General features: G+C 62.5%; 54 protein-coding genes, 1 tRNA gene and 1 pseudogene (1 of these 56 cut by a window edge). 25 read left to right on the top strand and 31 right to left on the bottom strand.

Annotated elements, in window-relative coordinates; translation table 11 throughout:
- Positions 1-97: 97 nt before the first annotated feature.
- The 4 genes from lhpI to sppA all read right to left on the bottom strand — a co-directional run bounded on the left by lhpI (position 98) and on the right by sppA (position 2821).
- On the bottom strand, positions 98-1066 hold the full coding sequence (gene lhpI / locus NKJ40_RS10115; RefSeq protein WP_352465950.1) for a bifunctional Delta(1)-pyrroline-2-carboxylate/Delta(1)-piperideine-2-carboxylate reductase: 969 nt from the start codon (positions 1064-1066) through the stop codon (positions 98-100).
- 52 nt (positions 1067-1118) lie between these two features.
- On the bottom strand, positions 1119-1451 hold the full coding sequence (locus NKJ40_RS10110; RefSeq protein WP_292664966.1) for a DUF1049 domain-containing protein: 333 nt from the start codon (positions 1449-1451) through the stop codon (positions 1119-1121).
- A gap of 47 nt (positions 1452-1498) precedes the next feature.
- Entirely contained in the window at positions 1499-1783 is a 285-nt protein-coding gene (locus tag NKJ40_RS10105; RefSeq protein ID WP_023675261.1) for an integration host factor subunit beta, read from the bottom strand.
- A gap of 81 nt (positions 1784-1864) precedes the next feature.
- Complete coding sequence (gene sppA / locus NKJ40_RS10100; protein WP_292664965.1) at positions 1865-2821, bottom strand: signal peptide peptidase SppA; 957 nt, start codon at positions 2819-2821, stop codon at positions 1865-1867.
- A 307-nt stretch (positions 2822-3128) separates the two neighbouring features.
- Between sppA and lptC the strand changes: the two genes are divergently transcribed.
- The 6 genes from lptC (at position 3129) to ptsN (ending at position 8379) form a co-directional block, all read left to right on the top strand.
- Positions 3129-3842 carry an LPS export ABC transporter periplasmic protein LptC gene (gene lptC, locus NKJ40_RS10095; RefSeq protein WP_352465949.1) on the top strand — a complete coding sequence of 238 codons (714 nt, stop codon included), beginning with the start codon at positions 3129-3131 and terminating at the stop codon, positions 3840-3842.
- Complete coding sequence (locus tag NKJ40_RS10090; RefSeq protein ID WP_292664963.1) at positions 3829-4437, top strand: LptA/OstA family protein; 609 nt, start codon at positions 3829-3831, stop codon at positions 4435-4437. Before lptC ends, NKJ40_RS10090 begins: the two co-directional genes overlap by 14 nt.
- Positions 4437-5255 (top strand): LPS export ABC transporter ATP-binding protein, encoded by an 819-nt coding sequence (gene lptB / locus NKJ40_RS10085; RefSeq protein WP_352465948.1) that lies wholly within the window; start codon positions 4437-4439, stop codon positions 5253-5255. Before NKJ40_RS10090 ends, lptB begins: the two co-directional genes overlap by 1 nt.
- A 197-nt stretch (positions 5256-5452) precedes the next feature.
- Complete coding sequence (gene rpoN, locus NKJ40_RS10080) at positions 5453-6979, top strand: RNA polymerase factor sigma-54 (RefSeq protein WP_352465947.1); 1527 nt, start codon at positions 5453-5455, stop codon at positions 6977-6979.
- 291 nt (positions 6980-7270) lie between these two features.
- Positions 7271-7855 (top strand): ribosome hibernation-promoting factor, HPF/YfiA family, encoded by a 585-nt coding sequence (hpf, locus tag NKJ40_RS10075; protein WP_023675267.1) that lies wholly within the window; start codon positions 7271-7273, stop codon positions 7853-7855.
- 59 nt (positions 7856-7914) lie between these two features.
- Entirely contained in the window at positions 7915-8379 is a 465-nt protein-coding gene (gene ptsN, locus NKJ40_RS10070; RefSeq protein WP_292663270.1) for a PTS IIA-like nitrogen regulatory protein PtsN, read from the top strand.
- Positions 8380-8470: 91 nt separating this feature from the next.
- Here the strand turns inward: ptsN and NKJ40_RS10065 are convergent, their stop codons facing one another.
- Together NKJ40_RS10065 and NKJ40_RS10060 are read right to left on the bottom strand one after the other, a co-directional pair.
- On the bottom strand, positions 8471-8728 hold the full coding sequence (locus tag NKJ40_RS10065) for a BQ00720 family protein (protein WP_023675269.1): 258 nt from the start codon (positions 8726-8728) through the stop codon (positions 8471-8473).
- A 63-nt stretch (positions 8729-8791) separates the two neighbouring features.
- Positions 8792-9217, bottom strand: coding sequence for an Hsp20 family protein (locus tag NKJ40_RS10060; protein ID WP_352465946.1), 426 nt, complete (start codon positions 9215-9217; stop codon positions 8792-8794).
- 144 nt (positions 9218-9361) lie between these two features.
- Here NKJ40_RS10060 and NKJ40_RS10055 point away from each other — a divergent pair, with 144 nt between their 5' ends.
- On the top strand, positions 9362-10303 hold the full coding sequence (locus NKJ40_RS10055; RefSeq protein ID WP_352465945.1) for a nucleoside hydrolase: 942 nt from the start codon (positions 9362-9364) through the stop codon (positions 10301-10303).
- Positions 10304-10309: 6 nt separating this feature from the next.
- On the opposite strand, the gene NKJ40_RS10050 is transcribed toward NKJ40_RS10055, so the two are convergent.
- The 5 genes from NKJ40_RS10050 to NKJ40_RS10030 all read right to left on the bottom strand — a co-directional run bounded on the left by NKJ40_RS10050 (position 10310) and on the right by NKJ40_RS10030 (position 14774).
- Positions 10310-10591: a hypothetical protein gene (locus tag NKJ40_RS10050; protein ID WP_352465944.1), complete on the bottom strand. Its 282-nt coding sequence runs from the start codon at positions 10589-10591 to the stop codon at positions 10310-10312.
- A 78-nt stretch (positions 10592-10669) separates the two neighbouring features.
- Positions 10670-11284, bottom strand: a complete 615-nt coding sequence (locus NKJ40_RS10045; protein WP_352465943.1) for a LysE family translocator — start codon at positions 11282-11284, stop codon at positions 10670-10672.
- A 104-nt stretch (positions 11285-11388) separates the two neighbouring features.
- Positions 11389-12849: an amidase gene (locus tag NKJ40_RS10040; protein WP_352465942.1), complete on the bottom strand. Its 1461-nt coding sequence runs from the start codon at positions 12847-12849 to the stop codon at positions 11389-11391.
- Positions 12850-12855: 6 nt separating this feature from the next.
- The gene (locus NKJ40_RS10035; RefSeq protein ID WP_352465941.1) at positions 12856-13764 is read right to left on the bottom strand and encodes a ribokinase; all 909 of its coding nucleotides are present in this window, start codon (positions 13762-13764) and stop codon (positions 12856-12858) included.
- A gap of 116 nt (positions 13765-13880) precedes the next feature.
- Positions 13881-14774: a methylated-DNA--[protein]-cysteine S-methyltransferase gene (locus tag NKJ40_RS10030; protein ID WP_352465940.1), complete on the bottom strand. Its 894-nt coding sequence runs from the start codon at positions 14772-14774 to the stop codon at positions 13881-13883.
- Positions 14775-14888: 114 nt separating this feature from the next.
- On the opposite strand from NKJ40_RS10030, the gene NKJ40_RS10025 reads away from it, so the two are divergent.
- Entirely contained in the window at positions 14889-15704 is an 816-nt protein-coding gene (locus NKJ40_RS10025; RefSeq protein ID WP_352465939.1) for a class I SAM-dependent methyltransferase, read from the top strand.
- Positions 15705-15707: 3 nt separating this feature from the next.
- Here the strand turns inward: NKJ40_RS10025 and NKJ40_RS10020 are convergent, their stop codons facing one another.
- Complete coding sequence (locus tag NKJ40_RS10020; protein WP_352465938.1) at positions 15708-16202, bottom strand: DUF2244 domain-containing protein; 495 nt, start codon at positions 16200-16202, stop codon at positions 15708-15710.
- 22 nt (positions 16203-16224) lie between these two features.
- Between NKJ40_RS10020 and nth the strand changes: the two genes are divergently transcribed.
- The gene (gene nth / locus NKJ40_RS10015; RefSeq protein WP_352465937.1) at positions 16225-17046 is read left to right on the top strand and encodes an endonuclease III; all 822 of its coding nucleotides are present in this window, start codon (positions 16225-16227) and stop codon (positions 17044-17046) included.
- A 34-nt stretch (positions 17047-17080) separates the two neighbouring features.
- On the opposite strand, the gene NKJ40_RS10010 is transcribed toward nth, so the two are convergent.
- From NKJ40_RS10010 to NKJ40_RS09995, 4 genes are all read right to left on the bottom strand, one after another.
- Positions 17081-18592 carry a tripartite tricarboxylate transporter permease gene (locus tag NKJ40_RS10010; protein ID WP_352465936.1) on the bottom strand — a complete coding sequence of 504 codons (1512 nt, stop codon included), beginning with the start codon at positions 18590-18592 and terminating at the stop codon, positions 17081-17083.
- A 9-nt stretch (positions 18593-18601) separates the two neighbouring features.
- Positions 18602-19069, bottom strand: coding sequence for a tripartite tricarboxylate transporter TctB family protein (locus tag NKJ40_RS10005; protein WP_292663247.1), 468 nt, complete (start codon positions 19067-19069; stop codon positions 18602-18604).
- 77 nt (positions 19070-19146) lie between these two features.
- Positions 19147-20124, bottom strand: a complete 978-nt coding sequence (locus NKJ40_RS10000) for a tripartite tricarboxylate transporter substrate-binding protein (RefSeq protein ID WP_352465935.1) — start codon at positions 20122-20124, stop codon at positions 19147-19149.
- A 182-nt stretch (positions 20125-20306) separates the two neighbouring features.
- Positions 20307-20762, bottom strand: a complete 456-nt coding sequence (locus tag NKJ40_RS09995; RefSeq protein ID WP_352465934.1) for a DUF2214 family protein — start codon at positions 20760-20762, stop codon at positions 20307-20309.
- On the opposite strand from NKJ40_RS09995, the gene NKJ40_RS09990 reads away from it, so the two are divergent.
- The 7 genes from NKJ40_RS09990 (at position 20761) to NKJ40_RS09960 (ending at position 26974) form a co-directional block, all read left to right on the top strand.
- The gene (locus NKJ40_RS09990; protein ID WP_352465933.1) at positions 20761-20982 is read left to right on the top strand and encodes a hypothetical protein; all 222 of its coding nucleotides are present in this window, start codon (positions 20761-20763) and stop codon (positions 20980-20982) included. The genes NKJ40_RS09995 and NKJ40_RS09990 overlap by 2 nt on opposite strands.
- 2 nt (positions 20983-20984) lie before the next feature.
- On the top strand, positions 20985-21524 hold the full coding sequence (locus NKJ40_RS09985) for a GNAT family N-acetyltransferase (RefSeq protein ID WP_352465959.1): 540 nt from the start codon (positions 20985-20987) through the stop codon (positions 21522-21524).
- A 207-nt stretch (positions 21525-21731) separates the two neighbouring features.
- Positions 21732-22709 (top strand): Bug family tripartite tricarboxylate transporter substrate binding protein, encoded by a 978-nt coding sequence (locus tag NKJ40_RS09980; RefSeq protein WP_352465932.1) that lies wholly within the window; start codon positions 21732-21734, stop codon positions 22707-22709.
- Between the two features lie 155 nt (positions 22710-22864).
- Positions 22865-23398 carry a tripartite tricarboxylate transporter TctB family protein gene (locus tag NKJ40_RS09975; RefSeq protein ID WP_352465931.1) on the top strand — a complete coding sequence of 178 codons (534 nt, stop codon included), beginning with the start codon at positions 22865-22867 and terminating at the stop codon, positions 23396-23398.
- Between the two features lie 4 nt (positions 23399-23402).
- Positions 23403-24926: a tripartite tricarboxylate transporter permease gene (locus NKJ40_RS09970; RefSeq protein ID WP_352465930.1), complete on the top strand. Its 1524-nt coding sequence runs from the start codon at positions 23403-23405 to the stop codon at positions 24924-24926.
- 15 nt (positions 24927-24941) lie between these two features.
- Positions 24942-26126, top strand: coding sequence for a CaiB/BaiF CoA transferase family protein (locus tag NKJ40_RS09965; RefSeq protein WP_352465929.1), 1185 nt, complete (start codon positions 24942-24944; stop codon positions 26124-26126).
- Positions 26123-26974, top strand: a complete 852-nt coding sequence (locus NKJ40_RS09960) for a citryl-CoA lyase (RefSeq protein WP_352465928.1) — start codon at positions 26123-26125, stop codon at positions 26972-26974. Before NKJ40_RS09965 ends, NKJ40_RS09960 begins: the two co-directional genes overlap by 4 nt.
- Positions 26975-27052: 78 nt before the next feature.
- On the opposite strand, the gene NKJ40_RS09955 is transcribed toward NKJ40_RS09960, so the two are convergent.
- From NKJ40_RS09955 to NKJ40_RS09895, 13 genes are all read right to left on the bottom strand, one after another.
- Entirely contained in the window at positions 27053-27562 is a 510-nt protein-coding gene (locus NKJ40_RS09955) for an NUDIX hydrolase (protein ID WP_352465927.1), read from the bottom strand.
- 130 nt (positions 27563-27692) lie between these two features.
- Complete coding sequence (locus NKJ40_RS09950) at positions 27693-27998, bottom strand: hypothetical protein (RefSeq protein WP_023675294.1); 306 nt, start codon at positions 27996-27998, stop codon at positions 27693-27695.
- 121 nt (positions 27999-28119) lie between these two features.
- Positions 28120-28812 (bottom strand): response regulator transcription factor, encoded by a 693-nt coding sequence (locus tag NKJ40_RS09945; protein WP_023675295.1) that lies wholly within the window; start codon positions 28810-28812, stop codon positions 28120-28122.
- Complete coding sequence (locus tag NKJ40_RS09940; protein ID WP_352465926.1) at positions 28809-31550, bottom strand: DUF4118 domain-containing protein; 2742 nt, start codon at positions 31548-31550, stop codon at positions 28809-28811. Before NKJ40_RS09940 ends, NKJ40_RS09945 begins: the two co-directional genes overlap by 4 nt.
- A 53-nt stretch (positions 31551-31603) precedes the next feature.
- Entirely contained in the window at positions 31604-32173 is a 570-nt protein-coding gene (gene kdpC, locus NKJ40_RS09935) for a potassium-transporting ATPase subunit KdpC (RefSeq protein ID WP_023675296.1), read from the bottom strand.
- 12 nt (positions 32174-32185) lie between these two features.
- A complete protein-coding gene (gene kdpB / locus NKJ40_RS09930) occupies positions 32186-34279 on the bottom strand; it encodes a potassium-transporting ATPase subunit KdpB (protein WP_352465925.1) in 2094 nt (697 codons plus the stop codon).
- A gap of 213 nt (positions 34280-34492) precedes the next feature.
- On the bottom strand, positions 34493-36196 hold the full coding sequence (gene kdpA / locus NKJ40_RS09925; protein WP_023675299.1) for a potassium-transporting ATPase subunit KdpA: 1704 nt from the start codon (positions 36194-36196) through the stop codon (positions 34493-34495).
- Positions 36197-36221: 25 nt separating this feature from the next.
- On the bottom strand, positions 36222-36311 hold the full coding sequence (locus tag NKJ40_RS09920) for a K(+)-transporting ATPase subunit F (protein WP_023675300.1): 90 nt from the start codon (positions 36309-36311) through the stop codon (positions 36222-36224).
- A 332-nt stretch (positions 36312-36643) separates the two neighbouring features.
- Positions 36644-38125, bottom strand: coding sequence for a hypothetical protein (locus tag NKJ40_RS09915; RefSeq protein WP_352465924.1), 1482 nt, complete (start codon positions 38123-38125; stop codon positions 36644-36646).
- A gap of 113 nt (positions 38126-38238) precedes the next feature.
- Positions 38239-38421 carry a hypothetical protein gene (locus tag NKJ40_RS09910; protein ID WP_254816845.1) on the bottom strand — a complete coding sequence of 61 codons (183 nt, stop codon included), beginning with the start codon at positions 38419-38421 and terminating at the stop codon, positions 38239-38241.
- Positions 38421-38609, bottom strand: a complete 189-nt coding sequence (locus tag NKJ40_RS09905) for a DUF3606 domain-containing protein (RefSeq protein WP_023675302.1) — start codon at positions 38607-38609, stop codon at positions 38421-38423. Before NKJ40_RS09905 ends, NKJ40_RS09910 begins: the two co-directional genes overlap by 1 nt.
- A gap of 232 nt (positions 38610-38841) precedes the next feature.
- A complete protein-coding gene (locus tag NKJ40_RS09900) occupies positions 38842-39072 on the bottom strand; it encodes a hypothetical protein (protein ID WP_023675303.1) in 231 nt (76 codons plus the stop codon).
- 407 nt (positions 39073-39479) lie between these two features.
- On the bottom strand, positions 39480-39914 hold the full coding sequence (locus NKJ40_RS09895) for a DUF3597 domain-containing protein (protein WP_023675304.1): 435 nt from the start codon (positions 39912-39914) through the stop codon (positions 39480-39482).
- Positions 39915-40235: 321 nt separating this feature from the next.
- Between NKJ40_RS09895 and NKJ40_RS09890 the strand changes: the two genes are divergently transcribed.
- The 4 genes from NKJ40_RS09890 (at position 40236) to NKJ40_RS09875 (ending at position 42796) form a co-directional block, all read left to right on the top strand.
- The gene (locus NKJ40_RS09890) at positions 40236-40661 is read left to right on the top strand and encodes a cupin domain-containing protein (RefSeq protein WP_352465923.1); all 426 of its coding nucleotides are present in this window, start codon (positions 40236-40238) and stop codon (positions 40659-40661) included.
- 120 nt (positions 40662-40781) lie between these two features.
- On the top strand, positions 40782-41381 hold the full coding sequence (locus tag NKJ40_RS09885; protein WP_352465922.1) for a YdeI/OmpD-associated family protein: 600 nt from the start codon (positions 40782-40784) through the stop codon (positions 41379-41381).
- A 462-nt stretch (positions 41382-41843) separates the two neighbouring features.
- Entirely contained in the window at positions 41844-42116 is a 273-nt protein-coding gene (locus NKJ40_RS09880) for a hypothetical protein (RefSeq protein ID WP_352465921.1), read from the top strand.
- A gap of 272 nt (positions 42117-42388) precedes the next feature.
- Positions 42389-42796 carry a hypothetical protein gene (locus NKJ40_RS09875; RefSeq protein ID WP_352465920.1) on the top strand — a complete coding sequence of 136 codons (408 nt, stop codon included), beginning with the start codon at positions 42389-42391 and terminating at the stop codon, positions 42794-42796.
- A gap of 109 nt (positions 42797-42905) precedes the next feature.
- Here NKJ40_RS09875 and NKJ40_RS09870 read toward each other — a convergent pair whose 3' ends face one another.
- Positions 42906-43727, bottom strand: a complete 822-nt coding sequence (locus NKJ40_RS09870) for a hypothetical protein (RefSeq protein ID WP_352465919.1) — start codon at positions 43725-43727, stop codon at positions 42906-42908.
- 263 nt (positions 43728-43990) lie between these two features.
- Here NKJ40_RS09870 and NKJ40_RS09865 point away from each other — a divergent pair, with 263 nt between their 5' ends.
- Together NKJ40_RS09865 and NKJ40_RS09860 are read left to right on the top strand one after the other, a co-directional pair.
- Positions 43991-44275 (top strand): hypothetical protein, encoded by a 285-nt coding sequence (locus NKJ40_RS09865; protein WP_352465918.1) that lies wholly within the window; start codon positions 43991-43993, stop codon positions 44273-44275.
- Positions 44276-44346: 71 nt separating this feature from the next.
- A pseudogene (locus tag NKJ40_RS09860) lies at positions 44347-44658 on the top strand (SOS response-associated peptidase family protein); the annotation flags it as partial.
- A gap of 84 nt (positions 44659-44742) precedes the next feature.
- On the opposite strand, the gene NKJ40_RS09855 reads toward NKJ40_RS09860, so the two are convergent.
- Positions 44743-44832, bottom strand: a tRNA-Ser gene (locus NKJ40_RS09855).
- A gap of 430 nt (positions 44833-45262) precedes the next feature.
- Here NKJ40_RS09855 and NKJ40_RS09850 point away from each other — a divergent pair.
- From NKJ40_RS09850 to NKJ40_RS09840, 3 genes are all read left to right on the top strand, one after another.
- A complete protein-coding gene (locus tag NKJ40_RS09850) occupies positions 45263-45586 on the top strand; it encodes a hypothetical protein (protein ID WP_352465917.1) in 324 nt (107 codons plus the stop codon).
- Between the two features lie 68 nt (positions 45587-45654).
- Positions 45655-46317, top strand: coding sequence for a peptide-methionine (S)-S-oxide reductase MsrA (gene msrA, locus NKJ40_RS09845; protein WP_352465916.1), 663 nt, complete (start codon positions 45655-45657; stop codon positions 46315-46317).
- Positions 46318-46532: 215 nt separating this feature from the next.
- On the top strand, positions 46533-46677 hold the 5' portion of the coding sequence (locus NKJ40_RS09840; protein ID WP_292657345.1) for a BMP family lipoprotein. It continues 845 nt past the right edge of the window; 145 of the gene's 990 nt are visible here — the first part of the coding sequence; it begins with the start codon at positions 46533-46535; its stop codon lies off the right edge, out of view.

The raw sequence follows: 46677 nt of genomic DNA, 5'->3' as shown, positions 1-46677 counted from the left end.
CCCCGACGCAGCCTCATCGAGTCCGCTCGCCGCCTTGCACGACGCATTCCTTACCCCCGGCCTCCCTGCTCCCCTACTCCCCGAGCACCCTACTCCCCTACTCCCCTACGCTTGCCCGATACACGGCAATGCCGGCGGCGAGGTCCTCGAGGGCCGCGCCGACCGACTTGAACAGCGTGATCTCGTCGTCGCTCTGCCGGCCTTCTTTCTGGCCGCGCGTGAGTTCATAAAGGTCGGCGACGATGGCTTCCGGCTTCAACACGCCGGATGCCAGCGGCTGGACGATATCACCTGCTTCCTTGGTGGCGCCGGCGCGGGTGTCGACATAGACGCCGGCGCGTGCAATCGCGTCGTCGTCGCTTTCGCGCATCGCCGGCGTGAAGCCGCCGACCAGATCGACATGGGTTCCGGGCTTCAAGAGTGCGCCCTTGATCAGTGGCGTGGTGGTGATGGTCGCCGACGATACGATGTCGGCCTGGCCGAGTTCGGCGTCGAGATCGCCTGCTGCTTCGGCAGCAAAACCCTCGGCACGCAATTTTGCCGCGACCTTTTCGGCATTGGCCGGCGTGCGGTTCCAGATGCGAATGTTCTTGATTGGCCGCACCGCCGAATGCGCCTTTGCAAGGAATGGCGACAGCGCGCCGGCGCCCACTACCAGCAGTCGCGATGCGTCCTCGCGGGCGAGATAGGAGGCGGCCAGCGCCGAGGCACAGGCCGTGCGCCACTGTGTCAGCCTCTGGCCATCGATCAAGGCCTGCGGCTCGCCGGTGGCGCCGTCGAGCAAGAGGTAAAGCCCCATCACCGCGGGCTTGCCGACGGCATTGTTGTCGGGCGACACGGTGACGATCTTGACGCCGATATGGCCGTCGGCCGAGGTGCCGGCTGCGTTGAAGTCGGTCCAGGCCGGCATCAAAAGCAGCGTCGAGGCGGCGCCATCGGGCCGCTCGACCGTGTGATGGTGCCTGACCGGCTGCACGGCGCCGTCGCGAAAAGCGGCGCGCAACGTCTCGACCAGCCCGGAAAAGGTCAGCGCGCGGTCGACCTCGGCGGCGGAAATGGTCAGCATGAAAGGCTCCGTGGAGAAATAGGCCAGCTGCGCTTCAGGCCCGAGCCGTGGCTCAGTTCGTCGGCTTCGGCAAGGCCTGGCCCTGCGACGCAGTGGGCGCGCGGCTGACCGCCTGGCGCAGGTTCTCGGCCTCGGCGCCGCGCTGGCGCGCCAGCTTGCGGTAGCGGCCCTGCTTGATCCAGGTCGCCAGGCTGCCGACGATCATGCCGATGGCCAGCGCCAGGAACAGGAAAATGAAGAGCGGCACGGTCAGTGTCAGCGCCGGATTGCCGGGATTGAACGGATCGAGCGTGAAGGCGACCGGTTCGCGGTTGGCGACGGCCAACGCAATCAGGATGACGGCCAGCGGCACGAAAACCACGATGAGGAGAAAGCGATTGAACATGTTTTTCCGTTCGGAAGAAAAGGTAGGAGCGGTGGCGGGTGCCGCGCCTATTTGCCTCCGTTCAGCCTTTCACGCAATTCCTTGCCGGTCTTGAAGAACGGTACCCATTTCTCCTCGACCTCTACGGATTCGCCGGTGCGCGGGTTGCGGCCGGTGCGGGCAGGGCGGTTTTTCACCGAAAACGCGCCGAAGCCGCGCAACTCGACCCGGTTGCCCTCGGCAAGCGCGTCGGTGATTTCATCGAAGATGGCGCTGACAATGTTTTCGACGTCGCGCAGGAAAAGATGCGGATTGCGCGTGGCGATGATCTGCACAAGTTCGGATTTGATCATGAAAAGGCTCCCCGTGAAAGCAGTGCCGCCGAAATTATCAGAATGATTTTATTTGCTTTTTCACTCGTCCCAAGCGGTTTCTCAAGGGTGCCAGACGGAAACGAGACCGTCAAGAAACAAGCGGTCCACTCCAATTTCGTGAAGGACGTCGCCGCCATGGCCGGGCAGGCCAAGCGCAGCGCCGACGGTCTGCGCCATCGCCTTGGAGAACAGAAAACCACCACGTTTTTCGGTGTCCTTCCATTCCACCACCTTGAGCTTGGCATCGACACCCTTGCCTGCAAGCCAGTCGATCGCTTCGGCCTCGCCGCCGACCGCGTCGATCAATTTGTTGGTGACCGCCTGCCGGCCGGTGAAGATCGACCCGTCTGCGAGCGCCAGCGCCTCCGGCTTGGTCATGTTGCGGCGCTCGGCGACGATGCCGACGAACCAGTCGTAGCTGTCGAGGATGAGTTTGCGGACCATGGCGCGCTCATCGTCATTGGTCGGCTTGAAGGGAGAAGGCGAGGCCTTCAAGGGCGAGGATTTCACCTCCTCCAGCTTGACGCCGAGCTTGTCCATGAGGCCGCTGACGTCCGGGTACTGGATCAGCACGCCGATCGACCCGACGATCGAGGATTTGCGTGCGACAATATGGTCGGCCGCAGTGGCGATCATGTAGCCCGCCGAAGCCGCGAGCGTGCCGACCTCGGCCACCACCGGCTTGTCGGCGGCGAGCTTGCGCACTGCCTCGTAGATCGACTCGCCACCGACGGTGGTGCCCCCGGGTGAATCGATCGACAGGATCACAGCCTTGACGCGCGGTGACTGACGGATGGCCTCCAGCCGCTTGATCAGTTCTTCGTCTTCGGTGATGGTACCTTCGATCTTGACCTTGGCGATGTGGTCGACAGCCGCGCCGGTGAAGTCGTCACCATAGATCCACGCCGAAAAGGCGATCAGCCCGGCTGCGGCGACAATAATCGCCGCAACACGCCAGAATGTCAGCTTGCGGCGCAAGCGGCGGCGGTCGATCAGGTCGTCGGCTCTCAATGCCATGGTCAGCCTCGTAGTCGGTGGGAGCAGATGCTTTTAAAGCAACCATTGGCGCCCGGCTACCGTTTCCTGACGGCCTCGCGCCAAAGGCCGTCTTGGGCATTCGCGGCAAGCCTCAACCTGTCACGTTCCACAGGCTCTAACACTGTGCGCCCATATCTGGTATGAGGTACAGGCTGCGCTGGGCCATTTTCGTTGTACAGGGGCGGCTGTCACATTTTTGCGGTTTTCCTCGGCTTGTGCTTGCTTGAGGGCGCCGGCACCCCACCTATAGGGCGGCCTGGCGGGCAGGGGTTTAGAAGAAGCAGTCATGTTAGCGGGACCAATCGAACCGACCAACACCGAGACGGAGTTGGCTCCCAAGGCCGCAGGCCGGGCGCGGGTCGACGCGTTTGACATTGCGCAGCGTCATTCGCGCCGGGTCCGGATCCTCAAGCTGGCCGTGCCGCTGGTCGCTGCCGTGATCGCGGTCGCGTTTCCGGTCTATTCCTATCTCATGGCTCCCGCTGCAATCGAGGTGCAGGCCGACGGCGGCGCCTTTGCCGATGGCAAGCTGGTGATGGCCAACCCCAAGCTCAACGGCTTCACCAAACAGAACCTGCCCTATTCGATGACAGCCCTGCGCGCCATACAGGATGTCAGCAAACAGGGCATCATCGATCTGGACGGCATCAAGGCCAAGCTGCCGATTGCGGCCGACAACACGGCCGCCATCGATGCCACGCACGGCACCTACGATCGCGACGGCAACACGCTCAGCCTGACCAGCGACGTGACCGTGTCGACCACGGATGGTGTGGTGGCAAAATTCAAATCAGTCTATCTCGACATGGGCGAAGGCACTATGAAGACAAGCGAACCCGTCGATGTCAGCCGCGGCGGGTCGCGGATCAGGGCGGATTCGATGTCGGTCCAGGACAATGGCAAGGTCCTGGTTTTCGAGAACAAGGTGCGCGTCGACATCGATCCCGCCAGTTTGAAGGCGGCAGAGGCAAAGAGCGGAGAGACCAATGCGGTTCAGTAGTTCGGCACGGCGCCTCGCCGCTATTTCGGCGTTGACGCTTGGGTTGCCCTTGGGGCTGACCTTCGGGACGGCGCCGTCGCTGGCGCAATCCAGTGCCACCAGCCAAATGTCCGGCCTCAGGCTGTCGGGCGACAAGCCGATCCAGATCGAAAGCGACAAGCTCGAGGTGCGCCAGGCGGAAAGCGTCGCCGTCTTCACCGGCAACGTCAACGTCGTCCAGGGTCCAACCGTGCTCAAGGCCGGCAAAATGACGGTCTATTACGTCAGGGATGCAGGCGCCGCCAAAGGCGCCCAGCCCGCGGGTGCCGCGGCAATGACCGGATCCGCCAACATCGACCATCTCGAGGTCGACGATAAGGTCTACATCAAATCGGATAATCAGGTTGCCACCGGCGACCGCGGCACCTTCGACATGAAGACCGAAGTGCTGGTGCTTTCGGGCAGCAAGGTCGTGCTCTCGCAAGGCGACAACGTGCTTGTCGGCTGCAAGCTTACCGTGCAGATGAAGAGCGGCCTTGCCCAGGTCGACGCTTGCGGCGGCCGCGTCATGATGTCGATCACGCCGCCGGCGAAGTCTGGAGCAGCGAAACCCTGATGACCGGCATATCGTCGCTGCTGGCGCGTCTTCCAGGGCGCGCCGCCAGCAAACTTGCGGCACCGGCCAGGGTCACCGTCGAAGCGGCAAAGTTCAAGGGAACCTTGATCGCCAAAGGGCTGACCAAAAGCTACAAGGGCCGCAAAGTCGTCAGCGGCGTGACGCTGGGCGTGCGCGCCGGCGAGGCGGTTGGGCTGCTCGGCCCCAACGGCGCCGGCAAGACGACCTGTTTCTACATGGTGACCGGCCTGGTGCCGGTCGATCAAGGCACGATCGAAATTGACGGATTCGACGTCACGTCGATGCCGATGTATCGCCGCGCTCGTCTCGGCATCGGCTATCTGCCGCAGGAAGCGTCGATTTTTCGCGGCCTGAATGTCGAGCAAAACATCCGGGCCGTGCTCGAAGTGGTCGAAAAGAGCCGCAAGGAGCGTGAGCGCCTGCTCGACGAATTGCTCGAGGAATTCCACATCAGCCATCTGCGCAAGGCTCCGTCGCTGTCGCTCTCTGGCGGTGAGCGGCGACGCCTCGAAATTGCCCGTGCGTTGGCAACCCGCCCTGCCTACATGCTGCTCGACGAACCTTTCGCCGGCATCGATCCGATCGCCGTCGCCGACATCCAGCAGCTCGTGCGCCACTTGACGGCACGTGGAATCGGCGTGCTGATCACCGACCATAATGTGCGCGAGACGCTTGGCCTGATCGACCGCGCCTACATCATCCATGCCGGCCAGGTGCTGACCCATGGGCGTGCCGACGAAGTGGTGGCAAATGCCGATGTGCGGCGGCTTTATCTCGGCGAGGGATTTACGCTCTAAGTGCGAAATTCCGGTTCGAGCGGGATTTCCGGCGTAGTCCAGCAGGTTTTTCTTCAATTTTCTGCCTGAAAACGCGCCGGCAGGCGAGTTTTACCGCTCCTCGCCTTGACAAGCAAAAGCCGGGCCAGTTTGTATGCTGGCCTGGAAAATTCCTTCCAGCAGTGCGGGTGCGTAGACGGGGCGTTTGAAACCGAACCATGGCGTTGGCGGCAAAACTACAGCTACGACAGTCGCAGTCGCTGGTGATGACGCCGCAGCTGATGCAGTCGATCCGCCTGCTGCAGTTCACCCACCTCGAGCTGGAACGCTTCATCGACGACGAGATCGAACGCAATCCCCTGCTGGAACGCGCCGAACCGCAGGAGGACGCCGCCAGCGACCAGGCGCAGAAGGGCGACGCTGCACCGGAACCGGCTGCCGACGGCGACTGGTTCGAAGCGGAGACGGCGTGGAGCGCCGAGGCGATCTCGGAAAAGCTCGATACGTCGCTGGAAAACCTGTTTCCCGACGATCCTGGTACGAGCGAGCGGCTCGGGCCCGACCTGACGGCGCAATGGAAATCGGCGTCCGGCAATGGTTCCACCTCTTCCTCCGACGGCTTCGACGTCGCGGATATGGCGGCGGCTGCCATCACGCTGCGCGACCATGTCGGCGAGCAGGTGGCGCTCGCCTTTGCCGATCCGGCGGCGCGCCTGATCGCTAGCGAGCTTGCCGACGGCCTCGACGAGGCCGGCTACATGCGTGCCGACATGGCCGAGATCGCGGCCCGCCTCGGCGCGGACGCCACGGCGGTGGCCAGGGTCCTGGCGGTCTGCCAGACATTCGAGCCCGCCGGCATCTTCGCCCGCGACCTCGCCGAATGCCTGTTGCTGCAGCTTGCCGTGCGCGACCGGCTCGATCCGGCGATGAAGGCGCTGATCGACAATCTCGAACTCTTGGCACGGCGCGATTTCCAGACGCTGAAGCGGATTTGCGGCGTCGACGAGGAGGATCTGCTCGACATGCTGGCCGAGATCCGGGCGCTCGACCCGCGGCCGGGAATGGCGTTTTCGCGCGGTGCCAGCGATGCGATCGTGGCCGACGTCGAGGTTCGCGCAGCCAATGACGGCAGCTGGACGGTCGAACTCAATGCCGAGACGCTGCCGCGTGTACTGGTCGATCACATCTATTTCGCCCAGGTCACGCCGCATGCGAAAAACCAGGCCGAAAAGGATTTCCTCGCCGAATGCCTGCAGAACGCCAACTGGCTCACGCGCAGCCTCGACCAGCGGGCGAAGACCATTCTCAAGGTGGCCTCTGAGATCGTGCGCCAGCAGGACGCCTTTCTCGTCCACGGCGTGCGGCACCTGAAGCCGCTCAACCTGCGCACGGTGGCGGACGCCATCGGCATGCACGAATCAACGGTCAGCCGGGTCACGGCAAACAAATACATGCTGACGCCGCGCGGTGTGTTCGAGCTGCGCTATTTCTTCACCGCCTCGATCGCTTCGTCGGGCGGCGGCGATGCGCATTCGTCGGAAGCGGTGCGCGACCGCATAAAGCAGCTGATCGACGAGGAGAAAGCCGTCGATGTGCTTTCCGACGATGCCATCGTGGACATGCTGCGGGAAAGCGGCGTCGACATCGCCAGGCGCACGGTGGCCAAATACCGGGAAGGCATGAACATACCCTCTTCGGTGCAGCGGCGGCGCGAAAAACGCGCTTTGGCCAGCGCCGGCCGTTGAGCTCCGGCGGAATTTCCACAGCTTTCGCTGTTCATTGACAAGCGGCGACGAAGTGGCTAGAAGCCCGCCCGCATGAGACGGGCTGGCGACTGGATTTGAGTTCGCCGATGCCCGCACGAGAGATGGTCCGTCACGACGTAGGCCACGGGACGGCCAAGAAGGCGGCTTGTGATCAACCGGAAAGTTCGGATTTAAAATCGGCGCAAGTGACGCCGCAAAAGCTTGTGCGCGCGGACCACGAGTATAAACTCGGGACAGTTTGAAGCCTGAGCAAGGAAGGTCAGTTTTCAGATGACACTGCGCATATCGGGAAAACACATGGATATCGGCGATGCGTTCCGTACGCGCATCAACGACCGTGTCGGGGAAGTGATCGGGAAATATTTCGATCGGGGCTTTTCAGGGCAAATCGTAGTCGTCAAATCGGGGTCGCGCTACACGGCCGATTGCATGATCCGGCTGGATTCCGGTGCTTCGCTGCAGGCGACCGGCGATGCCCAGGATCCAACGCTTGCCTTCGATACCGCGGCAGACCGTCTGGAAACACGCCTCAGGCGCTACAAGCGCCGGCTGAAGTCGCACAATTCAGGCAACAGCAACGGCGAGCTCACCGACGTCGCCTATACGGTGATGGCGCCGCTTGCCGACGACGAGGAGGACATACCGGAGAATTTCGCGCCGGCCATCGTCGCCGAATCGACCATGACGCTGCGGACCATGTCGGTGGCGTCAGCAGTGATCGAACTCGACACCAAGGACAGCCCGGTCCTGGTCTTCCGCAATGCCGGAAACGACCATCTCAACATCGTCTATCGCCGGCCGGACGGGAATATTGGCTGGATCGACCCGTCCACGGCCAAGGTCGCGCAGGGGTAAAAACCAGCCGCACGCGAGCGTGGGGACTGGCGACGGCAGGCGAACAAGGGATTTCAAGCATGGATCTGAGCGATCTCGTCAGCGTTCCGGCAATCATGCCGACGTTGAAGGCGAACTCCAAAAAGCAGCTGCTGCAACTGCTGTCCGAAAGGGCGGCGGCGATTTCCGGCATTCCGGAGCGAGAGGTGTTCGACACCATCCTGCAACGTGAGCGCCTCGGCTCGACCGGCGTCGGCAACGGCATCGCCATTCCGCATGGCAAGCTGGCCGGGGTGAAGCGGATCGCCGGCGTTTTTGCTCGGCTGGAGACACCGGTGGACTTCGAGGCCCTCGATGATCAGCCGGTCGACCTGGTGTTTCTGCTTTTGGCTCCCGAAGGTGCCGGCGCCGACCACCTCAAGGCGCTGTCGCGCATCGCGCGGGTGCTGCGCGATGCCGACACGGTTGCCAAGATCAGGGGCACGCGCGACGCCGTGGCCATCCATGCGCTGCTGTCGGACACGCAGGCCTCGCACGCCGCCTGAGGTTTTGATTAAATCCGTTGAAGGGCCGCCGTGAGCGGCCCTGTCCGTTCCAACCAGATCGCTGCGCCGTATTTGTCAGTGGATAGCGACGTTAGTGGATAGCGACCGGGGTCAGATCGTTTTCCAGCGCGCCAGCCAGTGCCCGGTCGCGAGCGTCCGAAAGCAGGATCGGCTGGCCATTGGCGGCAAACAGGGCCCACAGTTCCAGCCCGGGGGCGATTTCGCCGAGACCCGGGAAACGGCCGCGCAGATCGTCGCTCGACACTTTCCTGAGATAGGCGACCGAACCTTCGCCGAGATGGGCGAATTCGCCGCTGGTCATGATGATATTTTCGTTAGTTCTGGTCATTTCAAGCCTCCTTGCCGCGAGACGCCGCTCAAGGCCATCCCGCTTGAGAGCTATCGGCAAAAATCAGTCTTTCACCGATATGTTTATTTTTCGTACCAGCCGTTCGGATTCCGGCCGATCGAGATCGATCGACAGAAGGCCGTTCTTCAATTCCGCCGCAATCACCCGCATGCCGTCGGCCAGCACGAAGCAGCGCTGGAACTGGCGCGCGGCGATGCCGCGGTGCAGGAATTCGCGCTCGGTATCGTCGTTCTGACGGCCGCGCACGACCAACTGGTTCTCCTCCGTTGTGACATCGAGATCGCTTTCCGCGAAACCGGCGACGGCGAGCGTGATACGCAGGCTTTCGGTTTTGCCGTCGGCACCGCTGAGGCGCTCGATGTTGTAGGGAGGATAGCTGTCACCGGACTTTGCCAACCGCTCCAGCGTCTTTTCCATGGAATCGAAACCGAGGAGAAGCGGGCTGGAAAAAGGCGTCATTCGGCTCATGTTACAGTGTCCTCTCAAGAGCGACATAAAGTGGAAAAACCCGGATGGCATTTTTCCCGATGGTCTTGATATGGTCCGCCGCCCGGCAGACTTCAAGCCGTCACATGTCCCGCCCAAAAAGACTTGCCAAAACAAGGAATTGAAATGCCCCAATCCCGCAGGATCATCATCGACACTGACCCCGGACAGGACGATGCCGTCGCCATATTGCTGGCGCTCGGCAGCGCCGAGCTGGAGATCGTCGGCATCACCGCGGTGGCCGGCAACGTGCCGCTGAAACTTACCGAAAAAAACGCCCGCAAGATCTGCGAGCTGGCCGGCCGGCCGGACGTCAAGGTCTATGCAGGCGCCATCCGGCCGCTGGCGCGCGAACTCGTCACCGCCGAGGAAGTGCATGGCAAGACCGGCCTCAACGGACCGCAACTGCCCGAACCAAAGATGAAGCTGCAGGACGAGTATGCGGTCGATTTCATCGTCGAGACGCTGATGAACGAGGAGAGCGGCACAATCACGCTTTGCGCGCTCGGGCCGCTCACCAATGTTGCGCTGGCGCTGATCCGCGAGCCGAAAATCGCGCCGCGCATCAAGGAGATCGTGCTGATGGGCGGCGGCTTCTTCGAGGGCGGCAATGTCACGCCGACCGCCGAATTCAACATCTATGTGGACCCGCATGCTGCCGATGTCGTGTTCAAATCGGGCATTCCGATCGTGATGATGCCGCTCGACGTCACCCACAAGGCGCTGACCACCGCCAAGCGCACGAAGGCCTTCCGCAAGCTCGGCACCAGGGTCGGCACGGCCACCGCGGACATGCTGGAATTCTTCGAACGTTTCGACGAGGAAAAATACGGCACCGATGGCGGCCCGCTGCACGATCCTTGCGTCATCGCCTACCTATTGAAGCCGAAGCTCTTCAAGGGTCGCAACTGCAATGTCAGCGTGGAAACCGCCTCGGAGCTCACCATGGGCATGACGGTGATCGACTGGTGGGGGGTGACCAAGCGGCCGAAGAACGCCATGGTGATGCGTGACATCGACCATGATGCGTTTTTCGAGCTGTTGCTGGAAAGGCTGCGGCGGCTTTAGGGCCGCTCAGTCGTTGAGTAGGCGGTAGGTGGTGGTGCCGTCCTGGCGTTGCTGTTCTTCGACCGAGACTTCCGATCCGATCATGTGGGGTGTTTCCACCTCACCATCGACGATCGTCGCATCGACCGGGTCGACCGACCGGATCGGACTTGCGTCATTCGCCCATTTGTTCAGAGCCGACGGAACCATCGCCGCGAACAAAGCGATGAACAGGATCACGCCAAACGCGTTCCTTTTCAAATCCGCATAAGTCCACGGCATAGACATGAATCCCCACTGTTGATTCATGTGGTGGCCTGAAGGCCGACTTTCAATCGGCCTTCCTATTCCAGGATGTTGCTGTTGGCGTCGCCGGACTCGCGGCCGTTACTTCGCCTTGGAAAACGCCAGCCACAGGCCGCCGCCGACCAGGAAGCTGCCGCTGATTCGGGACAGCAGCTTGACGCGGCCGGCCGACAGCAGGCGTCCGGCGCGGCCGGCGGCCAGCGCGTAGGTCGAATCCGAGACGGCGGCGAAGATCATGGCGGTGAGACCCATGACGCCGATCTGTAATGCGTAATTGCCTTCGGGGGCGATGAACTGCGGAAAGAAGGCGCCGAAGAACACCAGCGTCTTCGGATTGCTGATCGCCACCAGCAGCCCCTGCAAAAAGAAGCCGCCGCGCGGTCTTTTTGCCGATCCGTCGGCGTTCAGCTTACCTTTCGAGCGAAACATCTGCACGCCCATCCAGATCAGGTAGGCGGCGCCAATCAGCCGGACCCATTCGAACCAGTGGCCCATGCCGGCGATAAGCGATGTCAGCCCGATGCCGACGATGGCGATCATGATGGCCAGTCCGGCCTGGGTGCCGGCGACATTGGCGAGGCCGGCGCGCGAGCCGTGGCGGATGCTGTTGGCAATGATCAGCGTCACCGTCGGCCCCGGCACCAGGATGATGACGATGCAGGCGACGACATAGGTGGCGTAGAGTTCCAGCGACATTTTTTCCCTCCGCAGAATGCCGCTCGTGCGGCGCGCTGTCGCGATCAATGCATGGCGATGAGTTGCGTGCAAGTCGGCGAGGCGCCGACAATACGGAGCTGATGTCAGCAGGCGCCGGCCTGCCACGGCAGCGTTGCCTCATAGGCGGCAGCCGCCCTCAGCACGGAGAGGTCACCGCGCGGCCGCCCGATCAATTGCATGCCCATTGGCCTGCCCCTAGCGTCGAAGCCCGCCGGTACGTTGACCGCCGGGCAGCCGCCCAGCGTGGCGAGCGCTGAGACCTGCATCCAGCGATGATAGCTGTCCATGGCACGCCCGGCCACTTCCCTTGGCCAGTGGGTGACGACATCGAAGGGAAAGACCTGGGCGGCTGGCAGCGCAATCAGTTCGAAACGCTCGAAGAGCGATAGCAGCATTCGATGCCAGGACGAGCGCCTCACCGTTGCGGCATGGATCTGCGGCGCGGTGAGGCGCAGCGCATGTTCCACCTCCCACACGGCCTCCGGCTTCAGCAGACTGCGTTTCGAGGGATCGTCGTAATGCGCCTTGAGCGCACAACCGCTGCTCGCCTGCCGAAGCGTTACAAAGGCCTGCCACAGCGCTTCGAAGTCGAATTCCGGCATCAGCGGCTCGGCCTCGAAGGATACATCCGCGAACCGGCCGAGTGCTGCCTCGCAAAGCTGTAGAACGCCTGCTTCAACCGGCAGATGGCCGCCGAGATCGCCGAGCCAGGCGATGCGCCCGCCGGCCGCCGGTGCTTCCAGCCCTTCGAGAAACGAGCCTGGCTTATCATGCGACAGCGGCGCGCGAGGATGATAGCCGGCCTGCACGTCGAGCAGCAACGCCATGTCGCGCACGTTACGCCCCATCGGCCCTTCGACGCCCATCTGCGCATGAAACACATCAAGGTCAGGGCCGGCCGGTACCAATCCCTGCGACGGGCGGAAGCCGTAGACATTGTTGTAGGCAGCGGGATTGCGCAGCGAGCCGCCAAAATCGCTGCCATCGGCAACGGGAACCATGTCGAGCGCCAGCGCGACGGCCGCGCCGCCGCTCGAGCCGCCGGCGGTCAGCGCCGGGTCGAACGCATTGAGCGTCTGTCCGAACACGGTGTTGTAGGTGTTGGAGCCAAGCCCGAATTCGGGAACGTTGGTCTTGCCGATGATGATGGCGCCGGCTTTGCGGACGCGCTCGACGAAGAAGTCGTCTTCCTCAGGCACGAAATCGGAGAAGATCGGCGAGCCGAAGGTGGTTCTCAGGCCTTTTGTCAGCGCAAGATCCTTGATCGCGATCGGCAGGCCGAACAGCGATCCGGTATCTCCTCCTCGCGCCAGATGGGCGTCAGCGCTGTCGGCCTCGCGCAGGATGTCGGCATGCTCACGCAATGAAACGATAGCATTGACCAGCGGGTTCACCGCCTCGATCCTGTCGAGGAATGCCGCGATCACTTCGCGCACCGAAAGCTGCCGGCGCCTGATCTTCTCGGCAAGCTCCACCGCAGACAGGCGGCAGATGTCGCCGGCGGGCGGCACCGCATGCTTCGTGGTCGGGCGCATGGCTCTCATCCCGCTTTAGCCTGCAGATTTCTGCAGGGCAGCATCGACGTCCCTGGCCAGCGGGATGGCCGGCTGTGCACCGGCTTTCAGGCAGGCCAGCGAACCGGCTGCGGCAGCGCGGGCAAGCGCCTGGTCGAGCGGCAGGCCGGCTGCCAGCCCGGCTGCAAAATAGCCGCAGAACGTGTCGCCGGCGCCGACCGTGTCGAGCGGGGTGATCTTCAGCGCCGGAACCATCAGGAGATCGTCGGGCGTTGCCACCAGAACGCCGTCCGGGCCAAGCGTGACGACGATGGTGCGGCCGGTTCTCGCGGCATAGTCGCGCATCCGTGCCGGGCGGTCGCGGCCATTCAACGACAGCGCCTCGCCATAGAGGTCGAACTCGGTTTCGTTGGCGACGAGATAGTCGGCCTTGCCGAGGAAACCGGCCGCGTCACCATGGAAAGGTGCGGTGTTGAGCACTGTGATCGCGCCGGCCGTCCTTGCCGCGTCGAGTGCTGCCTCGACGGTCTGCAGCGGGATCTCCAGTTGCAGCAGCACGACGTCGCCGTTTTTCAGGAAAGCCTTGGAAAGGTCACCCGGCACGACCGAATCATTGGCGCCCGGCACAACGGCGATCACGTTCTCGCCGTCGGCGCCGACCATGATCAGCGCAGTACCGGTCGAGGCAAAGGTCTCGCCGACGCCGGACAGGTCGATCTTGCCGTCGCGCAGCAGCGCCAGACCGTCGTTGGCGAAGCTGTCCTTGCCGACTGCGCCGACCATGCGCACCTTGGCGCCGGCGCGGGCGGCGGCCAGCGCCTGGTTGGCGCCTTTGCCGCCGGGGGCAGTGGCGAAACCGGAGCCGCGCACAGTCTCGCCGGGACCGGGCAAGCGGTCGACACTGGCGATGAGGTCGAGATTGATGGAGCCGATGACGACGATCAAGAAGTGCCTCCCGCTAGCGCATATCACTCTAATTGCGCGGGAAGCTACTCCGTAAGATCGCTGCTTGTCACCCTAGCGGTCCTTGCATCGCTCCTGTCGTTCCATTCGTTGGCTATTCAAGAAGAGACCTGTCCCGCCTCCCAGCCGAGGATGGCGCGTTTGCGCGTCAGGCCCCAATGGTAGCCGGTGAGCGCGCCGGACTTGCCGAGAGCCCGGTGGCACGGCACGACGAAGGACATCGGATTGGCACCGACCGCGGCACCGACAGCCCGGCTGGCGCTCGGTGCGCCGATGCGCGCGGCGATCGAGGAATAGGTGCAGGCCTGGCCCATCGGAATACGCAGCAACGCCTCCCAGACACGGACCTGGAAGTCTGTGCCGATCATGACAACGCGCAGCGGCTGGTCGGCGCGCCACAGCGTCGGATCGAAGATGCGCGCGGCATAGGGCGCCGTTGCAGCCATGTCCTCGACATAGGTAGCGTTCGGCCAGCGGCTGGACATGTCGGCAAAGGCCGCACGCTCGCCGCCGGGGTCGTTGAAGGCGAGGCCGGCGAGGCCGCGGTCCGTCACCATGATCAGCGCGATGCCGAAAGGTGAGATATGATAGCCGTAGCGGATGGTGAGCCCGGCGCCGCGGGTCTTGTAGTCGCCCGGCGACATCGCTTCGTGAGTGACGAACAGATCGTGCAGCCGGCCTGGGCCGGACATGCCGAGTTCGAACGAAGTTTCCAGCAGCGGCATGCCGGAATCCAGCAGTTTGCGCGCATGATCGAGGGTGACGGCCTGCAGAAAAGCTTTGGGCGACAGGCCGGCCCAGCGGGTGAACAGCTTCTGCAGCCCGGTCGGCGTCTCGCCGACCTCCTCGGCCAGCACTTCCAACGAAGGCTGGTCGCGATAGTCGAGGCTGATCTTTTCGATGGCACGACGGACGATTTCGTAGTCGCCGCCTTCAGGCGTGATGTCTTTCTGAAGGATTGCTGTCGTTTTGAGAGGCATTTGGGCGTTCATGGCAGTATCTCCTTGAGTGCGAATATCGTCTTTCGCGGCGCCGATCACCACCCGAAACTTGCTTTCCCGCGGCGTGTACCCAGATAGAGCTGGCTTTGAATGGGGAGGACAATCATGGCCGGCGAGAAGGTGCATCTGACCAAGGAAAAAGAAACGCTGCTGATCACCGTCTACGGCAAGGCGCTGGAAAGCCGGCTTCCCAACTCGCTGCTGAAAGACCGTTTCGCGGACGAGGCGGTTCGCCGCATCGACTACGACTTCTCGCGGCTCAAGGTCGACAACAATCTCGGCGTCGGTCTGGCGATCCGGGCCAAGACGCTGGACGACTGGGTTTCGGCTTTTCTGGCGAACAACCCGAACGCCATTGTCCTGCATCTCGGCTGCGGGCTGGACACGCGAATATTCCGCATCGATCCGCCGCCCGGCGTGGACTGGTTCGACGTCGACTATGCCGAAGTCATCGAGCTCAGGCGCAAGCTCTATCCGATGCGCGAGCATTATCACCTGATCGGATCATCCGTCACCGAGCCTGGCTGGCTGGACGAAGTGCCCGGCGATCGCCCGGCGATGGTCGTGGCGGAGGGCCTGACACCCTACCTTGCCGCTGACGAGGGCCCAAGGCTGGTTTCGCGGCTTGTGTCGCATCTGGCCAGCGGCGAACTTGTCTGCGATGCCTACAGCGACATGGGTCTAAAGCTCGTGCGCCTCAACCCGTCGTTCCGCGCCACTGGAGCCGAACTCCACTGGGCGATCAACGATCCGCGCGACTTGGAACGGTCAGTGCCCGGCCTGCGGTTGGTCGAGGAAACCATGGCTTACAAACCCGAACATGCCGCCCGTGTGAGCTGGTTCGCCGGACTGGTCTTTCGCCTCTGGAGCCACATTCCGGCTCTTCGGAGGGTCGGCAGGCTATTGAGATTTCGGTTCTGATCGTCAGCGCGCCTTGGCGGTCGCCAGAGCGCGCGAAAATGCGGTGGCAAAACTCTCGCGGTCGTCGGGGTTGAGAAAGCCGCCGATCGAGACGGTTTTTCCTTGCGCCTCGACCGCCATTCTGGTGATGCCGATCTCGGCGTGGCGGGCGATCGAAAAGCGTGCCCAGAATGGATTGAAGCGGTGTGCTTCCGATTTGCCTGACGGGGCAGTCTTGCGGATGTCGAGGCTGGTGCGCGACACCGATACCTCCTCGCGAGCCCGGGCCGCACGATAATTGGCGCGGAAGGCGATGTAGACGGCGATCACGTCGAGGCCGAAGAAGCCGAACACCGGCCAGGCGCCGCGCGACAGAAAAAACGCTCCGCTCACCAGCCACCCGAACAGCAGTGCGCCCATCAGAATGGCAAAGCCGGTTTTGCCCAGCGACCGGTGCGGTGTCAGCAGCGCCTGGAAGAATGGCTCGTCGGCCTGAAATGAGGCGTTTGTGTCGCTCATTGCAGAATATTATAGGAAGGCAATGACAAGCCCCAAGCCCAAAAACTCTTCGGCGCTAAAAAAAGACCTGTTGCCCGGCCGCCGCGACGGCTTGAACGCCAAGCCGCGTCCGCGGCCGGCGAGGTCGCGGGCGCTTTACAGCCCGGCCGAGGTGCATGAGATTTTCCGGCGCTTTTCCGTTCAGCGGCCGGAGCCGAAAGGCGAGCTCGAACATATCAACGCCTTCACGCTGTTGGTGGCGGTGGTGCTTTCAGCGCAGGCGACGGATGCCGGCGTCAACAAGGCGACGCGGGCGCTGTTCAAAATTGCCGACACGCCGCAAAAGATGCTGGCGCTGGGCGAGGCCAAGCTCGGCGACCATATCCGCACCATCGGGCTGTGGCGCAACAAGGCCAAGAACGTCATCGCGCTGTCGGAGGCGCTGATCCGTGACCATGGCGGCGAGGTGCCTGAGGATCGCGATCAACTGGTCGAGCTGCCGGGTGTCGGCCGCAAGACCGCCAATGTCGTGCTGAACGTGGCCTTCGGGCAGCATACGATGGCGGTCGACACGCACATCTTTCGCATCGGAAACAGGCTCGGGCTGGCGCCGGGCAAGACGCCGGAACAGGTGGAGCAAGGGTTCCTGAAGATCATTCCGGACGAATATATGCGGCATGCCCATCATTGGCTGATCCTGCACGGCCGCTATGTCTGCAAGGCGCGCAAGCCGGATTGCCCGGCCTGCGTCATCGCCGATATCTGCAAGGCCAAGGAAAAGACCACCAGCGTGCCTGCACCGCTGGTCGAGATCGCGCCGCTCGGGTCAGTAGAAGCGGCTGCTGAATCGGTGCCAGCTAAGTGACTCTGAAGTTCCTCCCATGTGGCGCCGTCCACGTTCAGGAGCTCTCCTCGACAAACACCTCCTCGCGCTTCTTCCTGACCGCGGGGAGAAACACGATGACGAGCACGGCAAGCGCGATGACGAGCAGGCTGGCGCTGATCGGCCGCGTCACGAAGGTGCTCGGGTCGCCGCGCGAGAGAATCATGGCGCGGCGCAGGTTTTCCTCGAGCAGCGGGCCGAGCACGAAGCCGAGCAGCAGCGGCGCGGGTTCGCAGCGCAGCTTGGTCAGGAGGTAGCCGAGGAAGCCGAAGAAGGCGACGGCGTAGAGGTCGTAGACGTTGGTGTTGACGCTGTAAACGCCGATCGAGCAGAACGCCATGATGATCGGGAAGAGCACGTAGTAGGGGATGGTAAGGAGCTTCACCCAGAGCCCGATCAGCGGCAGGTTCAAGACAATCAACATCAGATTGCCGATCCACATCGAGGTGATGATACCCCAAAACAGCGCAGGCTGTTCGATGGCGACATTGGGGCCGGGCACGATGCCCTGGATGATCATCGCGCCGATCATCAGCGCCATTACCGGGTTGGCCGGAATGCCGAGTGTCAGCATCGGGATGAAGGAGGTTTGGGCGCCGGCATTGTTGGCCGATTCCGGTCCGGCGACGCCTTCGATGGCGCCCTTGCCGAATTCCCCCGGATTGTTCGAGACACGTTTCTCGACGGTGTAGGAGGCAAAGGCGGCAAGGATCGCGCCGCCTCCCGGCAGGATGCCGAGCGCCGAACCGATGATTGTTCCGCGCACGATGGGAGCCGCCATGCGCCGAAAATCGTCGCGGGTCGGCATAAGGCCTGAGATCTTTCGGATCAGCACGGAACGCTCATGCTCGTTTTCGAGGTTGCGCAGTATCTCGGCGACGCCGAAGACGCCGACCGCCACTGCGACGAAATTCAGCCCGTCGGCATATTCGCGGATGCCGAGCGTGAAGCGGGGCGTACCGGTGTAAATATCCGTGCCGACAAGTCCCAGCAGCAGGCCGAGCACGACCATAGCCAGCGCCTTGACGATCGAGCCGTGGGCGAGCGCGACGGACGAGACCAGGCCGACGATCATCAGCGAAAAATATTCGGCCGCGCCGAATCTCAGTGCTATCGCCGTCAGCGGTGGGGCAAAGATGGCGACGAGGAAGGTCGACACCGTGCCGGCAAAGAACGAGCCTATCGCCGCGGTCGCCAGAGCTGCTCCGGCGCGGCCGTTCCTGGCCATCTGGTAGCCGTCGATTGCGGTGACGGCCGACGAGGATTCGCCGGGCATGTTGATGAGAATGGCGGTGGTCGAGCCGCCATACTGCGCGCCGTAATAGATGCCGGCGAGCATGATGAGAGAGGAAACCGGGTCGCCGATCTGGAAGGTGATCGGCAACAGCATGGCGATGGTAGCGGTGGCGCCGATGCCGGGCAGGACACCAATCAGCGTGCCGAGAAGGACGCCGATCAGGCAGAAACCGAGGTTTGCCAAAGATGTGGCTGTCGAAAAGCCGAGTGCGAGGTTGTTGAGGAGTTCCATTTCATCTCCTCACAACGATAGTGGCAGCCATGGGCCGAAACGCCGGAACGGCAGGCCGAGTGCGTAGCTGAAGACGACGAATGCGAACAGCGTCAGGCCGGCTGACAGGACGAGCGCGGTCAGCGGCTTCATACGGCCGCTGCCGAACGATGCGATCAGCGCCGTCAGGAAGATCGACGGGATGAAGCCGAGGCCGCGCACCGTCAGGCCGAAGAAGATCGGAGCAGGCAGGATGAACAGCATGCCGCGCCACGCAATGTAACCGATCGGCTCGCTCTCGAAACGCACCGCTTGGACGAGGATGGCAGCGCCAAGCAGGATCAGCACGATCGCCAGCACCAGCGGGAAATAGCCCGGCCCCATGCGAAAGGCGGTGCCGATTTCGAGGCCCAGTGACTGCAGCGCGAAAAAGGCGCCAATAAAGATCAACAGCGCGGCGCATATGCCGTTGGTTCTGTCGATTGCGAAAGGTTTCATGGCGTCCTCCCGGCCCGCCTCACGGGGTGCCGATGCCGGTGTAAAAACGGGGCGCTGGCGGCGCCCCGTTAAAATCTTTAGTCGGCGTACTGGCCGGCCGCTTCGATGATCGGCTTCCAGCGCACGATCTCACTTTCCAGCTTGGCCTTGAGCGCGGCCGGCGTGGCATCGGCCTGGGGCGACGGCTTGGTGCCGAGTTCGGCAAATCGGGCGACGACGTTCTGGTCCGTCAGCGCCACCTGCAGAGATTTCGACAGGCGTTCGGTGATCTCGGCCGGCGTGCCCTTGGGCGCATAGATGCCGTGCCAGATGCCGACCTGCACCTGGGGAAGGCCGGCTTCTATGGTCGTCGGCACGTCCGGCAGCACGTCTAGGCGTTGTGGCGAGGTTACGGCATAGGCCTTGATCGTGCCGCCCTGGATCTGCTTGGTGGTATTGGTCGTCTGGTCGCACATGATATCGACCTGGCCGCCGAGAAGATCAGTCATGGCCGGGCCGGTGCCCTTGTAGGGCACGGTGACCAGCGGCGTGCCGATGGCGCTCATGAACAGCATACCGCACAGATGCGAGGCGGCACCGATCCCGGCATTGGCAACGGTGATGCTGTCCTTGTTGGCCTTGGCATAGTCGACCAGCCCCTTCAGATCGGTCGGCTCGAGGTCCTTGCGGCCGACGATGGTCATCGGCACCTCGGTGACGAGGCCGACATATTCGAAGCCGTTCAAAGTGTCGTAGGCGAGCTTTCTGTAGAGCGTAGCACTTGTCGCCATGCCGATGTGATGCAGGAGCAGCGTGTAGCCGTCAGGCTCGGCATTCGCGACGCGGCCGGCGCCCAGTGTGCCGCCGGCGCCGCCGACATTCTCGACGATAACCTGCTGGCCGAGGTCCTTCGACATGGCTTCCGCGACAAGACGCGTGACGGTGTCGGTCGGGCCGCCGGCCGAAAACGGCACGACAATGGTGATGGTGCGTTCGGGGTAGGTCTGCGCGCCAGCGGCCGACGGATAAAGCATGGCGGCCGCAGCGACAGCCAGCGCGGCGATGAATTTTCGCATCGTGTTTCCTCCCAGGATATGATTGCCAACCGCTGCGCGGGTTCCTCTAAAACCGACTGTAGATGGAGCAATAACTAGCGCAACCCGACAAATGGCAATCGGGCTCAAACGGCAAACTGCACGTTTGTCCGCGCAAATGAGTGGGAAGGTTGGGCCATGCGATGCCCTTCCTCCAACCTATTCTAGTAGCCGTAGCCGCGCGCCATCGCCGCCGCGAACACCGGGATCAATAGGAAGATCAAGGCCTCGGTGCGGACATAGGTGCGAACGGACGCTAGCTCCGCCCCAGGCACCTGGAAGCCCGGATTGGCGACTACCTGCCTATTCCAGGACAGGAAACGGATGGTCGGGACAATCGACAACAGGCCGACAATGGCGAAAGCGGCCATCTTTGCCCAGAACATCCAATTGTAGACGTAGAATTCCCAGCCCTTGAGACCATAGATGACGCGGCCGATGCCGACGATGATGATCAGCATGGCAATGATGCCGTAGTGGCGGTCGATGCCGACAAGCCGCTTCAGCGTCGCGGCGGACAAGTCGCTGCGGATCAGGACGAATTCGGCGCCGATGATGCCTGCTAGCGAAAACACCAGCAGATGATGGAAGATGGCAAGCACAAGGTCGGTGGTGTCCATGCTGTTTTCCCTCTGTCGGACGGCAGCGCCGAAACCGAACGCGCTTGAACCAGATACTGGTGAAAAACTAACACCGCTTGGCAGGATTCACATCAGCTGGAAGATGATCTACACAGCCTTGGCTCTTGTTTTGCGCAACGGATTTGGATTTCCCGTGCATGTCGCTGTCCCCACTTTTGGAAGACCTGCATTAGGCACCGGCAACACAACCGAGACATGACCATGGCCAGTCCGCAGACAATTGTCGCTCCAGTGATTGAGACCTCGCGCACGGTCCTGCGGCCGCACCGGCTTGACGATTTCGACGCCTATGTCGCCATGTGGGCCGATCCCGTCGTCACTCGTTTTATCGGCGGCAAGCCGCGCACGCGGGAGGAAAGCTGGATGCGCTTCCTACGCCACGCCGGCCTGTGGTCGCTTCTGGGCTACGGCTTCTGGGCGGCCGAGGAAAAGGCGACCGGCCGCTTCATCGGCGAGGCCGGCTTTCACGATCTGAAACGCGACATGACGCCGTCGATCGAGGGCATTCCTGAGGCCGGATGGGCTCTGGTTTCGGGCGCGCATGGCCACGGGTTGGCCAGCGAAGTCGTCGCACGGGTGCTTGCCTGGGGCGACGAGACGTTCGGCGCCGCGAAGACCGTCTGCATCATCGATCCGGAAAACACCGGATCGCTGAACGTCGCGGCAAAATGCGGTTATGGCGAAATGCTGCGAACCGTCTACCAAGGCAAGCCGACCATCCTGCTGGAGCGGCAACCCTGACGGATGCTGTTTGGCACTGCCTGCCACGTCGTCGTCCGGCATCGAGTTCGCCTGCCTGAAGATCGCACGGGCCGATTGTGCCGCATGCGGAGTGTTCTGTCTTTGACAGGAGGACGCAAACTCTGCATGAATTTTATCGAGCGGGTCTGAAGTCAGGCCACGTTTCTGGCAGGCACCGGAGGAGGTGTCGCGATTTGGAGGAATCCCATGCTGAACAGACGCCGATTCTTGATGAGCACCGCGGCAGCAGGTGCTGCCGGACTCGCGGTATTGCATTTTGTCCCCGCCTTCGCGCAGGACGCGCCCCAGCTGCAGATTTTCGTGCCGGCGGCGCCGGGCGGCGGCTGGGACCAGACGGCGCGTGCCATGGACCAGGTGCTGCGCAGCGAAAAGCTGATTTCCGGCTCGCAGATCACCAATGTCGGCGGCGCCGGCGGTACAGTCGGCCTGCCGCAATTCGTCAACCAGTGGAACGGCAAGGGCAATGCGCTGATGGTGGCCGGCATGGTCATGGTCGGCGCCATCATCGCCAACAAGGCGGCCAACAACCTTACCGAAGTCACGCCGATCGCCCGCCTCACCGGCGAGTTCGAGGCGCTTGTGGTGCCGGCCGCCTCGCCGTTCAAGACGGCCGCGGACTTTGTCGCTGCTCTCAAGGCTGACCCGACGCAGGTTCCGGTCGCTGGCGGTTCGGCCGGCGGCTCGGACCACATCTTGTTCGGCCTCATCGCCAAGACCGTCGGTGTTCCGGCCACCAATCTCTCCTATGTGCCGTTTGCCGGCGGCGGCGAGGCGCTGTCGGCGCTGCTCGGCAACCAGGTCGCGGCCGGCATCTCCGGCTATGGCGAGTTCGCCGAACAGGTCAAGGCGGGTGCGCTGCGGCTGCTGGCCATCTCCGCGGACAAACGCCAGGAGGGGATCGATGCCCCGACGATGAAGGAAGCCGGCATCGATGTCGAGCTGTTCAACTGGCGCGGCGTCTTCGCACCGCCCGGCGTCTCGGACGCCGACAAGGCAGCAATGATCAAGCTGATCGAGACCATGGCCAAGAGCGACGCCTGGGCCACCGAATGCAAGAACCGCAACTGGACGCAGATCCTGCTCACCGGTGACGACTATGCGAAATTCGTCGCCGAAGACACGGCCCGCATCGGGACGATCCTCAAGGACCTCGGCCTGGCGTGATGCTCTCGGCAAGGGGCGGCCTCCGCCGGCCCTTGCCGACTTTCGCCAGCCGCATGGACATACGCGGCGCCGGAGGTGAAACTATGCCGAGATCGGCCGTGGGAGACCGGTCCAAGGAGAACCGGCCCCAAGGGACCGACATTGGGAGGACGATCATGAGCACCAGCGACCAGCAGGCGCCGCCGCGCCTTGCAGTGCCCGAACTGCTGATCGGCGTTGGGCTCCTCGCCTGTGCGGGTGCGGTTGCCTGGCAGACGCTGGCAATCCCGGTGACGCCGCTCTATTCCAAGGTCGGTCCGACCGTTTTTCCCTACATCACCATGACCGGGATGATGATCCTGTCGCTGCTGCTCATCATTGCCGCCTTGCGGGGCGGATGGCAGCCGGAGGACGAAAAGGAGACGCCGACCGACTGGAAGGCGATGGGCATCGTCGCCCTCGGACTGATCGCCAACCTCGTGCTGATCCAGCCGCTCGGCTTTACCGCCGCATCTGTCATCATGTTCGTTCTCATCTGCCACGGTTTCGGCAGCCGGCGTCCGCTGCGTGACGTGCTGCTCGGTCTGATCCTGGCGCTGGCCGCCTATTTCGGCTTTGCCAGGGCGCTCGGCGTCAATATCGGCGCCGGCTTCATCGAAAACCAGCTGAACGCGATCGTCGATTCGGTCGTTGCCATGCTGAGGGGCTGACGCCATGGAAACGCTCGGCCATCTCGCGCACGGATTTTCGGTCGCCTTCTCGCCGATCAATCTCATATGGTGCCTGGTCGGCACCACGCTGGGGACTGCGATCGGCGTGCTGCCCGGCCTCGGACCGGCACTGACCATCGCGCTGCTGTTGCCGATAACCTATCAGGTGGCGCCGGAGGCGTCGTTCATCCTGTTTGCCGGCATCTATTACGGCGCCATGTATGGCGGCTCGACGACATCGATCCTGCTCAACACGCCTGGCGAAAGCGCCACTATCGTCACCGCGCTGGAAGGCAACCGGATGGCCCGCTCCGGCCGCGGCGGTGCGGCCTTGGCAACATCGGCGATCGGCTCCTTCGTCGCTGGCACGCTGGGCACTATCGGCGTTGCCTTCCTGGCGCCGATCGTCGTCAAATTCGCGCTGGCTTTCGGTCCGGCCGAATATTTCTCGCTGATGGTGCTGGCCTTCATCACGGTTTCGGCGGTACTCGGCTCGTCGTCGGTGCGCGGCCTGACCAGCCTGTTCGTCGGCTTCGTCGTCGGCATGATAGGCGTCGATCTGCAGACGGGGCAGCCGCGCTTCACCTTCGGCATGAGCGAATTGTTGGACGGCGTCGACGTCATCGTCGTCGCGGTTGGCCTGTTCGCCGTTGGCGAGACGCTTTACATGGCCTCGCGACGCTATGCCGGCAAGGACGACATCGTGCCGTTGAAAGGGTCGCTCTATATGACCGCGGCTGAATGGTCGCGCTCGTGGAGGCCATGGCTGCGCGGCGCCCTGATCGGCTTCCCGATAGGCGCCATGCCGGCCGGCGGCGCCGAAATCCCGACCTTCCTGTCCTATGCGATCGAGAAGAAACTCTCCAGACACAAGGAGGAGTTCGGCACCGTCGGCGCCATCGAGGGCGTTGCCGGGCCGGAGGCCGCCAACAATGCATCCGCGGCCGGCGTGCTGGTGCCGATGCTGACGCTCGGCCTGCCGACCTCGGCGACGGCCGCGATCATGCTGTCGGCGTTCCAGAGCTACGGTATCAATCCGGGGCCGCTGCTGCTGACGACACAGGCCGACCTGGTGTGGGGGCTGATCGCCAGCCTGTTCATCGCCAATTTCATCCTCGTCGTCCTCAACCTGCCGCTGATCGGGCTCTGGGTGCGATTGCTGAAGATCCCGGCCCCGCAACTCTATGCCGGCATCCTGGTGTTCGCCACGGTTGGCACTTACGGCATCTCGCAATCGCCGATCGACCTCGTCATCCTCTATCTGCTCGGTGCCGCCGGCTTTCTGATGCGGCGTTTCGATTTCCCGACCGCGCCCGTCATCATCGGCATGATTCTCGGGCCGCTTGCCGAAACGCAGTTCCGCCGCGCGATGACCATCTCCAACGGCGATTGGACGGTGTTCTACAAGCATCCGCTGTCGCTGACGCTGCTGACGCTGGCCTTCATCGGGCTGGTTGGACCGCATATCTGGGCCTACATCGAGCACAGACGCATGCGTGGACCGGAGCACGTGCCGGGCGATGCCTGAGCTGTTCGTGACGTCATGACAGACCTGCTTTCCGGCATCCGCATCCTTGACCTGACCAATGTGCTGGCCGGCCCCTATTGCGCCTACCAGCTGGCGTTGCTCGGGGCCGACGTCATCAAGGTCGAGACGCCGCAAGGCGGTGATCTGGCGCGCCAGCTCGGCGCCTCGCCGGAGCTCAACCGGGCGGGCATGGGCGCTTCGTTCCTGGCGCAGAATGCCGGCAAACGCTCGGTGGCGCTCGATCTCAAGCAGGAGGCCGGCCGCGAACGCTTCCTCGATCTGGTCGCTTCGGCCGACGCGCTGGTCGAGAATTTCCGCCCCGGCGTAATGGACCGGCTGGGGCTTGGCCATGCCAGGCTGAAGGAGGTCCGGCCAAGCCTTGTCTATTGTGCGATATCGGGCTTCGGCCAGACCGGGCCGATGCGCGACAATCCAGCCTACGACCAGATCATCCAGGGTCTTTCCGGGATTATGAGCATCACCGGTACACCGGAAACGGCGCCGCTGCGTGTCGGCTATCCGGTTGCCGATACGCTTGGCGGGCTGGTCGGGGCGTTCGCCATTACCGCCGCATTGGTCAAGCAGAAGACGACAGGCGAGGGCGCGTTCCTGGACGTGTCGATGCTCGAATGCACGCTTTCTGCGCTCGGCTGGCCGGTGTCGAACTATCTGACGGCGGACGTCGAGCCGCAGCCGATGGGCAATGAAAACATGACGGCCGCACCGTCTGGCGCGTTTCGCACCGGCGACGGCTTGCTCAACATCGCAGCCAACAAGCAGGAGCAGTTCATCGCGCTGTGCCGATTGATCGGCCGGCCGGAGCTGGCCTCGGATGTCCGCTTTGCCGAGCGAGAAACGCGCAAGCAGAACCGCATTGCATTGAAAGCGCTGATCGAGGATGCCTTGGCGAGCGGCTCGGCCGCCGCCTGGGAGGAGACGTTCAATCGCGCCGGCGTGCCGGCAGGCCGGGTGCTGACAATCCCGCAGATACTGCAGGAGCAACAGGTGATCGAGCGCGGCATGACGGCGCGCTTCCAGGCTGTGTCCGGAATGGACAAGCCGCTGACCGTGGTGCGCGGCGGCTTCATGGTCGATGGCAAGGCACCTTTGCCGAGCAGGCCGCCGCCGGGGCTGGGCGAGCATATGGACGAGGTTTTTGCCGACCTGCCGCCACGCGCCAAGAAAAGAGCGAAGGCATGAGCGGAACGCAAAACAAGACTGGTCGCGCGCGCGGCGAGGAATGGTGGCAGACCGGCATCATCGAGATGCGCCCCGGCGTCATCCGGCTGCGCGGCTATGAAATCCAGGATCTGATCGGTCGCGTCAGCTTTCCGGCAATGATCTGGCTCATGCTGCGCGGCGAAACGCCAAGCGAGGAGCAGGCGGCGCTGCTTGGCATCGCGCTGGGTGCTGCCGTCGACCATGGGCCGCAGGCGCCGTCGATCGCCATCGCCCGTATGGCGATCACCTGCGGCGTCGGCATCAACAGCGCCATGGCATCAGCCGTCAACGTGCTTGGCGATGTGCATGGCGGCGCCGGCGAACAGGCGCTTTCCTTCTACGGAGACATCGCTGCCGAACTGGACGCCGGCATGCCGCTTGCGGACGCCGTGTCGGCGCGGCTCGATCGTTTCCTTGCCGGGGAAAACGGTTATGTGCCCGGGCTCGGCCATCGTTTCCATCCGGTCGACCCGCGGGCGCCCCGCCTCATCGAGCTAACCCGCGACTTTGCCGCGCGCGGCATCGTCAGCGGGCGCTTCGCCGATATCGCCGAGGCGATCGAGGCCGAGGTGGCGCGGCGCAAGGGCAAAAAAATCCCGCTCAATATCGACGGCGCCACGGCCGTCATCTACGGCGAGCTCGGCTTTCCGCCGCCGCTGACGCGCGGCCTTTTCGTGCTGTCGCGCTCGGTCGGCATCCTCGCACATGCGTGGGAACAGTCGCAGGAAAGCGACCGCAACAAGGGGCCGCTGCCGCGCGAATGGCTGTGGGCCTATACCGGCACGCCGGCGCGGCCTCTGCCCGAGGAAGACGATGGCAGTCAGTGAGGCATCGGTTCAAGAGACGGCGGCGGCGGGCGCTGGAACCAATTCCATCCCGACACAGTCGGGGCAGGCCTCCATCTTCTATTGAGCGGGATCTTTTCCGAACGCCGGACCCTGCTTTTTGGGATTATGCTCCAGCTCGGCAATCCTGATGTTCCTCACCAGCGTCGAAAGATCCGGCTCGTCGATGAGCAACGCCGCGTCGGCTGGTGCCAGCCACGCACGCTGACGCCTCTTGGATTCCTGCCAGTCGGCAAGTTCCTCGGTTACCTCCAGCAAATAGACGACGACGTCGACACGGACGAAGCGGTTCGCCAGCCGCTTCCAGTAGCAATAGGTGCCGGCCGGCTGTTTCAGTGTCTTGCCGAGAACGCCGGCTTCTTCCTGTGCTTCGATGGTGGCCGCCTTGCGGCCGCTCTTGCCCTTCATCGGCCAGCCCTTCGGCACAATAAAGCGCCTTGTCGTTCGCGATGTGACCAGCATCACCTCGACTTCGCCATGCTCGTTCAGCCGAAACGGAATCGCCGCGACCTGGCGAATCCGGTCGCCCTCCCTTGCCTTGCGTACGACCTTCTTCTTGCTGGCTGCCATTCGATAATCCAGTCGAGGCGGTGCCCAAACGGCAAGGGCAGCGTTGCAAAGTCGGCCGCTTTCAATGGGGCGCAAGCGGAGCGGTTTCCACAATATATAAGTCGGCTAAATAAATGGAAAGGGCCGGTCGTCAGCGGCAGGTGCTGACAAAGCCGCTCCCCGACGGCAGCAACTGGCAAGTTGGCCTCATCTGCGGCACCTCCTGCCGTTGCGGTGTTGGGATTTGGCGATCCTGGGCACGGTACTGCTGTTGCTGCTGCTGGTATTGCTGCCGCCGCAGCCTGTTCTCCAACATCTGCAACTGGTCTTGCTGGATCAACACGTTGCGGTCGGCGGGACTGACGACCTGTGCCGATGCAGCAGGATTTACGCCCGACAGCATCGCCGCGGTCAGCATTGCCGACCCTAAAAACGTCAATAGACGAAGCCGTGACATCCATTCATTCCCGCACAAAACCGATCTTTCCTTAATATAGGGCTTTTGTCCGACGACACCATGGCCGCCGCTGATTTGAAGCGGATTGGAAGAGGCATTTCGGCTTCGGATGCTCCTCGCGTCAATCGACTTCGCGCAGCCGGTATCCGACGCCGGTCTCGGTCGTGATATAGCGGGGCTGGTCGGGCGTCTTCTCAATCTTTAGCCTGAGTTGCCGGACATAGACTCTGAGATATTGAACGTCGGTGGAATCGCCCCAGACCTGCTTCAGCAGGAACTGGTGGGTGAGAACCTTGCCGGCGTGCTGCACCAAGGTGCGAAGAATGTCGTATTCCTTCGGCGAGAGCTTTATCTCCTTGTCCTCGACCTTGACGACGCGCTTCACCAGATCGACGGAGAGGTCGCCGGTTTGGAACACCGGTCTCTCACCCTGCTGCTGAAACTTGTGGCGAAGCGCTACGCGGATGCGTGCGACAAGCTCGTTCATACCGAACGGCTTGGTGACATAGTCGTCGGCGCCGAGTTCGAGGGCGGACACGATGCCGGCCTCATCAGTGCGGCTGGAAAGAATAACCACGGGAATGTCCAGGCCATCATCCCGCCATTTGCGCAGCAAATCATGGCCGCTCATGCCGGGGAGGCCGAGATCGAGCAGGACAAGGTCCGGCTTTTCCGTCTCGATGAGTTCAATCGCCGCCCTGGCGTTCGGCGCCTCGCTGATCGCGTAGCCTTGGCTGCCAAGCCCGACGCGAAGCAGTTTCCGGATCGGCGGTTCATCGTCGACCACCAATATCCTGACGTCCAGGCTCGTCATGCCAGATCGTCCATATTTTGATGGCCCGCATCGGGTTCGCCGAGGTTGGGCAGTTCCGCCGGCACCAGTTGCATCCTGATGGTGAAAACCGCCCCCGAGCGGTCGGACCTGTTTGCCGCCGAGAGCGTCCCGCCCATCGCTTCGATGAAGCCGCGGCAAATCGACAGGCCGAGCCCCGTGCCGGCACGCACCTGGTCACCCTTGCGCACACGGTAGAAAGTGTCGAAAACGCGCTCTAGATCCGCTGGCGGAATGCCTGGTCCCTCATCCATGATCTGCAGGATGACGAAGCCGTTGTCGGCCCAGGCTTGCAGGCGGATCGTCGAACCTGGCGGCGCGTATTTTGCAGCATTGTCGAGGAGGTTGAACAGCACCTGTTCGAACAGAACGGGGTCGACCCGCAACATCGGCAGATCCGATGGAATGTCGATCTCGGTCTTATGCTCGCCGACGATTTTGCGGGCCCGATACAGAGCTGAACCGACAATGTCGCCGAGATAGTGAAACGCATAGTTCGGCTCCATCGTGCCGGATTCGATCTTGGTCATATCGAGCAGATTGGCAATGAAGCGGTTAAGCCTCTCCGCTTCATCGAGCACGGTCGACAGCAGTTCCGTCCGGTCCTGCTCGGGAAGTGCGGCCTCGAAGTCCCTGAGTGTTCCGGCCGCGCCCATGATGGCGGCAAGTGGCGTCTTCAAATCGTGGGAAATGGAGGTGAGCAAGGCCGAGCGCAGACGGTCTGCCTCGGCCGCGAGCTTGGCCCGGTCAACATCGGCGACGAGCTGGATGCGCTCGATGGCGACCGCCGCCTGGTCGGCGAGCGCATCGAGCAGACGCTGCTGCTCGGGTGTCAGCAGCGGACCTTGCTTGTCGTTGTCGAGGCCGACAACGCCCACCGCCGTGCGTCCGGTCCGCAAGGGCAGATAGAGGCGCTTTGCTCCGGGCAGCGTGTCGGCGCCGCGCCCGGCGGCGCGGTTATGCTCCCAGGCCCAGCGGGCTGCTGCGATGTCGGCCTCGGCCAGCGTGTCGTCGGGTGGGTAGCCGGCTTTGACCGCAATTGTGCCGTTCTCCGGCAGAAGCAGCACCACGCGCAGCTTCAGCATCGAGGCGATCTGGAAGGCAGTCGCCCAGAGAACGTCATCAAGCGTCCCAGCGCCGGCGAGCTTCTTTGAGAAGAGATAAATATCTTCTGTGGCGCGTGCCCGCGAGCGCGCAGCGACCGCCTGACGCTGCACGCGCGCTGTTAGATTGCTGGCAATGACCGCAACAACCAGGAAGACAGCCAGCGCAACGATGCTCTCCGGATCCTCGATCGTCAGCGTGTAGCGTGGTTCCAGGAAGAAATAGTTGAAGGCAATGGCGCTGATGAGGCAGGCATACAAAGCCGGCCAGAGACCGCCGGTCACCGCCGACGTCAGGACCCCAATGAGAAAGATGATCGCCAGATTGCGGACGTCGAGAAACTGGTCGAGAAGAACGGCGAAGGCGAGCGAGCCAACAACATAGGCCGTGGCCCTGAGATAGGGCCAGATCTCGAACTGCCACTGCTCGTCCGCCGCCTTGACGGTCCTCGACGTCGCCTCGGCGTTGCGTTCGTTTCCCGAAATGACATGGACGCTGATGTCGCCGGGATTGCGGATGAGATCGTAAGTGAGCGAGCCTTCGATCAATTCCCGCCAGCGCGATCGGGTCGGCCTGCCGATCACGATATGGGTGAAGTTGTTCGCCGTCGCATGCCGAACGATGTCTTGCGCGACGTTCTGACCCGGAATGGTCGTCACCTCGGCACCGAGCTGCTCGGCAAGGCGCAGCTGCGTCGCCAGCCGATCCTTGTCCTCCTCGGGCATGGCCGCTGAATGAGGGGTATCGACATGAAGCGCCGTCCAAGGGGCGCGGAGCCGGTCGGCCAACCTCCGCGCATAGCGTACACGGGCCGCCCCGCCCGGACGCGCATCGACGCAGACGAGAACCCTTTCCCCCGCCGCCCAAGGCCCGGGTATCGCGTGGGCCTGCATGTGGGTCAGCAACTGCTCGTCGACCCGCTGGGCAGTGCGGCGGAGCGCCAATTCCCGGAGCGCCGTCAGATTGCCCGGCGAGAAATAGTTCTCGATGGCGCGCTGGGCGGTGCTGGGGATGTAGACCTTGCCTTCCTCAAGCCGCTTGATCAGATCGTCGGGGGTGAGGTCGATGATCTCGATGTCGTCGGCCTGGTCGATTATGGAGTCGGGGACAGTTTCCCGCACCCTGACGCGGGTGATCTGCGCCACGACATCGTTCAGGCTCTCGACGTGCTGGATATTCAGCGTCGTGTAGACATCGATGCCGTGCGTCAGGATTTCCTGGACGTCGAGATAGCGCTTGGGGTGACGGCTGCCGGCGACGTTGGTGTGGGCGAGTTCGTCGACCAGAACTAGGGCCGGGTGCCGGGCGAGGATGGCGTCGAGATTCATCTCCTCAAGGATCCGCCCCTTGTAATCGATCTCAAGGCGAGGAATGACCTCGTAGCCTTCGACCAGCGTCTGGGTTTCCTTGCGGCCGTGCGTCTCGACGATGCCGATCACCACGTCGACCCCGTCGGCCAGCCTGGCGCGGCCCGACATCAGCATCTCGTAGGTCTTGCCGACACCGGGGGCGGCGCCGAGAAATATCCTCAGGCGACCGCGCTCCTCCCGCTCGGCATGCTCGAGCAGCGCGTCGGGAGAGGGCCTGGTTTCGGCGGTGCGGCTGTCGTCTGGCATAAGGGTCAATCATGAACGGCGCCGGCTTCGGTGTCGATCCCGGCGCCGGTCCTTCACTGTTTCATCGCATCGTCCAGCGCAAGGTTGAGGGCCAGCACATTGACCACCGCCTCGCCGATGAATCCCAATTCGCGATCTTCGACATGGCTGTCGACAAGCGATTTGATCCTGGATTCATCGACGCCCCTGGCCTTGGCCACCCTGGCAACCTGAAAATAGGCCGCATCGGGGCTGATATGCGGATCGAGGCCGCTGCCGGACGTGGTGACCAGATTCATCGGTACCGGCTGGCTCGGGTTTTCGGCTCTCAGCTTTTCGGCGTCGCTCTTGATCCTGTCGATGAGCTTCGGGTTGGTCGGGCCGAGATTCGAGCCGCCCGAGGCGGCGGCATTGTAGCCGTCGCCGGCAGCCGACGGGCGGCCATGGAAGTAGCGGTCGCTTTCGAAAGCCTGGCCGATCAGCTCGGAACCGACGAGCTTGCCGTCCTTCTCGATCAGGCTGCCATTGGCCTGGCGCGAAAACAGCGCCTGGGCAATGCCGGTCATGCCGATCGGATAGACCAAACCCGTCAGAATGGTGAAGAAGACGATCATGACGATCGCGGGCCTGATTTGATTGAGCATCGACGAGGTTCCTTAGGCGAGACCGAGAGCGGTGATGGCCATGTCGATCATCTTGATGCCGACGAAGGGCACTACGACGCCGCCAAGGCCATAGACAATGAGATTGCGGCTGAGCAGCGCACCGGCGCCGACCGCGCGGTATTTGACGCCCCTCAGCGACAGCGGGATCAGCGCAATGATGATCAGCGCGTTGAAGATGATGGCCGAGAGGATAGCGCTCTGCGGCGTCGCCAGATGCATGACATTGAGCGCTTGCAGCGGCCCGGCGGTCTGGCCCGGGGCGATGTAGAAGACGGCGAATATTGCCGGGATGATGGCAAAATACTTGGCCACGTCGTTGGCGATGGAGAAGGTGGTCAGCGAGCCACGCGTCATCAGGAGCGCCTTGCCGATTTCGACGATCTCGATCAGCTTGGTCGGATCGCTGTCGAGATCGACCATGTTGCCGGCCTCGCGCGCCGCGACCGTGCCGGTGTTCATGGCAACGCCGACATCGGCCTGCGCAAGGGCCGGCGCATCGTTGGTGCCATCGCCGCACATCGCGACCAGTTTGCCTTTGGCCTGCTCGTCGCGGATCAGCTTCAACTTGTCCTCGGGCGTCGCCTGGGCAAGGAAGTCGTCGACGCCGGCTTCCGCCGCGATCGCCGCCGCGGTCATCGGATTATCGCCGGTGATCATCACCGTGCGGATGCCCATGCGGCGCAATTCGGCAAAGCGTTCTGCGATGCCGCCCTTGACGATGTCCTTCAGATGGACGACGCCGAGCAGGCGCCCGTCGCGCTCGACCGCGAGTGGAGTGCCACCCGATTTGGCGATCTCGTCGGCGATCGCCTGAAGGTCGCGGACGGTGTCGCTGCCGGGGCGCGTACTGCCTGTGGCAACGGTCGAGAGGTTGACGTGGGCAAGTACCGCATCGACTGCGCCCTTGCGGACCGAGGAGCCTTCCAGATCGACACCGCTCATGCGGGTTTGCGCGGTGAAGGGCACGAAAGTCGCGTGCAGGCTTGCCATGTCGCGGGCGCGGATGGCGTATTTTTCCTTCGCCAGGACGACGATCGAGCGGCCTTCCGGCGTTTCGTCGGCAAGCGAGGCAAGCTGAGCCGCGTCGGCCAGTTCCTGTTCGGTGACGCCCTTGACCGGACGAAATGCCGTCGCCTGACGGTTGCCCAGCGTGATGGTTCCGGTCTTGTCGAGCAGCAGCGTGTCGACATCGCCGGCCGCCTCGACGGCGCGGCCCGACATGGCGAGCACGTTGAAGCGCACCAGGCGGTCCATGCCGGCAATGCCGATAGCCGACAGCAGGGCGCCAATTGTGGTCGGGATCAGGGTAACGAACAGGGCGACCAGCACGGTCACCGAGATATAGCCGCCCGAATACGAGGCGAAGCTCGGGATCGTCGCCGTCGCCAGCACGAAGATCAGCGTCATGCCGACGAGCAGGATGTTGAGCGCGATCTCGTTGGGTGTCTTCTGGCGCTCGGCGCCCTCGACCAGCGAGATCATGCGGTCGAGGAACGTATGACCGGCAGCCGCAGTGATGCGCACGCGGATCCAGTCGGACAAGACCTGCGTGCCGCCGGTCACCGCCGAACGATCGCCTCCGGATTCGCGGATGACCGGTGCGGATTCGCCGGTGATGGCCGCCTCGTTGACCGACGCCACGCCTTCGACCACCTCGCCGTCCGAGGGGATGATGTCGCCGGCTTCGACAAGCACGATGTCGCCGACCTTCAGGCTGGTGCCGGGCACCAGTTTGAACTTGCTGCGGTCGCCACCGTTCAACAGCTTGGCCTGCGTCTCGGTTCGCGCCCGACGCAGCGAGTCAGCTTGCGCCTTGCCGCGGCCTTCGGCCACCGCTTCGGCGAAATTGGCGAAGAGCACGGTGAACCACAGCCAGATGATGATCTGCAGCGTGAAGCCAAGATCGCCGCCGCTGGTAACGAGATCCTTGACGAACAGCACGGTGGTGAGCGCCGAGACGACGGCGACGACAAACATCACCGGGTTTCGCATCAAGGTGCGCGGGTTCAGTTTTCTGAAGGAACCGCCGATAGCGGGCCACAGAATGCGGGTATCCATGATGCTCACGGATTTCGACGGGCTCATTTGGTAGCTCCAGTGTCGATGTTGTTGACCGGTCGATCGTGTGCCGAACGAAGGTGCGGCGGCCCGTAAGCCAGCAGCCAGATCATGATCAAGGCTGCCGCAATAGCGAGGAATGTGGACAGCGTCGGGAAAGGAGGAGGCGTTTTCTCCCCCTCCGGCTCGGGGCGATGCCGGACCTTTCGAGGTATGATCTCGAACCAGGGCATCGTCGTTTCAGAATGTCTGACCGTGAATCATCGCCAGGTGCTCGACGATCGGTCCGACCGCCAGGGCCGGGAAGAAGGTCAGGCCGCCGACGATCAGGATGACACCGGCCAGCAGCCCGACGAACAGCGGACCGTCGGTCGGGAAGGTGCCGGCGGAGGCAGGGACGGTCTTCTTCGCAACCAGCGAGCCAGCAATCGCCAACGCCGGAATAATGACCAGGAACCGGCCCATCAGCATGCCGATGCCGAGCGTTACGTTGTACCAGGGCGTGTTGCCGCTGAGGCCGCCAAAGGCGGAGCCATTGTTCGCCGCGGCCGAGGTGTAGGCATAGAGAACCTCGGAGAAGCCGTGCGGGCCGGCATTGGCGATGGAAGCAACGCCGGTCGGCAGCACCACCGCGATAGCGGTGAAGATCAGCATTGCAAGCGGCAGGCAGAGCACGGCCAGCATAGCCATCTTGACCTCCTTGGCCTCGATCTTCTTGCCGAGATATTCGGGCGTGCGTCCGACCATCAGCCCGGCGACGAAAACGGCAATGACGATGAACATCAGGATACCGTAGAAGCCGGCGCCGACGCCGCCGACAATGACCTCGCCGAGCTGCATGTTGATGATGGGGATCATGCCGCCGAGTGCGGTGAAGCTGTCATGCATGGCGTTGACCGCGCCGCAGGATGCGGCCGTGGTGATGACGGCAAACATTGCCGACAGGGCGATGCCGAAGCGGCTCTCCTTGCCCTCCATGTTGCCGCCGTCGACGCCCAGCGCATGGACGAGCGGATTGCCGGCGGCTTCCGCCCAGTAGCAGACGGCAACGCCGGCGATGAACAGCACGCCCATAGCCGACAGAATTGCCCAGCCCTGGCGCTGGTTGCCTACCATGCGGCCGAAGACATTGGTCAACGCCGCGCCGAGGGCGAAGATCGTCACCATCTGGATCAGGTTGGAGATTGCATCGGGATTTTCGAAGGGATGCGCTGCATTGGCGTTGAAGAAACCGCCGCCATTGGTGCCGAGCATCTTGATGGCAACCTGGGAAGCGACCGGCCCGACCGCGATAGTCTGTTGGGCGCCTTCGAGCGTCGTCGCGTTGACGTAGGCAGCGAGCGTCTGCGGCATGCCGAGATAGACATAGACCAGAGTCAACACGATGCAAAAGGGCAAAAGCAGGTAGAGCGTGCCGCGGGTCATATCGACCCAGAAATTGCCGATCGATTTGCCTGAGGCCCTGGCAAAGCCGCGGATCAATGCGACCGCAATGGCGACGCCAGTCGCCGCCGACAGAAAATTCTGCACGGTCAAGCCGGCCATCTGCACGAGATAGGACATCGTGCTTTCGCCGCCGTAGTTCTGCCAGTTGGTGTTGGTCATGAAGCTGGCGGCGGTGTTGAAGGCCAGCCCAGGTTCGACGGCGGTCATGCCGGCCGGATTGTAGGGCAGGCCGCCTTGCAGCCGTAGCAGCGAATAGAGCACCAGGAAGCCGGCCAGGTTAAAGAACAGCAGGGCCGCCGCATAGGAGGTCCAGTGCTGCTCCTCGCGCTCGCTGGTCCCTGATATGCGGTAGAGCCCGCGCTCGAGCGGGGCCAGAATTGACGACAGGAATGTGCGCTCGCCGCTGAAAACGCGATGCATGTAGCCGCCGAGCGGCTTGGCCAGCAGAACGACGATCCCGCAATAGACGAGGATCTGCAGCCATCCGTTGATTGTCATGGGGTTGGCTCCTTGCCAGCGGAGATCAGAAGCGTTCCGGGCGAACGAGGGCGTATGTCAGGTAGGCGAGAAGAAACAAGGTCACGGCGCCGCCGAGGATATAGTCGAAAAGCATGTTACGATCCCCTAAACTTACAGCTTGTCGCAAGCTTTGATGTAGCCGAAGCATAGAGCAAAGAACGCGATTCCAATCGCGACAACAACTATGTCCACCGCGCGTTTTCCTTATGTTGTATTTGTTTGTTTACTTTAACAAACTATCCAAGCCGTCGCCGCATCATATCGGCGGCTGGATACACCGCTCCGGTGAATATGGATCAAAGTGCCATAAAGGTTCGAGACGGGACGCGGAGCAAAGAAATCAAAATCCCATAAGGATTTCGCCGCCTCGGCGCTGGCCACAGCTTCAGGAGGGAGGTGCGCACCGGCGCGCGAAGCTGCCGGGGCTCAGTCCGCGCGGGTGTAGATCACCGCGTAATCGTCCGCATAGGCCCGCTTCCAGCCCAGTTCGTCGAAGAACGGAATGCGGCTGTCGTCGGCGGTCAACAATGCCCAGCCTATCGTATATTTGTCGAGTTGGGCTTTCAGGATCGGCTTGCCCCGGCTGTGCCCCGTCTGCTCATCCGTTTCCGTAAAGCCATTCAGGAAGAGCTGATCCGCGCGGCCGTCGATAAACGTCCTGATGCCATGGAAAATCAGCGTACCGCCGAAATCGTAGGAGTTCAGCAGATTGCCCGACAGATTATGGGTTTGGACAAAGGCCAGTGCGTCCCTCGCCGAGGTCTTCTGGCTCGGCGCGACCGGATAGGTCGTGAAGGCGGCAGCCGCCAAAACCAGCAAAACGGCAAGTCCAGCGCAAATCCTGGAAAATTGCCGTGCGAAAAATTGTTCAAGTCCGTCGCGCTTTTCCGCCGCCCATTTCTCGGCTGAAAGCACTGGATATTGTTGCGCGACCTCGACGGCAAGGACCACCGGCACGAGAAGAAAGAACAGATACATGAACCGTATGTGGGTGAGATAGACGTGCAACGTAAAGACAAGGAACAGCGCCTTGGCCCAGCCAATGCGCAATCTCGACACGAGCAGCCCGAAAAACGCCGCCAGCAGGACCACCTCCTGGAGGGTGTGCCGCGAGGCGTCGAAGGGTTGCCACTCCGCAATGTAAGGCACCGCCTCATTGCCATAGGCCACGGTGAATGTGGCGAGTATGGCCTTGACGCCATAGGGATTGAGCAGGCTGACCAGCGGGCAAAGCAGCCCGAAAGCGATCCACTTGGCCAGCAGCCGGGGGTTCGACAAGCGCGTGCGCATGACGAGATCGAGCCCGGCGAAGGCGGCGATGACGAAACCGAAGGTGAAGGTGGCATGGAGATTGGCCCACAGGCAAAGCAGCGTCAGCAGCCACAAGGGCGGTGCTTTCTCGTTGCGTGCGGCCTGGAAAAGACCGGCGGTCCAGACGACGATGATGGGCAAGGTAAAGATGTGCGGCCGGGCGACATAGATTGGCCCGATCAAGAGCGCGAGAACCAGCGTCAGTCCTATCGCCAGCGTCGGCTTCAACCACGCGCTGAGATACCACGAGGTCAAGAAAGCCGTCAGCGCGATTACTGCAGTCGCCTGCAGCACCACGCCGTTCCAGCCGCCGGCTTGAAAGGCAATTGCAAGGAGAACCTGGCTAAGCCATTCCTTAGCGATCCATGGCTGGCCGGCAAAAGTGTAGGAATAGATGTCGACGGTGGGGAATGTGCGGCTTGCCAGCATATCCATGCCGACCTTGATGTGCCACCAGCTATCGGGATCCTGCAGGAGGGAGGTGGCAAAGGCGAGGAGCGCCGCCGCCATCACGACCGCCGCCAGCAGGCAAAACATCAGCCTCACATGCCGTATGTCGTCTATCGACGGCCTCGCCTCACCAGATATCCCGCGCATATGGCATCCCTGAGCCGCGATAGCGGAAGGGATAGGCCGAATTTGTTAGAAAACCGATAAGCTGCAGGATTGCGGCCACAACCCTGTGCCGCGCGTCCAACCGGCTCGGCGGCTCAGCCCTCGGCCTTGAAGTTCTTGGCTTCCTTCTCGACCTTCGGGCTGTCCTTGCCGTGCTTGCGCATCAGATCCTTCGCCTGCTTCGGCGAAACGTCGGTGGTTTCGGCCAGGCGCAGAGCCTCCTTTTCGTCCGGATCGCGCGTCTTGCGGTCGGCCATTGCGGTTTTCTTGTCAGCCATTACGACGCTCTTATGCTTTCGGCGATTTCGTTCAGCACCTTGCGGTCGGTGCCGTGGCGCTTGATCAGCGTGCGTGCCTGATCCGGGGTGATGCCCGCTTCCTCGGCGAAGTGACGTACCTCGTAGTCTTCGCCGCCCGCCATTCGTGAGCGGTCGCGACTGTCGGTCTTGGTTTTGTCGTCGGCCATGGCAGCTCTCCTCATCTCGACGAGAGCATAACGGGCAAGATTTCAGCGAGTTCCTTCGAGCGTGTCGCCCAGTTGCCTGCCCTCGGGCATGACCGGGCATGCGCGGCGGTTTGCTCAAAGCAGGGGCTTGGCGTCAGGCCGGCCTTCGCGCACAAACAGGCTGGCCTCTTTGGCGGCGCTGCCAACCGCCCGCCACTGCTCCTGGGCGCAGCCTGGTATTCGTTCCGGATTGCTAATGGGAGCGATGGTCGAACACGACGCCCATGGTCCTACCAACGGCCGTCATGACGATAAGCTCGACCAGATCGTCGTCACTGTTGCCGCAGGCCGGGGCCGTCCTGCGAACGATGTCCAGCATCGCCCTCGTCGATATGGTGTCGCCGGCACCGAACCGTGAAAGCGCAGATGAAACAAGCTCTTGGGCCGTCAAGTCGGCGACGGTCACCCGCTGCACCACGTTCATTGGCTTCCTCCCACCATGAACCCTCTCCCGGGAGAATGATACGCCGAACGTCGCGTTTCGCCAGCGAAATGGTGGTCCTACCAGCGCGTGGGCAGCGACCGAAATCGTCGGTTTTGCGGGAGGCAATCCGGGCGCGAGGCGGCAGCGCTTTTGTGCCATGCGACTTCGCCATAGACCCAATCCCGGCGGCCGGGATCGGTCTCAATTTTATTTACTGGCAGTCTGATGCTTGGCAGTGTGGTCTGCTCGGTTGCGGCCGAAGCCAGCGCAGCAAGAACCACGGTGCGGGCAGGACCGGGACGGTTCGTCGTTTCACGGAAACGCCGAACCGGTCTGTCTTTTTGTTTGACGCAATTCCGGACGGAAAACCGTTCACACGTTTTCCTGGAATTGCTTGTCTTGTGACTCTAGGCGGCCAGGTCGCTCGGAAGCTTGCCGCCATTCTCGGCCAGCTTTTTCATCAGTGCGTCGTGCAGCCACAGATTCATCGTTACAGTGTCGTTCATATCGCCGGTGTAGTTCAGCTCGTGGGCAAGCTCCTTGCGGGCGCCGAGGCTGCTGTCGATATTCAGAGCCTTCATCAGGTCGACGATCGAATTCTTCCAGTTGAGTTTCTGCCCCTTCGCGGCCACCGCCTTGTCGAGAATGGCAGCGATGTCCGGGGCAGAGGACGGCGCGGCCGGCGCGGCCGGAGCCGGGGTTGCAGCCGGGGCGGATCGGGTAGGCGCCGTCGGCTGGGTGGCCGTGCTCGAAGCAGGCGCGGGAGACGGTTGCGCCGGCGGCGCTTCGGCCGCAACCGCGTTTCCGAAAATCGCACCTTTGATACTGTCGAAAATGCCCATTGCTATCTCCTGTGTTGGCTCGACGGTGTGTTGCCTTGACGGTCGGTGGGGCGACCGTTGCCGAATGCCGCATTGAGCGCCCTGGTTGTACCGGACCACGAACGCAACGCAGGGGCAACTTAAAACTGGCTAAAAGGTAAAGGCTTGGTTGCATTGGGGAATCGGCTCAGTGATCCGGCCCGAGAGTAGAATAGGTCGGATCGCGGCCCGACAAATCGTCACGCGCAATGGGCGAGGGAACGGTCAGCAGCCAGTTTTGCTGACGCAGACCAGAAAAATCATCTAGATTCGTGTTCGCAATTCGCTGAGAGGAACGAAGCCATGACAGCAGTCGTCGCATCCGACAGGCTCGAACGTTCGCTGGTTTGGGCAGAGGACGATCCGTCGGTCAAATGGGCCGGCGCTTTCGCGGTTTACGGCGGGCACGGCACCACCCAGTCCTCGGTCATTGTCTACGAGATCGAGCCCGGCAAGCGGCTCGGCTGGCACAGCGACGCCACCGAAGAGACGCAATACATCATCGCCGGCACCGGCGAGCTACACATTGAGGGCGGCACCACCCACCCGGTCGGGCCCGGCAGCGTCCTGGTACTTCCGACGCCGGTCAGGCACGACCTCGTCAACACCGGCACCGAAACCCTGCGCGCCGTCGCTTTCTTTGCGGCGGCGATGTTCACGCAGACATTCGACAACGTCATGCTGCCGCCGAAATCCCATGTCCTCGGCACGCCCAATCGTGCGGGCTGAATGCGTGCCGGCGAGAATCACCAGGCCTGCGGATTGCGGACTCGGAGCTGAGATGAGCGCGCGCGCGGCCGGCAAGCGGTTTGGCGTCGTTACGCGCTCGCGTCATGGGCGGACCGGCTGATGGCGCCCGTCAAGGTCGACCCCGCCAAGGTGCGCGAGTTCAGGGATGCCGAAAGCTTCCATGCCTGGCTTGGCGAGCATCACGACAGTGAGGACGAAGTCTGGATCAAGATCCATAAGCTCGATTCGGGACTGCCGTCGATCACTCCGAAGCAAGCCATCGACGTGGCGTTGTGCTGGGGCTGGATCGATGCGGTGCGCAAGGCCTTGGACGGCAAAAGCTACCTGCAGCGCTACACCCCGCGCGGCAAGAAGAGCACCTGGAGCCAGATCAATGTCGACAATGTCGCCCGGCTGATCGAGGAGGGCCGGATGACCGAGCACGGGCTGAGGCAGGTCGATGCGGCCAAGGCCGACGGCCGCTGGGCGCTCGCCTACAAGAGCGGCAAGGAGATGAAGATCCCCGACGACCTCCAGGCGGCAATAGACGCCGAGCCCAAGGCGAAAGAGATGCTGGCAAAGCTCAGCGGGCAAAACCGCTTCGCACTCGCCTTCCGCATCCACAACATGAAAACCGAAGCCGGACGCAAGAAGAAGATCGCGGCGTTCGTGGAGATGCTGAAGCGCGGCGAGACGATCTATCCGCAGGGCAGAAAGTAACATCTGACGAGGCGTGCCGGCGCTGCGTCTTGTGCTTGTCCCTGTCGGCGAGCCCCGAATGCGGCCGGATCGCTGCTCAGGCCCACCTTCGATCCAGGCGATGTCGCCGACGATTTGTTTTCGACGAGCGTCGCCCGGCACTTCGACACCAGCTCTCATTCGTTTAGTTGATGCAGGAAAAAGTCTCGTCCTCACAGTCGGCATAGTATATTAGCAGGCGCTGTTATGAGGTTTTTGCCCGTTCAGGAGCCGACTGGCACGTGGGCCGTGTTTGATGCGACCGTGGACGTGCCTGCGGATTTCGCTGGCAGTTGCCTTATCGGCTTGCCGCGGGAGCGGGCGGAGTGGCTCGCAGCAAGAGCCAATCGAGATGCTGCAAAAGGCACTTCGATTTGCCGGTTGTCAGCTGCCGGACCGGCACAAGCCGCGGTTCTTAGACTTAGACCGATAGGAGAGATTTCGATGATGCAAGAAAGGGTAATGGCGGCTGCGTTGGCAGCCAGGAATCAGGAAGCGGATATTCGTGGTGTCTTCGACATCACCAACAAAACCGATGCGCCAATTGGCCCCCGCCGATTGGGCGAGGCTATCCACTTTGTCGCCAATGCACCTATCGTTGGCTATGATGTTCACGCCGCCGTCATCAGATATGGCCCACTCGGAACCCCCAGCCTCAGAGCAACAGATTGCGCACAGCTGTGGGAGAAGTTTGGCGAGGCCTTGCTGCAACAGTGACGGGCAGATCTTCGGCGCGTATGGCACCACGATCGTGCAGGACACTTCCCTGGGCGAGAAACGACATGGAAGCCTGGCGGGTAATGTTGCAATTAAATTAGCGTGAGTGCATATTTTTTGCCGGCTGGTCTCGCGAACCGGCCAGGCCCGGCGGCCGGCCGCCGATGGGCTGTCAGGCCGGCGATAAATGATTCCGCAGGCCCGACGGTCCCCTTGGCAGGTCGCTGGAACCAAAGCATGATGCGGCGGCAAAAACGGTTTGGGGGAATGACATGCCTAAGGTTTCGGAACTCTTTTTCAAGACAGCCATCGTCTTTCTAATTCTGGGAATTGCAGCTGGCCTGCAGATGGCAATTTCAGGCGATCACGGCGCGTTTCCGGCTCACGCGCACATCAACCTGCTGGGATGGGTCACCAGTGCAATATTCGGCGGCTATTATGCGCTGAACCCGGCGAAGGCTGCCCGCAGGAGCGCGATGATCCACTATGGCGTCTACAATCTCGGCCTGGTCGTGATGCTGCCGGCGCTTTACCTGATGCTGCAGGGAAATCCGGCGCTCGAGCCGATCGTCGCCACCGGCTCAATGATTGTCGCTGTCGCCGTGCTGATCTTTGCCTTCGTGGTTTTCTCCAGCGAAACAGAGCGCTCGGTCTCGGGAATACAAGCGGTTCCGCGCTAGACGCGTAGCGACAGTGCCGAGTAGACCAAAGCCCGTGCTTCTCGCGAAGCGCGGGCCCGGTCGATTGTGGGCTGATCTGAGGTAAGGGTGCGGCGCAGATGAAAGCCGCTCAGTAGCCTTCGCGCGCCGCCTGCCGCACGGGATGGACTTTGAGTGGCCGCTTTAGAAATCCTGGCGACAACGCCCAGCCTCCCTCAAGGTCTTCAGCCTGCTCGGCAACACCCATCAAGATACCGAAGGAGTCCCTGAAGATTGCAAAGTGGCCACTCACAAGGCCGTCTGATGGAAGGGCGCTGGACACCCGAAACTGGTCTCCGACCTGGAAGGCACCTTGGCGGAGTGTCTTGCCGGGGCCGCACATTGCTAGGAACTCCTTCGGCAGCTTGTCCTCGTAGGCCTGCAAATTGGAGTACCATTGGACCGCAACGGCTCCGCTCAAGGGTAGGATGCGGCGAGTGGTGGCGGTGTGCATTGCAATGCCCAGCTTAGAGGCAAAGATGGTCATGGCCTTTGCCACGATTGGGCCGTCTATCCTGAGGAAGTTCCATGAGGGGAGTTGCGCGGCTATATCCCGGTAGCGCAGTAGGGTGCCAAGTTGGTCCATCTCGGGGCGCACCTCTTGGGCAAACCCCGGAATCCGCAGCACCGCGCCAATCAGCCTTTTAACCTCTTGTCGTGCGGCTTCAGTCCTGGAGTCTGGCATTATGCGGCTCAGCATTGCCACTATCAGGTCGGCCTCGCGCGAGGCCTCATTGCAGACTCTACATGCCCCAAACTCCAGACCCATCGGACGATGTTTGCCTTCGAAGATGATTCGCGGCGGATAGTGCTCGACGGTTTCGCTGGGCGTCGTGCCCCCGCAAAAGATGCAGAACGGCTGCTCTCTTCGGATGCGCTGGGAGAACGTTTCGCGCTGTTTTGCCTCGCCCATCATTCCCTTCCAGCCTCAGCTGCCGACAATAGCACGACGCGCCGATTCGGCCGATTCGCAAGACATTGGGGCGCGGGGCGTCCTCCGGATGTCAGGAGGTGTCAGCATTGGGTAGCAACCCGGCGTTCGACCGCTATAACGGAGACAGTCGAACAACCCCAATGGATGAAAACATGACTGCTCTTCAAATCGCCTACGCAATGATCGCTGTTTCCTATATCGTCGCGGCATTCGCTTTGTACGCAAACCATTGAGGCCGGCACATGGGCAAGACGATAGGACGTTTCGGATTTGAACTTAGCGGCGTGACGAGCGGCAGTTCGCAAGAAGGTGAGCTGAGTTTGGAGATGCCGACGATAGAAATCGGCCTTAAGCAGTGGACAACTAGCGACAGCGGGATGCACCTTGTGATCCCGGAGTGCCGGAGCGAACGTGAAATCGACGCGAACATCAAGCTCCTGAAGGACGACCTGGATGCAGTGGCCAGCCAGGCTAAGGCCGTCCTCCGGCGCGAGGAGGCCCGGCTTGCCGCGCAGAGTTCAAAATGACGCGTCTACCCCATGATACACTGGGCATCGCCCTAGGCAGCAGTGTGTCGGCGTCGAGCATCGCTGCTCACCGGAACTTTTGGTTCGCCCTCAATGAGGACCGCCCGCTGTTCTTTTTCGCTGGCCTGTGGACGCGCTGGAGTGGCGTGCGCAAAGTCAGGGAAGGCCCCGGCGATCACGAGGTGTATGGCTTCCTGACGACCAAGCCTAATGCCTCATTGCGCCCGTCCATGAGAAGGCCATGCCGGTGAACCTCACGACGCAAGAGGAGACGGAGACGTGGCTGACAGCGCCGTGGTCGGAAGCGGCTACAGCGTACCGCCCCGGACGAGGCCCTTGTAATTGTCGAGAAGCCGGCCACGCAACTCAAGGTTCCGCCGCAGCAGGGGCACCGTCGTGGGCACCAGCCTGCTAAGTCATTCCTAAAAGATATGCAAACTCAGCTACTTAGGGGATTAGTTCTGAACTGGCGGAGAGAGCGGGATTCGAACCCGCGTTACGGTTTCCCGTAAACACACTTTCCAGGCGTGCGCCTTCAACCACTCGGCCACCTCTCCGTCTTTAGCATTTTCGACGCGGCCGGTTTCGCCGCGCGGGTTGGGGAGATGCATCTCCTTTGGGATTCCGGACCGGAATTCCGGCCGTGGGCGCCGTCAACCAGCGGATACCCTTTCCCCGCACCTGAGCCGTCAAAGCAACAGGCGCGGGGCTCATCTAGTCGATCCGGTGGCGAATGCCAAGACACTCTATTCGCTTTGCCGGATAGGGATGCTCAGCCCATGCCGCCGGGGCACCTTGGGGAGTTGTCGAAACGATCGGCGGAGGGCGCCTGCCGTCCAGCGGGCCACCGGTTCCGCCGAACCGGCGGTCGCGGGTTCAACTTCGCGTGTCGCGATTGCAGGCGAAGCAAGTAGATCCTATTTAACAGTCCGACACGACATTCTGATAAACTCCTGGCTGATAAACTCCTGGGGAGGAAGGGTCCGGATGTTCCGCTTTGTCTTTCGTCTCGCTGCAATGGTCGCGCTTTCGGTTTCGGTCATCATGGCCGTGCTCGACGCGACCCGCTCGGTGGCGGCTTCGGCGCTGGTGATGACCCCGCTCAATACCAGCTGGCTCGCGGTCTCGCCTGATACGCGCAGCGCCTTCGAAAGCTTCGTGCGCGACAAGGTCAATCCGTTGCTGTGGGACGGCGCCATCGCCTGGGTGCTCAACCAGCCCGGCTTCGCCGTGTTCGCGGTGCTGGCGTTCATTCTTTACGCCATCGGCTACAGGCGGCAGCGCCCCAGCGGGCGGTTCGCCGCGACCTGATATTTCCAGCCTGACCCGATGTTCCCGTGCCGGGGAAGGCTCAACCAAGAAGAAAAGGAAACCGCACTATGTTTCTCAGCGACATGCTGAACAAGAAGCTCAACCTGCCGAAGCCCTCCGAGGCGCTGCCCGGCCGCGACCGACCGATCCCGACCGCATCGAAGCACTTTGTCTCGAACAGACCGCTCAAGGGTCCTTATCCCGAAGGGATGGAAACGGCGATGTTCGGGCTGGGTTGCTTCTGGGGCGCCGAGCGCCTGTTCTGGCAGGTCGATGGCGTCTGGGTCACGGCGGCCGGCTACGCAGGCGGCGTCACGCCCAACCCGACCTATCAGGAAACCTGCACCGGGCTCACCGGCCATGCCGAAGTCGTGCTCGTCGTCTACGATCCGAAGATCGTGTCCTATGCCGAGCTTTTGAAGCTGTTCTGGGAAAGCCACGACCCGACGCAAGGCATGCGCCAGGGCAATGATGTCGGCACCACCTACCGCTCGGCGATCTATACGTTCAATGACGCGCAACACCAGGCGGCGCTCGCCTCGCGCGATGCCTACGAAGCTTCGCTGCGCGGTGCCGGACGCGGCAAGATCACCACTGAGATCGCGCCGGCGCCAGAATTCTACTTCGCCGAGGAAGACCACCAGCAATATCTGGCGAAGAACCCCTACGGCTATTGCGGCCTGCAGGGAACCGGCGTCTCCTGCGCCATTCCGGCCGCGGTCTCCGCCTGATCTTGCGCCCCTGACGCAAGGAATATGCTGTGGCGCCGCGATGCGGCGCCATGCTTTTCCAAAGGGTCAAAATTCCACGTGAATTTTGTTTCGGGCCGTGCCAGATTGGCCCGAAGCGGGAGGAAGACACTCCTGCCTGACGCCGTATGCCTGCCGGAGAACCGGGCCGGCATGCGGTGCATAATGGACAAATAACCGACAGGGGTGTGGATCACATGAAACGTATCGTTCTCGGCCTTATGGCCGCAGCTGCAATGGTTCTTCCGGCCTTCGCCGCGGATATTCAACCCGCGATCCTCTACGATCTCGGCGGCAAGTTCGACAAGTCGTTCAACGAGGCGTCCTTCCACGGCGCCGAAA

The organism is Mesorhizobium sp. M0119, assembly GCF_040322615.1.
Taxonomy (GTDB): Bacteria; Pseudomonadota; Alphaproteobacteria; order Rhizobiales; family Rhizobiaceae; genus Mesorhizobium.
The sequence above is the reverse complement of the archived record's forward strand: the minus strand, read 5'-3'. Positions and strand labels throughout refer to the sequence as shown.

What these genes read in the sequence shown, in the direction of transcription:
- NKJ40_RS09920 (WP_023675300.1), bottom strand. Translation starts at nt 36,311, where the DNA reads ATGCTTTTCGACTATATCCTCGGCGGCGCCGTGACCTTGTTTCTTCTC.
- NKJ40_RS09885 (WP_352465922.1), top strand. Translation starts at nt 40,782, where the DNA reads ATGGCGCCCGTCAAGGTCGACCCCGCCAAGGTGCGCGAGTTCAGGGAT.
- NKJ40_RS10090 (WP_292664963.1), top strand. Translation starts at nt 3,829, where the DNA reads ATGCGGTTCAGTAGTTCGGCACGGCGCCTCGCCGCTATTTCGGCGTTG.
- hpf (WP_023675267.1), top strand. Translation starts at nt 7,271, where the DNA reads ATGACACTGCGCATATCGGGAAAACACATGGATATCGGCGATGCGTTC.
- NKJ40_RS09905 (WP_023675302.1), bottom strand. Translation starts at nt 38,609, where the DNA reads ATGGCCGACGACAAAACCAAGACCGACAGTCGCGACCGCTCACGAATG.
- NKJ40_RS10055 (WP_352465945.1), top strand. Translation starts at nt 9,362, where the DNA reads ATGCCCCAATCCCGCAGGATCATCATCGACACTGACCCCGGACAGGAC.
- NKJ40_RS09950 (WP_023675294.1), bottom strand. Translation starts at nt 27,998, where the DNA reads ATGTCACGGCTTCGTCTATTGACGTTTTTAGGGTCGGCAATGCTGACC.
- kdpC (WP_023675296.1), bottom strand. Translation starts at nt 32,173, where the DNA reads ATGCTCAATCAAATCAGGCCCGCGATCGTCATGATCGTCTTCTTCACC.
- NKJ40_RS09975 (WP_352465931.1), top strand. Translation starts at nt 22,865, where the DNA reads ATGAGCACCAGCGACCAGCAGGCGCCGCCGCGCCTTGCAGTGCCCGAA.
- NKJ40_RS10105 (WP_023675261.1), bottom strand. Translation starts at nt 1,783, where the DNA reads ATGATCAAATCCGAACTTGTGCAGATCATCGCCACGCGCAATCCGCAT.
- sppA (WP_292664965.1), bottom strand. Translation starts at nt 2,821, where the DNA reads ATGGCATTGAGAGCCGACGACCTGATCGACCGCCGCCGCTTGCGCCGC.
- NKJ40_RS09865 (WP_352465918.1), top strand. Translation starts at nt 43,991, where the DNA reads ATGGGCAAGACGATAGGACGTTTCGGATTTGAACTTAGCGGCGTGACG.
- NKJ40_RS09875 (WP_352465920.1), top strand. Translation starts at nt 42,389, where the DNA reads ATGCCTAAGGTTTCGGAACTCTTTTTCAAGACAGCCATCGTCTTTCTA.
- NKJ40_RS09960 (WP_352465928.1), top strand. Translation starts at nt 26,123, where the DNA reads ATGAGCGGAACGCAAAACAAGACTGGTCGCGCGCGCGGCGAGGAATGG.
- NKJ40_RS09955 (WP_352465927.1), bottom strand. Translation starts at nt 27,562, where the DNA reads ATGGCAGCCAGCAAGAAGAAGGTCGTACGCAAGGCAAGGGAGGGCGAC.
- ptsN (WP_292663270.1), top strand. Translation starts at nt 7,915, where the DNA reads ATGGATCTGAGCGATCTCGTCAGCGTTCCGGCAATCATGCCGACGTTG.
- NKJ40_RS10025 (WP_352465939.1), top strand. Translation starts at nt 14,889, where the DNA reads ATGGCCGGCGAGAAGGTGCATCTGACCAAGGAAAAAGAAACGCTGCTG.
- msrA (WP_352465916.1), top strand. Translation starts at nt 45,655, where the DNA reads ATGTTTCTCAGCGACATGCTGAACAAGAAGCTCAACCTGCCGAAGCCC.
- NKJ40_RS10030 (WP_352465940.1), bottom strand. Translation starts at nt 14,774, where the DNA reads ATGAACGCCCAAATGCCTCTCAAAACGACAGCAATCCTTCAGAAAGAC.
- lptB (WP_352465948.1), top strand. Translation starts at nt 4,437, where the DNA reads ATGACCGGCATATCGTCGCTGCTGGCGCGTCTTCCAGGGCGCGCCGCC.
- NKJ40_RS10045 (WP_352465943.1), bottom strand. Translation starts at nt 11,284, where the DNA reads ATGTCGCTGGAACTCTACGCCACCTATGTCGTCGCCTGCATCGTCATC.
- lhpI (WP_352465950.1), bottom strand. Translation starts at nt 1,066, where the DNA reads ATGCTGACCATTTCCGCCGCCGAGGTCGACCGCGCGCTGACCTTTTCC.
- NKJ40_RS10000 (WP_352465935.1), bottom strand. Translation starts at nt 20,124, where the DNA reads ATGCGAAAATTCATCGCCGCGCTGGCTGTCGCTGCGGCCGCCATGCTT.
- kdpB (WP_352465925.1), bottom strand. Translation starts at nt 34,279, where the DNA reads ATGAGCCCGTCGAAATCCGTGAGCATCATGGATACCCGCATTCTGTGG.
- rpoN (WP_352465947.1), top strand. Translation starts at nt 5,453, where the DNA reads ATGGCGTTGGCGGCAAAACTACAGCTACGACAGTCGCAGTCGCTGGTG.
- NKJ40_RS10040 (WP_352465942.1), bottom strand. Translation starts at nt 12,849, where the DNA reads ATGAGAGCCATGCGCCCGACCACGAAGCATGCGGTGCCGCCCGCCGGC.
- NKJ40_RS09995 (WP_352465934.1), bottom strand. Translation starts at nt 20,762, where the DNA reads ATGGACACCACCGACCTTGTGCTTGCCATCTTCCATCATCTGCTGGTG.
- NKJ40_RS10060 (WP_352465946.1), bottom strand. Translation starts at nt 9,217, where the DNA reads ATGAGCCGAATGACGCCTTTTTCCAGCCCGCTTCTCCTCGGTTTCGAT.
- NKJ40_RS09890 (WP_352465923.1), top strand. Translation starts at nt 40,236, where the DNA reads ATGACAGCAGTCGTCGCATCCGACAGGCTCGAACGTTCGCTGGTTTGG.
- NKJ40_RS09980 (WP_352465932.1), top strand. Translation starts at nt 21,732, where the DNA reads ATGCTGAACAGACGCCGATTCTTGATGAGCACCGCGGCAGCAGGTGCT.
- NKJ40_RS09965 (WP_352465929.1), top strand. Translation starts at nt 24,942, where the DNA reads ATGACAGACCTGCTTTCCGGCATCCGCATCCTTGACCTGACCAATGTG.
- NKJ40_RS09850 (WP_352465917.1), top strand. Translation starts at nt 45,263, where the DNA reads ATGTTCCGCTTTGTCTTTCGTCTCGCTGCAATGGTCGCGCTTTCGGTT.
- NKJ40_RS10005 (WP_292663247.1), bottom strand. Translation starts at nt 19,069, where the DNA reads ATGAAACCTTTCGCAATCGACAGAACCAACGGCATATGCGCCGCGCTG.
- NKJ40_RS10050 (WP_352465944.1), bottom strand. Translation starts at nt 10,591, where the DNA reads ATGAATCAACAGTGGGGATTCATGTCTATGCCGTGGACTTATGCGGAT.
- NKJ40_RS09895 (WP_023675304.1), bottom strand. Translation starts at nt 39,914, where the DNA reads ATGGGCATTTTCGACAGTATCAAAGGTGCGATTTTCGGAAACGCGGTT.
- NKJ40_RS09985 (WP_352465959.1), top strand. Translation starts at nt 20,985, where the DNA reads ATGGCCAGTCCGCAGACAATTGTCGCTCCAGTGATTGAGACCTCGCGC.
- NKJ40_RS10065 (WP_023675269.1), bottom strand. Translation starts at nt 8,728, where the DNA reads ATGACCAGAACTAACGAAAATATCATCATGACCAGCGGCGAATTCGCC.
- kdpA (WP_023675299.1), bottom strand. Translation starts at nt 36,196, where the DNA reads ATGACAATCAACGGATGGCTGCAGATCCTCGTCTATTGCGGGATCGTC.
- NKJ40_RS09915 (WP_352465924.1), bottom strand. Translation starts at nt 38,125, where the DNA reads ATGCGCGGGATATCTGGTGAGGCGAGGCCGTCGATAGACGACATACGG.
- NKJ40_RS09945 (WP_023675295.1), bottom strand. Translation starts at nt 28,812, where the DNA reads ATGACGAGCCTGGACGTCAGGATATTGGTGGTCGACGATGAACCGCCG.
- NKJ40_RS09990 (WP_352465933.1), top strand. Translation starts at nt 20,761, where the DNA reads ATGCTGTTTTCCCTCTGTCGGACGGCAGCGCCGAAACCGAACGCGCTT.
- NKJ40_RS09910 (WP_254816845.1), bottom strand. Translation starts at nt 38,421, where the DNA reads ATGGCTGACAAGAAAACCGCAATGGCCGACCGCAAGACGCGCGATCCG.
- NKJ40_RS10010 (WP_352465936.1), bottom strand. Translation starts at nt 18,592, where the DNA reads ATGGAACTCCTCAACAACCTCGCACTCGGCTTTTCGACAGCCACATCT.
- lptC (WP_352465949.1), top strand. Translation starts at nt 3,129, where the DNA reads ATGTTAGCGGGACCAATCGAACCGACCAACACCGAGACGGAGTTGGCT.
- NKJ40_RS09870 (WP_352465919.1), bottom strand. Translation starts at nt 43,727, where the DNA reads ATGGGCGAGGCAAAACAGCGCGAAACGTTCTCCCAGCGCATCCGAAGA.
- NKJ40_RS09970 (WP_352465930.1), top strand. Translation starts at nt 23,403, where the DNA reads ATGGAAACGCTCGGCCATCTCGCGCACGGATTTTCGGTCGCCTTCTCG.
- NKJ40_RS10110 (WP_292664966.1), bottom strand. Translation starts at nt 1,451, where the DNA reads ATGTTCAATCGCTTTCTCCTCATCGTGGTTTTCGTGCCGCTGGCCGTC.
- NKJ40_RS09880 (WP_352465921.1), top strand. Translation starts at nt 41,844, where the DNA reads ATGATGCAAGAAAGGGTAATGGCGGCTGCGTTGGCAGCCAGGAATCAG.
- nth (WP_352465937.1), top strand. Translation starts at nt 16,225, where the DNA reads ATGACAAGCCCCAAGCCCAAAAACTCTTCGGCGCTAAAAAAAGACCTG.
- NKJ40_RS09940 (WP_352465926.1), bottom strand. Translation starts at nt 31,550, where the DNA reads ATGCCAGACGACAGCCGCACCGCCGAAACCAGGCCCTCTCCCGACGCG.
- NKJ40_RS10020 (WP_352465938.1), bottom strand. Translation starts at nt 16,202, where the DNA reads ATGAGCGACACAAACGCCTCATTTCAGGCCGACGAGCCATTCTTCCAG.
- NKJ40_RS09900 (WP_023675303.1), bottom strand. Translation starts at nt 39,072, where the DNA reads ATGAACGTGGTGCAGCGGGTGACCGTCGCCGACTTGACGGCCCAAGAG.